We start from the raw sequence: 56,597 nt of genomic DNA, 5'->3' as shown, positions 1-56,597 counted from the left end.
TTCGTCATCTCGGCCACGGCACAGGGGACGCTGTTCTCGTTCATCCTGGACCCGCAGTTCGGGGCGGCCAACGCGGTGCTGCACCGGCTCGGGATCTCTCCCCAGGGGTTCTTCGCCGACCCCGCCCAGGCCCTGCCCGTCCTGGTGGCCGTCAGCTTGTGGAGCGGCCTCGGGTTCTGCGTGGTGGTGTATCTCGCGGCCCTCCAGGACGTACCGCAGCCGCTGATCGAGGCGGCGCGGCTGGACGGCGCCGGGCGGTGGCACCTGCTGCGCCACGTCACCCTGCCCACGCTCACGCCGGTCAGCGTGTTCCTGGTGCTGTGGCAGACCATCAACGCCCTGCAGGTCTTCGACCTGGTGTACGTGACGACCAAGGGCGGCCCGCTCGGCGCCACCACGGTGATCGTCTACTTCATCTGGGAGCAGGCGTTCAAGAACTTCACGGCCGGTTACGGAGCCGCCGCCGCCTACGTCCTCGCCGTGGCCCTGTTCGTGATCGCCGCCGGGTTGCGCGTGATCCGGAGCCGCGAGCGCCAGCGCCTCGAAGGAGCCACCCGATGACGGCGACCGCCACCACCGAACGCCGGGCCGCGCACGCGGGCGTGAGCCGGCCGGGCCGCGCGCGGCGGCTGCCCTTCAGCCCCTGGCACCTGCTGCTGGCGCCGCTCGCGCTGGTCTTCGCGATCCCGCTGATCTGGCTGCTGATCAGCTCCGTGATGACCAACGCGGAGATCAACCGCTTCCCGCCCGCGCTGTGGCCGTCGGGGATCAACCTGGGCGGCTACCGGTACGTGCTCAACAACGCGCTGTTCCCGCGCTGGTTCCTCAACTCACTGATCGTCTCCGGCGTCGCGGTCGCCTCCAACCTGGTGTTCGGCGCGCTGGGCGGCTACGCCTTCGCCCGCATGCGATTCTTCGGCTCCCGCGTCCTGCTGGTGCTGATGCTGGCCACGATGGCAATCCCGTTCCAGCTGACGATGATCCCGACGTTCCTGGTCATGAAGAGCTTCGGGCTCATCGACACGCTGGGCGCGCTGATCGTGCCGTCGCTGGTCACGCCGTTCGCGGTGTTCCTGTTGCGGCAGTTCTTCCTCTCGCTGCCCAGGGAGCTGGAGGAGGCCGCCTGGATGGACGGGTGCTCACGGCTGCGGGTGCTGTTCCGTATCGTGCTGCCGCTGTCGCGGCCCGCGCTGAGCACCGTGGCGATCCTGACGTTCCTGTCCACCTGGAACGATCTGACCTGGCCGCTGATCGCCATCAACCACGACACCCAGTACACCCTGCAACTGGGCCTGGCCACCTTCCAGGGCAAGCACCACACGCAGTGGGCGGCGGTCATGGCCGGGAACGTCATCACGGTCCTGCCGGTGCTGCTCGCCTTCGTCGGCGCCCAGAAGTCCTTCATCCGGTCCATCACCTCCAGCGGCCTCAAGGGCTGAAACCCATCTCCAGCAACAGGAAGTTCATGTTCGACCTGCTTGTCATCGGCGACGCCAACCCCGACGTCATCCTCGGCCCCCTGGACGCCCCGCTCGCCTTCGAGCAGCGCGAGCAGCTCGTCGGCGCCGGCGCGCTCACCCTCGGCGGCTCCGCGGCGATCATGGCCTGCGGCGCCGCGCGTCTGGGCCTGCGCGTCGCCTTCGCCGGGCGCGTCGGCGACGACGACGCCGGCCGCTACGTCCGCGACGCCCTGAACGCCCGTGGGGTCGACACCGAGGCGCTGCGCGTGGATCCGGAGCGGTCCACCCCTCTCACCGTCGTCCTCACCCGCGACGGCGGCGACCGCGCGATCCTGACCGCACCCGGCACCCTGGCCGCCACCGGAGGCGACGACGTGCCCGAGCCGCTGCTGGCCGCCACCCGGCACGTGCACGCCGCCTCCTACTTCCTCATGCCGGGGCTGGCGAAGGCGCTGCCCGGCCTGTTGCGCACCGCGCGGGCCCACGGCGCCACGACCTCGCTCGACACCAACGACGACCCCGCGGGGCTGTGGGATCCGTCGGGGCTGGCCGCCGTACTCGCCGAGACCGACATCCTGCTCCCCAACGCGCACGAGGCACGCCACCTCGCGCGCTCGCTGGACTCTTCGGGCTCCCCGGACTCTTCGGATTCCTTGGCGTCCTTGGCGTCCTTGGAAGCGGCCGCCGCCGCGCTCGCCGCGCGGGGGCCGCTGGTGGTGGTCAAGAACGGCGCGGACGGCGCCCTCTGCCACGACGGGCGCACGCTCGTCACCACCCGCGGCATCACCGTCACCCCCGTGGACGCGGTCGGCGCGGGCGACAGCTTCGACGCCGGCTTCGTCGCCGCGACCCTGGCCGGACTACCCCCCGCCCGAGCCCTGGACCTCGCCGCCGTCTGCGGCGCCCTGTCCACCCGTGCCCAAGGCGGCACCCCGGCCCAGCCCTCTTGGGATGAAGCCGTCGCACACGTCACCAGCGAGGAAAAGTAGCCGACATGAACACCCCGAAGATCGCATTCATCGGCGCCGGGAGCGTCGTCTTCACCCAGGGCCTCCTGGCGGACCTGTTCGCCTTCGCCGAGCTGAAGGAGGCCCGCATCGCCCTGCACGACATCGACGCCGAGCGCCTGAGCACCGCGACGGCCGCCGCCCGGCACATCGCCGCCGAGCGCGGGGCGAGCCCGCTGATCACCGCGCACGCCGACCGGCGCGAAGCGCTCGCCGGCGCCGACTTCGTCATCAACATCGTCCAGGTCGGCATGGGCGAGGCGACCCGCACCGACTTCGAGATCCCCGCCCGGTACGGCGTGCGCCAGACCATCGGCGACACCCTCGGCGTCGGCGGCATCTTCCGCGCGCTGCGCACGTTCCCGCTGCTGAAGGCCCTGGGCGAGGACATCGCCGCCGTCTGCCCCGAGGCATGGCTGCTCAACTACACCAACCCGATGGCGATGAACGTCCAATACCTGGCCGAGGCCACCGGGCTCACCCGCGTGGTGGGGCTGTGCCACTCGGTCTACTGGACGATGCGCGATCTGTCCGACCTGGTGGGCGTGCCGTTCGAGGAGGTGACCTACCGGGCCGCAGGCGTCAACCACCAGGCGTGGGTGCTGCGGTTCGAGCACGACGGCGTGGATCTGTACCCCCGGCTCGACGCCCTGATCGCCGCGGACGAGCAGCTGCGCCGCCGCGTCCGCGTCGACATGTACCGGCGGCTGGGCTACTACCCGACCGAGACCAGCGAGCACTCCTCCGAGTACGTGCCCTGGTACCTGGGCCACGACAGCGAGATCGAGCGGCTGCGCCTGCCCATCGGCGCTTACCTGGACATCGTCGACGAGAACGTGGCCATCTACGAGCGGACCCGCGACGCCCTGGCCGCCGGAGACCCGCTGCCGGTCGAGGGGACCATGGAGTACGCCCCGCAGATCATCCACAGCATCACCACGGGCACGCCCAGGACCATCTACGGGAACGTTCCCAACCACGGCCTGATCAGCAACCTCCCCGCCCGGGGGACCGTCGAGGTGCCCTGCCTGGTCGACGCGATGGGCGTGCAGCCCACCCGCGTCGGCGAGCTGCCCCCGCAACTGGCCGCGCTCAACCGCACCTACCTCAGCATGAACGACCTGGTCGTGCGGGCCGCGCTGGAGGACGACCCGCGCCACATCCGCCACGCCGCCATGACGGACCCGGCGACCGCTGCCGCCCTGCCCGTGGAGCGGATCTGGGAGCTGTGCGACGACATGGTACGAGCCCACGCCGACCGCCTGCAGCCCGCCCTGCGCGCCACCCTCGGCTGAGCCCGCCGCCTTTTCATGACCGTCGCCTACCCGAGCTCAGGACAGTAGAAGTCAAGATCCTCACACGTCTTGAGCTCGGGCCCCCGGTGATCGATCATCAACGGCAGTGCTGCTTCCTCGATCGGGAAGGATCTTCATGATTCGCCGCGTACTGCTGGCCGTACTCCTCGCCCTCGCCACCCTCACGACCTTCACCAGCGCTCCCGCGTACGCCCGAGCCTGCGCGCTCGGCAACTACTGCGTCACCACGTACTACTCCGACTCCTCCTACACCACGGTGGTGGGCGCCATGCACGAGGGCTGTGAGGGCGGCGGCTCCTCCTGGGGCACACGCACGATCTACAAGGACTTCGTCGAGACTCCCTGCTGAACCAGGGACCGCTGAACCAGGCACCGTGGCCGGGTGGCTTCAGAAGGCGAAGCCGCCCGGCCGTCCGTTGCGGTCGGCGAGCAGACCGGCCAGCGTCGCGACGGCGATCTCCGGTGGCGTGCGCGAGCCGATGTTGAGCCCGATCGGCCGGTGCACCCGGGCGACGTCCTCCTCCGGCGCCCCCAGCTCGGCCAGCGCCTGGAGATAGGGCGCCGGATGGCGCGGGCTGCCCATCACCCCAATCCACCGGCACTTGTGCGCGAGCAGCTCGTACAGCACAGCGGCGAGTTCGGGACGGTGGTGGTCGGTGAGCACGATGTCCGCGGTGCCGTCCAGATCCGCCGGGGGCGTGGTGACCACCTCGAACCCCACCGGCGCGACCGCCCGGCCGGGGTCGGGCTCGAAGAGGATCCCGCGGAATCCGAGGTCGGCGCCGTAACGCAGCAGGAAGTCGGCGACCGGCGAGGCGAACACGGCGACGAGGGTGCGGCCTTCGGAACCGGCCGCCGCCCCGCCATGGGCGACGTCACAGAGCGCGTCCGCGTCATGCGCATGGGCGTCATGCGAATGGGCCATGCCAGCAGTCTCGCACGCGATCGGATCGGCGTCGTCCGGGGCGGTTCGCTACGTGCGCGCGGGTAAAGCCGAGTCCATTACCGTGGACGCGACAACCGTTCTCCACAGCTGGGGGCATGACCATGGCAAGCGTTCTCCCGTCGGTACGAGGTCTCGCCGGGGTCGCCCTCGTCGCGGGTGGTATCGCGCTCGTGCCGGCGCCCGCCTCCGCCCAGCACCGCACTCCCGCCGCCTCCGCCCAGCACCGCGTCGCCGACACGTACGCGAACTACGCCGAGCTCGCCGCGCACGAGACCGAAGGCACTGACTACCGGCGCGTTCAGCGCTTCCCTCAGGGCGCGAAGGTGGCGCACATCGCCATCCACGGGGGGAGCATCGAGGCCGGCACGTCCCAGCTCGCGGACTACAGCGCCCAAGCGAGCCAGGCCGCCTTCTACGCGTTCGAGGGCATCAAGGCCACGGGCAACGGCACCCTGCACATCACCGCCAGCCGCTTCGACGAGCCGCGGGCGCTCGCGCTGCTGGCCCGGGTCGACCGTACCGTCTCCTGGCACGGCTACTCCGACAGCACCGAGGCGAGCACGTACGTCGGCGGTCGGGACACGGCGCTGGTCGAGCGGGTCACCGCCGCCCTGCGCGCCGCCGGGTTCACGGTGGCGAAGCAGGTCCCGGACGGTCTCGACGGGTCGAGCCCGGACAACATCGCCAACAAGAACCGCCGTGGCAAGGGCCTTCAGCTGGAGATCAGCACCGCCCAGCGGAAGCAGTTCTTCGCCGACGGCGATCTCACCCGTAGCTCGATCGAGAATCCGGCGAACCGCACCAAGGCGTTCTACGCCTACACCTCAGTGGTCAACAAGGCCCTGAACGGCTGATCGGAACGGCGGATTCGGCAGTCCCCGGGGATCGGGGCGGTCCGGTCCGTCGGCTCTCGTTACGCCGGGGGAGCGGCGCCATCAGGTGACGGGCACGATTTCCGCCGACGCCAGGCGCCCCTCCTCGATCACGAGCAGCCCGATCGTCCCGTGCGGCTGGCGGCGGCGGTCGGTCGGGGAGCCCGGGTTGAAGATCCGCAGCCCGTCCTCGTGATGGTCGAGCGGGATGTGCGAGTGCCCGAACACCACCAGCTCGGCGTCCGGGAAACGCCGCCGCATGCGCTCCCACCGCCCCTTGGCCGTACCGCTGTCATGGATCATCGCCACCCGCAGCCCGGCGAGCTCGAGTTCCAGCGTCTCGGGCGCGTCCACGTCGGGTCCGTCGTTGTTGCCCTTCACCGCATGAACCGGCGCGTACGCCGCCAGCTCGGCCAGCACCGCACCCGTGCAGACATCGCCCGCGTGCAGGATGGCGTCGGCCCCCCGCAGCTGCGCGGCCACCCGGTCCGGACACGACTTCCAATACCGAGGGGCATGGGTGTCGGACAGGACCGCCACTCTCATACCCGCGCCTCCCACCGCACCTCGCCGTCCTGCCACCGGTCGGTGGGGCGCAGCCCGGCGGAGGCGGCGACGGCGGCCGAGGCGGCGTGGTCGGGGTGGATGTGCGCGACGATCGTGTCGATCTCCTGGCCCGCGATCCAGCCGACCAGCGCCTTGGTGGCCTCGCCGGCCAGGCCCCGGCCCTGCCAGGGGGTGCCGACCACCCAGGCGAGCTCGGCGGTGCGGCGGTCGATGGTGGCCTGCATGTAGCCCACCAGGCTGCCGTCCTCGCGCAGCTGGATCACCCAGTTGCGCCAGCCGGCCGGTCCGGCGACCAGCCGTTCATAACGGCTGCGCAGCTCCTGCGCGGTCGCGGGCGCGCCGCCGATGAAGGCGTGCAGGGCGGGATCGGCGAGCACGACGGCCATCTCGTCCGCGTGCTCGACCCGCAGGGGCAGCAGGACCAGCCGTGGGGCTTCGATCATGTCCATAGGGCTCACGATATCCGGGCTGTTCGAGGGTCGATCCCCGGGCTTATGATGCGCTCGACACGCTCCGGGGCGGGGGGTAGTGGATGGCCGATGAGGTGACGCGGCTGACCGTGCACGTGGTCGACGGCGGCGCGGACGCGCAGGAGCTGGAGCGGCTGACCACTGGGCTGCGCGGCGAATTACTCGAACTCGACATACTGGACGCCGCACCCGAGACCGGAGAGCCACCGCCGGGCACCAGGGCGATCTTGTCGTTGACTGTGGGCGGCCTGGTCATCTCGCTGGCGGGCATGGACCTGCTCGCGGCGGTCGTGAACGCGGTGACGGCCTGGCTGCAGCGCGATCAGAACCGCTCGGTCAAGCTCGGCGTCGACGGTGACCTGCTCGAACTGACCGGGGTGCCGTCCCGCGAGCAGCGGCGGCTCACCGACGAGTGGCTGCGCCGGCGCACCGGCCGCGGCGGCGAGCGCCCGCTGAGCGGCACGCGGAGGGCGCTGATCGTGGCGAGCGACGAGTACGCCGATCCCGGGCTGCGACGGCTGCGCGCCCCGTCGCTGGACGCCCAGGCATTGGCCCGCGTGCTGGGAGACCGGCGGATCGGCGGGTTCGACGTCCGTACGATGCTCAACGAGACCACGCAGGACGTCAACGAGGCGGTGGAGGAGTTCTTCGCCGACCGGGATCCCGACGATCTGCTCCTGCTGCACTTCTCGGGTCACGGCGTCAAGGACGAATCCGGCGAACTGTACTTCGCCACGCCCACCACCAAGCTCAACCGGCTCGCGGCGACCGCGGTGCCGGCCGAGTTCGTCAACCGCCGGATGAGCCGCAGCCGGTCGCGCCGCATCGTCCTGCTGCTCGACTGCTGCTACGCGGGCGCCTTCGCGCGCGGGGCGCTGCCGCGCGCCGGACTGGGCGTCAACGTCGAGGAGCAGTTCGGCGGGCGCGGTCGCGTGGTGATCACCGCGTCCAACGCCATGGAGTACGCCTTCGACGGCACCGAACTGGCGGACACCCAGGAGGTGTCGCCCTCCGTCTTCACCAGCGCCCTGGTGGAAGGGCTGGAGAGCGGCGAGGCCGACCGGGACTCGGATGGCTATGTCGCCATCGACGAGCTGTACGACCACGTCTACGACACCGTACGGCGCACCACACCCAGCCAGACACCGGGCAAGTGGACGTTCGACGTGCAGGGCGACATGTACATCGCCAGGCGAGCACGGCCCGTCAGCCGGCCGGTGTCACTACCGGAAGAACTCCAGCACGCGATCGACCACCCGATCGCCAAGATCAGGTCTGGTGCGGTCGGGGAGCTGGAACGGCTGCGCCACAGCAGGCACGAAGGGTTGGCCCTGGCGGCACGGCTGGCTCTGGAGGCGCTGGCCGACGACGACAGCCGACTCGTGTCGGGGGCCGCCACCAAGGCCCTGGGCGCTGAGGCCACGGCTCCACGGGTCGCGAAACGGGCCAGTGGGCCCGCCGAGCCCGCCGGGGCAGCACCCAAGACACCGAAGCCCGCGGCACCCGCGCCCGCGCCACTGACGCCCGTGCCCGCGGCACCCGCGCCTGCGATACCGACGCCCGTGCTCGCGACACCGACGCCGGCGACCAGCACGGTCTCCCCGTCCGTGCCCGCGTCATCGGCGGCCAGGTCGTCCCGGTGGCTCGTTCTCGTGCGGGCGTTGGCGCTGGTGGCGGCCTTGCTGCTGGTCAGTACGCCGATGATCGCGCTCGTCACGCCGATCGCCTCGATCTGGCTGGCGCTTCTGGTGACCGCCGCCGTCCTGGTCGGCCTGCTGCCGCCCGGCCGCCTTGAGCGCGACGTGGCCGTCGGCGCCACGTTCGGGCTCGCCGCCGTCTACATCGGCGAGCTGTTCGTCTTCTCCTGGGCACGGGGATCGCAACCCGTGACCGGATGGGTGGCGGCGGCCGCAGGCGTCCTGGTGCTCGCGGCCGTGCTGTTCGAGACGATATCCGCCGCCCCCGGCCGGTGGAGATTCCTCGACCGGGTCGTGGTCGTCCTGGCTCTGGCCGCGATCGCCGCCCATCTCGCCGCCCCCGCAGAGATCACGCGTGGTCCCGGGGAGAGCGCGATATGGATCGCCACGGTCGCCCTCGCCGGTGGCTTCGTCGTGCTGGCCGTCCTCCACTTTGTCCGTCACGCGCGCCAGGGCCTGCCGTGGGTCCCGATGGCGCTTGGGCTGGTGGCGACCTTACTCGTGACGTACGACCTGGTCGAGGTGTATCACCTGAGCACCGGCAGGAACCAGATGGCCGCCGCCTACCAGCCCGCTCTGCTCGTGATGCTGCTGATCGCCGCGTTGTCGGCGCGTCCGCGACCGTACGTCCTGGCCGCCGCGCGGCTCTCGGTGATCGTCGGGCTGCTGTACGGGGTCGGCTACTACTCCAACTCCTTCCCCAATTTCTCCCATTGGGGGCCGCAAACCCTGGAGGCGGCTCCGACTCAGCCGGGGCGACTGCTGGTCCTGTCTCTTGCGGCGGTCTGCGTCGCGGTCGGTGCCTATCTGAGCCGTCCGAGCGCGACAACGGAACGCGAACCGTCGTCTGACCCGGGGAGGTGAAAGGATCGGAGTCTTGGCGCCGGCCGCTGCCGATGGCCCGGCGCGGAAAGGTATGTGAAGAAAATGGCTCCGAGGGTCGCGACCGCCAACCGTGTCGAACTGCCCGAACTCCTCGATTTCCTCCGTCCCAGGCATCACGGCCTGCTGTCGACCACGCGTGCCGACGGGCGGCCCCAGCTCTCGCCGGTGTCCTGCGGGGTGGACGAAGGCGGCCGGATCGTGGTGTCGACCTATCCCGACCGGGCCAAGGCACGCAACGCCCGCCGTGACGAGCGGGCGTCGATCTGCGTGCTGTCCGACGACTGGGACGGCCCGTACGTCCAGGTCGACGGGCGGGCCGAGGTGCTGGACATGCCCGAGGCGCTCGACGCGCTGGTGGACTACTACCGGTGCATCTCCGGCGAGCATCCCGATTGGGATGACTACCGTGCCGCCATGGAGCGGCAGGGCAAGTCCCTCATCCGCCTGCACATCGATCGCTGGAGTCCGATCGCGACCGGCGGCTTCCCGGCCCGTCTGGCGCTCTGACGGGGCCAGCTGAGGACGGGTCAACTGAGGGTCGGGTCAGCTGAGGACGGGGCCAGGTGAGGACGGGTCAGCTGTGGACGGGCCCAGCCGAGGACGGGATCAGCCGAGGGGACGCAGCGCGACGACCGCGCGCGGCGCCAGCGTCACCATGCCGTCGGCCGTGGACCCGGTCAGCAGATCCTCGGCCGGATAGGGGATCGGCACGCGCCGCGTCTCGTCGCCGTGGTTGAGCACGAACAGCACGGGCCCCCGGCGTACCGCCTCGACGCCGGGCGGCAGCTCGGGCAGGGCGCCGGTCACCTCCGCGTCGGCCAGCACCCGCGCGGTCAGTTCGGCCAGCCCGTCGGCCTCGGGCACCGTCGCCACATACCAGGCGACGCCCGCGCCGCTCTCGTGCCGCAGCACCGCCGGGCGGCCGGCCAGGTCGCCGTCGGCGAACGTGGCGACCGGCTCGGCGCCCTCGGCCGCCATCAGCTCGGTCCAGATCCGCGCGGTGAAGCCGCTGCCGTCGGCCCAGCGGCAGCGCACCGGCCGGTCCTCCGGGGCGGGCAGCCACTCCTCGCCGGACGCCCCCAGCACCTCGCGCAGCGGCGCGGGGAAGCGGCCGGTACGGACGTGCGCCCGCGGGTCCGCCACCCCGGAGAAGGGGCCGACCACCAACACACCGCCACGGTGCACGTACTCGGTCAGGGACGCGGCGTCCCCATCGCTGATCAGGTAGAGGTTCGGCACCACGGCCAGCGCGTACCCGGTGAGGTCCGCCGACGGCGGCACCAGGTCCACGGTCACGCCGCGCTCCCACAACGGCCGGTAGAAGCGCAGGAGCTGGTCGGGCAGGGTGAGCCGGTCACTGGGCCGGCCGCGCTCCTCCAGCGCCCACCAGCTGGCCCAGTCGTGCACCATCGCCACCTGGGCGGGAACCGGTGTGCCCGCCACCGAGGCCAACTTGCGCAGCTCGTTGCCGTGGGCGCGGACCTCGGCGTGCAGCCGGGTCTCCGGCCCCGCGTGCGGCACCATCGCGGCGTGGAAGCGCTCGGCGCCGAACCGGGAGGCCCGCCACTGGAAGTAGCACAGCCCGTCGGCGCCGCGGGCGAGCGCCTGCAACGACTCCAGCCGCAGCTGTCCGGCCGGTTTGGGGAGGTTGTGCGGGCGCCAGTTCACCCCGTTCGTGGCCTGCTCCATCAGCAGCCACGGCCGCCCGCCCCCGAGTGAGCGGGTCAGGTCGTGGGTGAGCGCCGAGCGGGCGGGGGAGAGGGGGTCGGCGGGGTCGGGGTACCAGTCGTTGGAGACGATGTCCTCTTCGGGCGCCCACGCCCAGTAGTCGACGGGCTTGAACAGGCCCATGAAGTTCGTGGTGACGGGGACGTCCGGGGTGCGCTCGCGCAGGATGTCGCGTTCGGCGCGGTAGTGCGCGAGCAGCGAGTCTGAGCAGAACCGCCAGAAGTCCAGCTGCTGGGTGGGGTTGATCATGTACGGGGCGCGGCGCGGGGGGATGATCTCGGCCCACTCGCCGTAGTGCTGGCTCCAGAAGCTGGTGCCCCACGCCTCGTTCAGGGCGTCCAGGTCGCCGTAGCGCTCCCGCAGCCAGGTGCGGAACGCCGCCGCCGTGTCACCGCAGTGGCAGACCTGGCCGTACTCGTTGCCCACGTGCCACAGCGCCAGCGCCGGGTGCCCGGCGTAGCGGTCGGCGAGATCGGTGACGATGGCCAGCGCCTTCTCCCGGTACACCGGGGACGACGGGCAGAACTGGTTGCGCGAGCCGTACCAGAGCCGGTGTCCCGACTCGTCCACGGGCAGGGTTCGCGGCCAGCGGTGGCCCAGCCATGGCGGCGGCGAGGCGGTCGGGGTGGCCAGGTCGACCGCGATTCCGGCCGAGCCGAGCAGGTCGAGCACCCGGTCGAGCCAGCCGAAGTCCCGCGCGCCCGGGTTCGGCTCGATCCGGGCCCAGCTGAACACGCCGACAGTGACCAGGTTGACCCCGGCCGCCTTCATCAGCTCGACGTCCTCGGTCCAGACCTCTTCTGGCCACTGCTCGGGGTTGTAGTCGCCGCCGAAGAGCAGCCCGCGACCGTTGGTGAGGGTGTGCGTGCCCAGTCGCGGCGAGGCCGTCAGATGCCTGCTCCGTCGCGCCGGGCCCGAGCCTAACGAAGTCATTCCACTCCGGCCTGGGCGCTCGGCGCAGCGGCGGGCCGAGACGAGTCGTGGTAAACGTTTCGCAAAAAATCTATGGCCCGGTTTGCGGGTATGTCAACGTCTTTAGGTGATGCGTCCTAAATGTCCAGTCAGGCGGCGTACGCGCCGCCTGACCTGAAGGCCGTCCGAGCTCGGCCGGGGGCGCGTCTGTCAGGCGCGATCGGCGGCGATGAGGAGGTACTGGAAGCTGCCGTTCTTGTAGGCGTCGAGGAAGGGCTGTTCGATGCCGGTGGCCAGGGCGGTCTTGGCGCGCAGTTCCCAGTAGGGGATCGTCGCGGGCGTGAGGTCGACGACACTGATGGGGACGAGGCGGTTGGCCGCCATCTCCTTGAAGTACGTGCTGCGCGGATGGATGTCGCAGATGTAGTGTGCGTTGATCTGGCTGATGGCCCGGGACGGCAGGCCGTAGGCGTCGTTGTAACAGCCGGTGATGCACACGTATCGGCCACCGCGGCTCAGCAGCCGGGCGTGCTCGGCGAACAGCAGCGAGAGCTCGACGTACATCGTGCTCTCGTTGTTCCAGATCGCCTGGAACGTTCCAGACTCGAAGCCGGTGTCCAGCATGTTGCGAAAGTGGAAGCGCACCTTGTCCGCCACGCCGCGCTTCCTCGCCTGCTCGTTGGCGAAGGCGACCTGCGACTCGGAAATGGAGACCCCGTCCACGTGGCAGCCGAACCGCAGGTTGGCCACGATGCTGCTGCCGCCTCTGCCCGAGCCCGCGTCCATCACCCGGTGGTGGGGTTCGAGCGGGCCGAGCCGGCTCATGAGGAAGTCGGCCTGCGCCGATTCGAGCCGGTGGAGCTCCTTGATCACGCGTTCGTCCCGGGTCTCCGCGGGGCCGTCCAGCACTGTCCAGTCGACCTCGCCGATGCCGTAGTGGTGGTGGTAGATGCCGTCCACTTCGCCCAGCCGGAGGTTGACCGGGTTCTGCTCGGTGTTCCAGTAGTCGGCGACGGATCGCTGGTAGAGGCTGCTGAGAACGGTGGAGTCCTGCGTAGTGGTCACCTGAGGGATTCCCTTCTTCATGAAATACCGGGGTAGTGGGGTCAAGACTGGTAGCGGCTGGAGGAGCCATGCCATTCGAGGCATCCGGCCATCCACGCCTGCGCTCCGCGCAGGAACCGCTGGAGTTCCACGCACGGGACGGCGGCGAGTGCGCGATGGCTGGATTCGAAGTCCGTGACGAGACCGTTGTGGAGGGCGATCGCGCGTTCGGTCGCCTCGCGGATGGAACACTTCTCCTCGGCCGCGATGAGCAGGATCACGTTGGAGTCGGGGAGTTCGTCCGCGGCCTCCTTCTCGACGGAATAGAGGTCGTTGACCAGGACGCTGGCGGTGCCCGCCTGCATGAGCGCGGTGTGGAAGCGCCGCTCGAAGAAGAGGTCGGCGGGCAGCTGGTAGCCGCCCACGATGTCGATCAGCGTCATGGAGGTGTAGAAGCTGTCGTGCTGACGGGCCGCGAGGTAGCGCCAGACCGGCGGCGGCGTCTCCAGGTAGCGCCAAGCCGCGTAGGCCGCCCAGCTCACGTACATCTGGGAGGTGATGTTGCAGACGCGCCCGATCTGTGACGGGGTGGCGTGGCGGGAGATGTGGCTGATGCTCGACCTCAGCGAGACCAGGACGGGGTCGGCCTGGATCGTCTCCTCCAGCTGGCGGGTGTAGTCGCCCACGGGCGGGGGTGGGTCCATGGCGGACATCACCAGGGCCAGCCGCGGTGGCAGCTCGGTCGGCGTCGCGCCCAGGTCGGTCTCGTCGGCGTAGTAGTCGTCGGCCGCCCACCAGGCGGCGTTCGTCTGCGCCGCGATCAGCAGCATGTCGGGGTCGTCGGTGTCGGCGTGCGTGAGCATGGCCAGCCGGCCGTAGCCCGTGTCGCTGAACACCTTCATCCGGCCCTCGTGGATCCCGACCCGCTCCGCCCACGCCACCAGGCGCCGGTTGACCTCCTCGCCCAGGTCCTCGTCGATGCGTACGGTCTCGGGGCAGTACAGCGGGGGATACGACCCGTCGCCCCACTCCCGCTCCCGGTAGGCGAGCGGCGCGAGGTCGTGCGTGCGCATGGCGCTCGAAAGGGTCAGCTGCGGCTGCGGGGGTTCGTGCCCGTCGTGCTCGCAGACCCTGGGCGGGGGCCACTGGTCCGGGGACGGGACGCGGAGCGCCGAGGTGCCCAGGCCGGTGGGACCCGCCGCCATCCGGGCCAGCGCGTCCGCTCCGGCGGGCTTCTCAGGTATGGCCTGGACCTGGGTTTCGGCGGCTCGGCGGACGGAGGGGCCGGCCGGCAGCGTAATGGCGGCCGGAGGCTCTGCGGTGTCGTCTGCGGTCATGCGGCCCTCTTCCTAGGAAGGTGGATTCGGTCAGGACCGAGGGGCGGCGATGTTGGCGTTCTCCAGGATCCCGATCGCGTCGGGCACCAGGATCGCCGTCGAGTAATAGGCGCTGACCAGGTAGGACATCACCGCCTGGCGGTTGATCCCCATGAAGCGGACGTTCAGGCCGGGCTCGTACTCCTCGGGGAGGCCGACCTGGTGCAGGCCGACCACCCCCTGGTCCTCCTCGCCGGTGCGCATGGCCACGATCGAGCTGGTGTGCCCGTCGGTGATCGGGATCTTGCCGCAGGGGAAGATCGGGATTCCGCGCCAGGCCGGGATCTCGTGGCCGTTGACGTTGGCGCTGCCCACGGTCAGGCCGCGCTTGTTGCACTCGCGGAAGAAGGCGGCGATCGCCTTGGGATGCGCGAGCAGCAGCCGGGTCTTGCGGCGCATGCTGATCAGGTCGTCCAGGTCGTCCGGGGTCGGGGGACCGGACCAGGTGTTGATCCGCTGCCCGTAGTCGGCGTTGTGCAGCAGCCCGAACTCTCGGTTGTTCAGCAGCTCCCATTCCTGGCGTTCGCGGATCTCGTGGATCGTCAGGCGGAGCTGCTCCTCGAACTGGTTCATCGGCTCGTTGTAGAGGTCGGCCACGCGGGTGTGGACCCGCAGGACGGTCTGCGAGACGCTCAGGGGGTATTCGCGAGGATTGAGCTCGTAGTCCACGAAGGTGCCGCCGATGTCCGGCTCGCCGACGTGCCCGGCGGCCACGTGGACCGCCGCCTCGCCGCGTTTGTTGACCGGCTTGCGGGTGCCCTCCAGGTAACGCTGGATGTGCTCGCGCAGGGCGGGCGACTGGTCGAGCAGCCGCCGGAACTCCCGCCGCGGCGACACCATGACCGTCCCGGCGGTGGTGGCCTGGATCGAGCACGGCCACCGGGGATCATCCTGTGCGAAGGCCTCGTCGCCGAACTGGTCGCCGTCCGCGATGACCCCGAGGACCACCGTGCCGCCGTATTGGCCGGTGGACAGCCGGTTGAGCCGGCCGTGGGCGATCACGAAGGTCTCGGTGACCGGCGTTCCGGCCTCGACGAGGATCTCACCGGCCTGGAACCGCCGCGCCGTGAACGTCGAGGCGATCGCGCTCAGCACGTCGGGGTCGCCGAACCCGCGCAGGGCGGGCAGCTCCGTGAGCGTCTCGGAGATGATCCACACGTCGTCGGCGCCGTTCTGCACCACGCTGACCCGGCCACGTCCCACCGCGTGGGTCAGCCGGCGGTTGACCCGATAGGTGCCCCCGGCCACGTCCACCCACGGAAGCATGCGCAGCAGCCAGCGGGAGGTGATGGCCTGCATCTGCGGACGGGTCTTGGTGGTGGTGGCCAGGTTGCGCGCGGCCCGGGTGTCCAGGCTCAGCCGGTGTTCCGCTTGCTCGGGGGGCATGTTTCCTCGCACTCTCTGATAGTGGAATGAAACCCGTCGGCTCAGCGGGCCGATTTCGGCGGCTTTGAGAGTACGGGTGGGAAATCTCTTCCGGAGAGCATCAGAGCGGCGGGGGTAATTCCTCGGTCGTGGTGGCGCGGAATGTGAGCGGCTCTGTCATCGAATTCTCGGTCGCCTTCACGCTGGTGGTCCGGTCGAGGCGTCTTCGATGGTAAAGGTCGTTACGCGGCCAGGCAATGGCCCTCTCTGGCCACCTTCCATCGGCTATTTAATAACGTCTGATTTACCCGATAATTCGTGAGCCGAGGATATATGCGGAAAAAGCGGAGGGCCCGGTCCGCACCTGAAATGCGGACCGGGCCCTCCGGACGAGCTCAGACCGTCTCGACCCTGAACGTGGTCTGGTAGGTGCGCGACTCCTGAGCCCCCAGCCAGATCATGCTGCCGTCCTCGCGGGCCGCCGCGTCGCCGCCCACGTGGTGGGTGGACGGCTCCAGGCCGATCGCGTAGTTGCCGGAGCGCAGGTTCAGCCACTCGAAGAAGCACGGGAACTGCGCCGCCCGCCACTCCACGCTGACCGCCATGCCCAGCCGGTCGTTGACCACCGCGACCCGGTGCAGGCCCTCGGCGCCGGGGTTCAGCGCGTGCTCGTACACCTGCTCCACGAAGCCCGGCACCGGCCCCGGCAGCGTCAGGTGGTCGGCCCCTTGCTCGGCGACGCTGTCGCTCTGCCAGAGGGTCTCGCGGATGTCCGCCTCGAACCGGGCGCCCTCGTCGAGCAGCGGCCAGCCGAGGTTGATGTGGTAGAGGAACATGTGCGGCGTCGGCTCGAACCCGGCGTTGGTCACGGTGTCGGTCAGCCGGATCTCGTCCCCGCCCAGGTCGGCCTCGATGCGGCGGGTCAGGGTCAGGTTCTCGCCGAAGACCGCCGCCTGCCGTACCTCTCCCTCGGCCCACAGGACGCAGCGGTCGCCGTCCCAGCGCTCGCCGTAGCCGGTCAGCCGGGCGGGCAGGTTGCCCGCGCGGCCGTGCAGGCCGTGCCGTACGGACGGGCGGGGCGGGTAGCGGTAGGTGTCGGCGGGGACCTCGCCGCCGAACAGCGTGTGGTCGAGGCCGCCCGTGACCATGAGCCCGGAGAAGGAGCGCAGCCAGGACAGGCCGTCCTCGTCGGCGTTCTCGTGCAGCCCCGGATGGCGGAAACCGGTGGGGGAGCGCCAGCCGAAGGACCGCCCGGCGTGCTCGGCCGCGCCGATGTCCATGCACCGGTCGACCAGCACGTCGAAGGCCAGCCCCGAGCCGGTGCGGAACTCCAGCGTCCGGATGCCGCGTTCGGCGCCGTCGCCGAGCGTCACCAGGCGCACCCCGCCCGCCGCGGCCGGGTCGCCCGTGAGTTCCGCCAGTTGCCTGCGGGTCGGCGTCATGCCATCACCCACCCTCCGTTGACTTCGATGGTCTGGCCGGTGACGAAGGACGCGTCGGGGCCGGCCAGGAAGGACACCACGGCGGCCAGCTCCTCCGGGCGGCCGCGCCGCTGGAGCGCCTGCCGTTCGAGGACGAACCGGTTGTACGCCTCGGGATCGGGATGGATCTCCTCGGCGGCCGTGGGGAACGCGCCGGGCGAGACGCAGTTGACGCGGATCTCGCGCGGCCCGAGCTCGCGGGCCAGGGCCCTGGTCAGGGCGGTGGCGGCACCCTTGGTGGCGACGTAGGCGGCCAGGTCGGGCCAGCCGCCGTGCATGGTGATCGACGCGACGTTGATGATCGCGCCGGCGCCCAGCGAGGTCATCTGCCCGGCCGCGTGCTGGGCCGCCAGCCAGTAGGCGCGCTGGTTGACCGCGTGCACGTCGTCGTACTCGGCCAGCGGCACCTCCAGGAAGGGCCTGCTGGGATAGATGGCCGCGTTGTTGACCAGGACGCCGACCGGCCCGAGCGCCGCGGCCGTACGGGCGAAGGCATCCTCGATAGCGGCGGGGTCGCGCAGGTCGGCCGCCAGGGTGAGCGCGCCGTCGAGTGAGCCGGCGTCAAGGTCGAGCGCCGCCACCTGGTGGCCGTCGGCCGTCAGGCGGCGCACGATCGCCTGGCCGAGCGCGCCGGCCGCGCCGGTTACCAGCGCCGTGGTCATGTCCACTCCCTGTGCAGGTCGTCGAGCAGGTCTCTGACCGGTCTGCGGGCGGTCAGCCCGTCGCGGAGCAGGGCGGAGGTCCGCTCCTGCCTGCCGATGTAGCCGGGGAAGCGCGGCCGGATCCAGGCCGCCTCCACGGTGTCGCGGGTGTCGCGGTAGAAGCCCGAGGCGTCCCAGGCGGAGCGGGCGGCGGGCTGGCCGCCGGTGGCGGGGAACAGCCCGGTCTGCACCGGTTCCGACAGCAACCGGCGCAGGTGGGCTCGTACGGCGTCCCTGGTCCCGGCGTCGTGCACCCGGCTCTTGGAGACCGCCAGCCCGGTGCCGCCGAGCACGCTCCCCGGCGCCCGGCCGGGCCAGGAGGGGGCGTCGGCGAAGGCCAGCGGGTAGGTGGCGTACCCGTACACCAGCGGGCAGAGGTCGGGCCCGCCCGCCGCCATGGCGTCGAGGACGCCGATCGGGTTGCGCAGCGAGATCTCGGGGTCGGCCAGGGCGAGCAGCTCGGCCATGAGCTCCAGCGCCCGCAGTCCCGCCTCGCGGTCGAGGAAGTCGCCCGAGCACAGCGCGCAGAACATGAGGAAGGCGTGCGGCCCGCCCAGGCACAGTGCCAGCCGCCCGCCCGCCCGCGCGAACTCCACCGTCTCGGGCCAGGTCTCCGGGATGTGCGTGCCCGGCCAGGCGGCGGCCACCTGGGTGGCCGCGTCGAGCGGCAGCGCCCACTGGCGCCCGTCCAGGTGGTAGCTCTCGTAGGAGCGGCCGACGGTGCGAGCGCGGAAATCGGCCAGCTCGGGCGGCGAGAACAGCTCGTCCATCGGCACCAGCGAGTCCAGCGCCGCGCCCAGCCCGGGGTGGTCGATCACCAGCACGTCGTACGACGCGCAGAGCGTGGCGATGGGCTCGGACTCGAAGCCTTCGAGCGGCTGGCGGTCCCACTCGATCGGCTCGGGCACGTCGCCGTACGGGTTCGGCCCGGCCAGGTCGAGGCGGGTGAGCTCGTCGAGCGGGGCGTGGCCGCGGGGGTGGTCCCAGGTCAGTCCGCGCACGCCAGCACACCCTTCTCCACCAGCTCGGCGGCGTGTTCCGGTGGGTAGCCCAGCTCGCCGAGTATCTCCGCGGTGTGCTCGCCCACCAGCGGCGCGCCCCGGCGTACCTGGGGCGGGGCGGCGCTGAGGCCGTACGGGAAGCCGGGGGTGGTGACCGTGCCCTCGGTGCGGTGGTCGTAGGTGACGAACGAGCCGTTGTGCCGGACCTGCGGGTCGGCCACCAGCTCCGCGTAGCCGTACACCGGGCCCGCCCACAGGTCGTGACGGGCGCAGATGTCCAGCCACTCGGCGGTCGTGCGCTCGGGCAGCCGCCGGGCGACGGTCGAGGTGATCTCGTCGCGCTGGGTGTGGCCGTCCATATCGGCCAGTTCGGGCAGGTCGAGCGCGACGGCCAGCCCGTCGAGCCTGGGCATGCCGAGCGCGAGGTAGCCGTCCTTGGTGGCGAACACCCCGTACGGCGCCCGGATGTAGGTGTGGCCGTGCGGCTCGCGCCCGCGCCGCTGCGGGACCCCGCCGACGGTGAAGACCGACAGCTCCTGCATCTGCACGGCGATGGCCGCGTCGAGCATGTTGACGCTCACCCGCTGGCCCTCGCCGGTGCGCTCGCGGTGCAGCAGCGCGGCCAGGGCGCCTTCGAAGGCGCTGTAGGCAGTGATCGCGTCGATCGCGTAGGTGCCGGCGGGCGCCGGGGGGTCGCCGTCGCGGCCGGTGCTGAGCATGGCGCCGCTCATGGCCTGGAGCAGCAGGTCCTGGCCCGGTCGCGTCACGTACGGACCGCTCTCGCCGTAGCCGGACATGGAGACGTAGACGACGCGCGGATTGAGCCCGCTGATGGTGTCGTGGTCCATGCCGAGGCGCTCGGCGACGCCGGGCCGGTAGTTCTGCAGGAACACGTCCGCCGTCGCGGCGAGCCGGTGGACGATGTCGCGGCCCTCGTCCGACTTGAGGTTCACGGCCAGGCTGCGCTTGTTGCGGTTGAGCGACAGGAACGAGGCGTTGACCTGGTTGCCCGTGGCGCCTCCTGCTGGGGCGTGGCGCTGCCACTCGCCGGTCACCGGCTCCACCTTGATCACGTCCGCGCCCAGGTCGCCCAGGCGCATGGCGGCCAGCGGGCCCGCCATGGCGATGGACAGGTCGACCACGCGGTAACCGTCGAGGACGCCCATCAGCGCCCCTCGAAGACGGGCTCGCGGCGGGCGGCGAACGCGGCCCGGCCCTCGGCCGCGTCGGCGGTGGCGAAGCAGACGGTCTGCAGGTCGCGCTCGTACTGGATGGCCTGGTCCAGGGGCATGGTGTAGGCCGCCCTGAGGTTGGCCTTGGCCGTCTGGGCGGCGATCGGCGGCCGGGCGGCGATCTTCCCGGCCAGCTCTCGTACGGCCGGCAGCAGCTCCTCTGGAGGCATCACCTCGGTGACGAGCCCCCAGTCCTTGGCCCGCGCGGCGTCGATCGGGTCGCCGGTGAGCAGCATGGTGGCCGCGTTGCCGGGGCCGACGGCGTGGGCGAGCAGGGCGGACTGGCCGCTGCCGCCGATCCAGCCGAGCTTGATCTCCGGCGCGGCGAAGGTGGCGGTGGTGGCCGCCAGCCGGATGTCGCAGGCCATGGCCAGCTCCAGCCCGCCGCCGTAGGCGTAGCCGTTGACGGCGGCGACGATCGGCTTGCGCAGGGCGCGGACCGCGTCGCCGTAGTCGCCGCGGTTGCGGAACTCCCACGGCGTGGCGTACGCGTCGAGCTCGCGGATGTCGCTGCCCACGCAGAAGGAGCGCTCCCCGGCGCCGGTGAGCACGGCCACCCGGATGGCGAGGTCGGCGTCCACGCGGTCGAGGCAGGCGCGCAGCGCGCCGGCCATCTCGGGGGTGATGGCGTTGAGTTTGGCTGGTCTGTTCAGGGTGATGACGGCCACCGGGCCGTCCACGTCGAGCAGGACGTCCATGGATTCCCTCAGCAGTGGAGCGCGTCGGCGCGGGCGACCTCGACCACCTCGCGCATGGCCTCCTCGGCCTTGCGGTGATGGCGGCGCCGGATCGCCACGGCAACGCGCTCGTGGTTGGGCAGCGTTTCCTTGTTGTGCGTGACCGATCGGGTGTGCACCTGCCGTACCGAGCGCAGGGCGATGCTGATCATGTCGTAGATGTAGAGCAGCAGGTCGTTGTCGGCGGCACCGAACACGGCCCGGTGGAAGGCCAGGTCGGCGTCGATGAAGGGGTCGGGGTCGTCGGCCGTGGCGTGCAGCGCGGCCAGGGCCTCGTCGATGCGCTGGATGGCCGCCGCGTCCGCCCGCTCGGCCGCCACCCGGGCCGCCCCGGGCTCCAGCGCGACGCGCAGGTCGGCCAGCACCCGGATGTCCCCGGCCTGGGCGTCGGCCCCGAACCGCCAGCTCAGCACGTCGGCGTCGAGCAGGCTCCAGGACTCGCGCGGCCGGACGCGGGTCCCGGCACTCCTCCTGGTCTCCAGCAGGCCCTTGCCGGCCAGCACCTTCACGCCTTCCCGTACGGCCGAGCGGCCCACGCCGAGCTCGTTGACCAGCTGCTCCTCGATCGGGATGGGCGTGCCGGGCACCAGCGAACCGTCGACGATCCGGGCACCCAGGGCGTGCACGACGTGAGCATGCCGAGCCGTGTCCGGGTAAGGATCAGTTGCCACGGTTTCCTCCGTTTCGGATGTTTGGCACAGTATCGGGACAGTCGGTTTTTTCATAGACTTTCATCTGATGAAGTTCGGACTTCATCAGATGAAGCTGGGAGAGTTATGCACATCGTACGGTTTGTCAGTCCGCTGACCGGCACGGACGCGGTCGGCGTCGACGACGGCGAGAAGGTGACGCAGCTGGACGGGGTCACCACCGTCGGAGAGCTGCTCCGCCTGCCCGTCGCGGAGCTGCGCGAGCGGTGCGCCGCCGCGGCCGGCCCGGGGCACCCGTCCGCGTCCGTGCGCAGGCTCGCGCCCGTGGACGGGCTGATGGAGGTGTGGGCCGCGGGCGTCACCTACCGGCGCTCGCGCGAGGCGCGGGTGACCGAGAGCGAGCGGGCGGCCGACGTGTACGAGCTCGTCTACGACGCCGAACGGCCCGAGCTGTTCTTCAAGTCGGTGGCCTGGAAGGTGTCGGGGGATGGCGGCCGGATCGCCGTGCGCGCCGACTCCGAGATCGACGTGCCGGAGCCGGAGCTGGGCCTGGTGCTGAACGCCGCGGGCGAGATCGCGGGCTACACGGTGGTCGACGACGTGAGCTCTCGCACGATCGAGGGGGTCAACCCGCTGTACCTGCCGCAGGCCAAGATCTACCTGGGCGCGTGCGCGGTCGGCCCGGCGATCAGGCCCGCCTGGGAAGTGGCCGACCCGTACGCGCTGGACATCACGCTGACCATCGCCAGGGCGGGGGAGACGGTGTGGGACGGCAAGGCGTCCACCTCGGAGCTGCACCGGCGCCTGGACGACCTGGCCGGCTACCTCTTCCGCGCCGACGCCTTCCCTGACGGAGCCGTGCTCTCGACCGGCACCAGCCTGGTCCCCGACCTGCCGTTCACACTGCGCGACGGCGACATCGTGACCATCGGCATCGCCGAGATCGGCACGCTGACCAGCACCGTGGTGCACGGCCTGGCCGCCATGGGCTGAGAGGGGCGGTTCACCGTCAGGCGCTGAGACGGGCGATTCACCGTCAAGCGCTGAGACCGGCACGACCAGGGCCGGGCACCGTCTTCGGTGCCCGGCCCGTCGTGATCACGGTCCGCAGGGCGGGGTGAAGATTGCGGCGACGGCGGGAGGCCGCGAACAAGAAGCAGTGCTTCGCGACCGGAACCGCACCCTTACGTGGCCGGGGTGCCCCCGGCCCGCGCGGACTCAGCCGCTCATGGCGACCGCGTCGGCCTCGGCCTTGGCCTTGGCCGCCTGCGGGGTGGCGGCGCCGCGCAGCGGGACCTGGCGGATGAACACGGCGGCCACGATGCCGATGGCGGCCACGACCGCGCCCCAGGTGAACAGCGCGGTGATGCCGTTGGTGACCGCCTGCTGGAACAGATTCTGGACCGCTTCGGGCAGGCCGCGCAGTAGCTGCGGGGTCATCGAGGCGGCCTGGGTGGCGACGGCGGGAGTGCCGATGAGGGTGTCGGCCAGGTGGCTGGTGTAGACGGCACCGAGCAGCGAGACTCCGAGCGAGCTGCCCATGTTGCGGAGGAAGGTCGACACGCCGGTGCCCGCGCCCATGTCACGCAGCGCGAGGCTGTTCTGCGCGATCAGGGTGCTGGTCTGCATCAGCGCGCCCATGCCGGCGCCGAGGACCACCATGTAGAGGGCGGTCACCGTGGTGGAGGTGCCGACGTCCATGGTGGCGAACAGCGCCAGACCGGCGGTGACCAGGATGGAACCGACGATCGGCAGCGACTTGTAGTGCCCGGTCTTGCTGATCAGCTGGCCGGCGCCCAGGCTGACGGCCATCGAGGCGATCATCATCGGCATCAGTAGCAGGCCGCTGTTGGTGGCCGAGGAGCCCTGGACGAACTGCTGGAACTGCGGCAGGAAGCCCATCGCGCCGAACATCGCGAACCCCGAGATGAAGGCGACCGCGCCGGACAGCGTGAAGTTGAGGCTCTTGAAGACCCGCAGCGGCATGATCGGCTCGGCCACGCGCCGCTCGACGAAGATGAAGGCGACGAACGCGACCACGGCCAGGGCGATCAGCCCGAGAATCTGCCCGGAGCCCCACTCGTACTGGGTGCCGCCCCAGCTGGTGACGAGCACCAGGGCGGTGATCCAGATCGTCAGCAGGCCGGTGCCCCACCAGTCGATCACGGCCTTGCCGGTGCCCTTGGGCAGCCTGGCCAGGGTGATCCAGCACAGGACCAGGGTGACCGCGCCGAGCGGCAGGTTGACGTAGAAGGCCCAGCGCCAGCTCAGGTTGTCGGTGATGAAACCGCCGATGAGCGGGCCGCCGATCATCGCGACCGGCATGACGGCCATCATGACGCCCTGGTACTTGCTGCGGTCGCGCGGCGGGATCATCTCGCCGATGATCGACAGCACGCCGACCATCAGTCCGCCCGCGCCCAGTCCTTGGATGGCGCGGAAGGCGACCAGCTGCGCCATATCCTGGGACGCTCCGCACAGCACCGAGCCGATCAGGAAGATCGCCACGGCGGCGGTGAAGATGATGCGGCGGCCGTAGAGGTCGCCGAGCTTGCCCCAGATGGGCGTGGCTACAGTGGAGGCCAGGACGTAGCCGGTGGTCACCCATGCCAGATGCTGGAGGCCGCCCAGCTCGCCCACGATCGTGGGCAGCGCCGGTGCGACGATCATGTTGTCCAGCATCGCCAGGAGCATGGCGACGACCAGGCCGCTCATGGTCACCAGGATCTGACGGTGGCTGAACCCTAAGCCGACCTGCTCTTCCGCTCCCGAGGCGGTGTCCGCGCTGTCCTTGGCCATTACGTGCGCTCCTGTCGATCCATAGAACTTACCTGTCGGTCGGCAAGCGTACTTGCTAACCGGCCGGTAGGCAAATAGGCTGTGTAGCAGCGTTGGAGCAAGAGGGAAGAGCCATGACCAAGACGGAGCCGGCGCCGGGCGCGCGGCGCAAGGGCAGTCAGACGCGAGCCGAGATCCAGGAGGCCGCGCTGACCCTGTTCACCGAGCACGGCTACGACGCCACCTCTATGCGCGAGATCGCCGAGCAACTGGGCATCACCAAGGCGGCGCTCTACTACCACTTCGACAGCAAAGAGGCCGTCATTGTCAGCCTCTTCACCGACCAGGTGCGCGCGATGGACGAGCTGCTCGACTGGGCGGCCGGGCAGCCGCACTCCCCGGAGCTGGCCGCCGAGCTCCTGAGCCGGTGGCTCACGATGAGCTGTGAGCAGGGGGTGAAGAACATGCGGTTCGCCGTCGCCAACCACACCGCGCTGAAGGCGGTCATGCCGCCGAGTGAGGACAGCCCGCTGGAGCGGGCCAACCAGGCCACCCGGCTCATCCTGGGCCCCGGAGCCTCACTGCAGGATCAGCTCAGCGTCCGGCTGGCCCTGCTCAGCGTGCACAGCGCCGTGCTGGCCGCCCAGGGCACCGAGGCCAAGAACGACGACATCGTCACCGCCGCGATGCGCACGGCGACGCTCCTGGTCAGCCACTTGTTCCCCGACCTCCCCCTCCTCCACGTCACGGGACCGGCCCCGCCCGCAGAGTGACCGGGCCGAGGAGCGGGTTCAGTTCGTCCGCCTGGGACTGCGCGCGGTCACGGCCGGGTCCTGTACGCGGACGTCGAGCAGTTGGGCGTCGATCTGGCTGCCGAAGGTGGGAGTGAGGTCAGCGATCTCGGCGCGCAGGTAGACGGTGCTCGGGTCCGTGATGACCTGGAACCTGCGCAGGTCGAAGGCCCCGCGTGGAGATCGGCGGCCGTCGAGGTCGCCGGGACGGGCGGCGGTCACCTCGGGTTCCACGCGGACGGCAGGCCGCCGGCCGAGATCCCGGTGCCGGTCACCGGGACCGGTACACCTGAACCACGATCGCCGCCGACCTGACCGCCGTCGCGGAGGTGTGCACGACCCGCGGGTGAGCCTGGACGGCGACTTCCGGCTCGCCGCCTTCCGTTTCCGTTCGATCGCCGGCTGAGGAGACGATCCCCCGGGCAGGGGGATCGTCCCTGTTCCCGTCGGGGGATCAGCAGGTGGAGTTGGTCTGGGTCAGTAGCCCGAGGCGCCAGGGCAGGGAGTTGTAGTCGCCGCCCGAGCTTGGATCCATCCCCTGGTAGAGGTACTGCATGTGGCAGGGGCTGATGGTCAGGGTCTGGTCGGTCATGGTGCGGACCATCTCGCCGTGGCTGATGTCCTGGGTCCAGGGGGTGCCGTTGAAGGTGACGTTGTTGGCGCGGGCGAAGGGGTTGCTCTCGCTGGCGGCCAGTTGGGTCCACGACCCGGCGATGCTGGCGGAGGTCCAGGACCGGAAGTAGCGGCGGCCGTTGGACCCGATGGCCTCCACGAGCAGCAGATACCTGTTGTCTCCTTGCACCTTGTACACGTTGGACGCCTCGAACAGGTTGTTCTTGGAGTCCTGCATGGCGATGACGGTGTTGGTCATCCCGTTGGGGAAGTTGGCCAGACTGGTTTGGGAGCGGTACAGGTGGCCGTTGTCGTCGGAGGAGAACAGGTAGCAGTCGGCGCTGTCGCAGATCACCCACATGTCGACCCAGTAGCCGTTGCCGATGTTCTGCCGGATGATGTCGGGCATCGCGGAGTAGAAGTTCTTCGGCGCGCTCCACCCGTTGGGGTTGCTGATGTCGGGGTTGGTGGAGTACGAGGCGTTACCGGTCTGGTAGACCAGATACCACAGGTTCTGCGGCGCGAAGTAGAAGACCTCCGGCGCCGCTCGGTAGCCGCTGCCGATCGGGGTGCGGTCGAGGTAGTAGTGCGTGGCCGAGCCGGCCTGTGACCAGTCGGTGAAGCTCAGGTACACCAGGTTGTAGCCGGAGGCTTGGGCGGTGCTGGCGAACACGTGATACTTGCCGCCCGAGTACACCACCGTCGGATCCTTGATCCCCGCAATGTTGTGCGAGGAGTCCGGCTTCGGGGCGATCAGCTGGCCGCTGGAATTCCACTGCAGGCTCGACGGCAGCGTCCCGCCACCCGGGGTAGGCGTCGGCGTGGGGCTGGGTGATCCTGAGCCGCCGCTCCAGGTCCATTTCTGGTTGTCGCCGCCGTGGCAGGCGTAGAGCTGGAGCTGGGTGCCGTTGGCTGTGCCCTGGCCGATGGCGTCCAGGCACAGTCCTGACTGCACGCCGGTGACGGTGCCGTCGGAGTTGACGCGCCACTTCTGGTTGTCGCCGCCGTGGCAGGAATAGATCTGGATCTTGGCGCCGCTCCCGGAGCCCCCGGCGTCCAGGCACTTGTTGCCGTAGACCTTGATCTCGCCGGCCGAGGTGGAGGCCCACTGCTGGTTGCTCTGCCCGTTGCAGTCCCACAGGTTGACCAGAGTGCCGTCAGCCGTGGCGGAGCCGGGAACGTCCACGCAGCGGCCGGAGGCGACACCCTTGATCGGCCCGGTACCGTCGCCCGGTGCCGTGGGAGTCGGCGTCGGAGTGGGCGTCGGAGTGGGCGTCGGGTTGGGGTCGGCGGCGTTCAGGGCGTTGAGTACCGAGGTGTAGGCGGCCTTCTTGTTGCCGTTGCCGTCGAAGAGCAGCGGGGTGGCGTTCGCGCCCAGCCAGGAGTCGCTGTCGCGGACGCCCCATGTCGTGATGCCGGCACAACGCGACACGGCCAGGCAGTCGTTGACCACGTTGGCATAGGTGGTCGCCGAGCCGCCCTGGATGTCCAGCTCGGTGATCTGTACGTCGACGCCGAGCGCGGCGAAGCTGGAGATGGTGGTGCGGTAGTTGCTGTTGTAGGGGCTGTTGCCGTTGAAGTGTGATTGCAGGCCGACGCAGTCGATGGGGACGCCGCGCTGCTTGAAGTCGCGGACCATGTTGTAGACGCCCTGCGTCTTGGCCCAGGACCAGTTGTCGATGTTGTAGTCGTTGTAGCACAGCTTGGCGTTGGGGTCGGCGGCGCGCGCGGTGCGGAAGGCGACCTCGATCCAGTCGTTGCCGGTGCGCTGCAGGTTGGAGTCGCGCCGGCCGCCGCCGCTGTCGGCGTAGGCCTCGTTGACCACGTCCCAGGCGTAGATCTTGCCCTTGTAGTGGCCCATCACGCCGTTGATGTGATCGATCATCGCCTGGCGCAGGCTGCTGCCCGACAGCGACTGCATCCAGCCCGGCTGCTGGCCGTGCCAGGCCAGCGTGTGCCCGCGCACCCGCTTGCCGTTCTGCACGGCCCAGTTGTAGACCCGGTCCCCGCTGGTGAAGTTGAACTGCCCCCGGTTGGGCTCGGTGGCGTCGATCTTCATCTCGTTCTCGGCCGTCACCATGTTGAACTCGCGATTGGCGATCGTGGTGTAGGCGGAGTCGCCGAGCTTGCCCGAGGCGATGGCGGTGCCGAAGTACCGGCCGCTCTGCGCGGCCGCCGCGCCGAGCGTGTTCGCTGCGGCGTCGGCCGGACCCGACAACGTCAGCGTCGTGATCGTGCAGAGAACACCGAGAGCGCCGGCGAGCGCGACCCGCACGTTGCGGAGAGGTCGCCGGGTTCCAGGCGGATGTAAGGCGTATGCGCCCATTCCTGAGCCTCCTAAGGAATCACGGGAAAGCGGAAAGGAGGGAGAACGCGGGGAACGCCCCGCAGCGCCGACGCCGCACGCCATGGACGGCGCGGGCGACGGCTCCCGCCACGCACCACCGAGCTGGCAGGAGAGAACCGCCTCGACGACTCAGTGTGGAAACATTCCCGAAACGTGTCAAGAATAGGCCGAAAGTTTCGGATCCTGCGGCCGTCGCGCCTCTGGATATAACACCTGTCCGCTTGCAGTTTCCAACACCATTACCGCTGCAGGCCGAGGCCCTGGACGGTGAAAGTTTCATCACCATTCCGAGCGTGCGAGTGTGCGAAGACGCCGAAAATCACCAGGTCGGTCACGCCGAAGCTCCAGGGTGCTCGTGACGTGCCCCGCGTCCGACCCTTGACGGAACCTCGTTGTCTCGTGTTTGCTCCGCCCACACCACCCGTGCCGATAGAGAAGAGAACTGGCCGATCACAGTAAGTGTTAACGCTAACAGGTCGGTAATTTCACAGAGACGCGTGAGAGCGAAAGATCCGATGGTGATCCAACCAGCCGCACCGTGCGGAAAGGATGTCGTTTCATGAGCCGGCGGATAAAGGCCAAGGCGTTCGTCTCGACTCTTGTGGTCGCGTTCCTGACAGCCGCGATCTCCCTGATCGGTGGCTCGTCGGCGCAGGCCGCCGTCGCGATCACGATCAACGGCGCCTCAGGCGGCCGGACGCTCGACGGCGTGGGCGCCATCAGCGGCGGCGGCGGCAACAGCCGTCTGCTCATCGACTACCCCGAGCCTCAGCGCGGTCAGATCCTGGACTACATGTTCAAGCCCGGGTACGGCGCGGCCGTGCAGATCCTGAAGGTGGAGATCGGCGGGGACACCAACTCGACCAGCGGCGCCGAGCCGAGCCACCGGCACACCAACGCCGACCTGGACTGCGGGCGAGGCTACGAGTGGTGGCTGATGGAGGAGGCGAAGGCGCGCAACCCGAACATCAAGCTGGCCGGCCTCGCGTGGGGTGCGCCGGGCTGGATCGGCAACCGCAACTTCTGGTCCCAGGACATGATCGGCTACCTGGTCGACTGGCTGAAGTGCGCGAAGAACAGCCACGGGCTGACCATCGACTATCTCGGCGGCTGGAATGAGCGCGGCCGTGACCTCAACTGGTACATCAACCTGAACACCGCCCTGGAAACCAACGGCTTCGGCAACGTCAAGATCGTGGCCGACGACACCAGTTGGGGGGCGGCCGACGACGCGGTGAACAACGCGGCCTTCCGCAACGCCGTGGACATCTTCGGGTCGCACTACGTGTGCGGTTATCGCAGCGCGCAGACCAACTGCCCCAGTTCCACCAACGCGGTCAACTCCGGCAAGCAGCTGTGGGCCAGCGAGAACGGGTCCGACGATTACAACGACGGCGCCAAAGCCCTCGCCCGCGGCATCAACCGCGACTACATCGACGGCAAGATGACCGCCTACCTCAACTGGCCGATCATCGCCGCCATCACCCCGAACATCCCGTGGCCGACGATGGGCGTCGCCATCGCGCCCCAGCCGTGGTCCGGGTACTTCGCGGTGGGCAAGAACGCCTGGACGATGGCGCAGACCACCCAGTTCACCGCGCCGGGCTGGCGTTACCTGGACTCCTCCAGCGGCTACATCGGCGGCGTCCGCACCAACGGCAGCTATGTCTCGCTGAAGTCACCCGACAGCTCCGGCTACAGCACGATCATCGAGACCGTGGACGCGAGTGCGGCCCAGACCCTGAACTTCACCGTCACCGGCGGCCTGCCCACCGGCGCCGTGCATGTGTGGTCCACCAACCTCAACTCCGCCAACCCCGCCGACCACATGGTACGCGGCAGCGACATCACGCCCTCGGGCGGCGCGTACTCGCTGACCGTTCAGCCCGGCCGCGTCTACACCATCACGACCACCACGGGCCAGGGCAAGGGCGCTGCCACGAGCCCGGCGCCCGGGTCGATGGCGCTGCCGTACTCGGACGACTACGACGGGTACGCGGTCGGCAAGGAGGCCACGTACCTGATGGACCAGCAGGGGGCCTTCGAAGTGACCGCCTGCGGTGCGGGCCGTGCGGGCAGGTGCGTGCGCCAGATGTCGCCGCGCATGCCGATCACGTGGGACGGGGACTACGATCCGTACGCGTTGCTCGGCGACGTGAACTGGAGCAACTACACCGTCTCCTCCGACGTCCTGCTGGAACAGGCGGGCTACGTCAAGCTCATCGGGCGCGGGGGCACCCAGCATTACGGCCCGGCCGGTCAGAACGCGTACTACCTGCGGGTCACCGACGCCGGCGCCTGGTCGATCCAGCGCAACACCGCCGCCAACGCCGTCACGACGCTGCGCAGCGGCACCGTGGCCGCCCTCGGCACCAACCGCTGGCACACGCTGTCCCTGGGCTTCTCGGGTTCCACGATCACCGCCAAGGTCGACGGCGCGACGGTGGGTACGGTCACCGACGCGATGTGGGGCGCCGGTCAGGTCGGCATCGGCACCGGCGCGACCGAGACGGCGCAGTTCGACAACCTGTCCATCACGCCTGGCCCGGGCGGCGGGCCGTCCAACGTGCTGCGCAGCACGGCGTCGGGCCGCTGCCTGGACGTCCCTGGACAGTCGCAGGCCAACGGCACGCAGCTGGCGATCTGGGACTGCAACGGCGGCGCCAACCAGCAGTGGAACCTGACGGCCGGCAAGCAGCTCCAGGTGTACGGCACCAAGTGCCTGGACGCTCAGGGCGGCGGCACGGTCCCCGGCACCAGGGTCATCATCTCGGACTGCGGCGGCGCCAACCAACAGTGGAACCTCAACGCCGACGGCACGGTCATCGCCGTGCAGTCGGGCCTGTGCCTGGACGTCACCGGCGAGGCGACCGCCAACGGCACGCCCGTGGAGCTGTGGACCTGCACCGGCGGCGCCAACCAGAAGTGGACCCGTAGCTGACGTCGGAGCCGTCACACATGGAAGGAAATGGCGTGAAACCAACCAGCAGTGGACCCCGACTGCCGGCGGTGAGCTGCGCGTTTACGGCAACAAGTGCCTGGACGTCAACGGGCGCGGCACCGCCGACGGGAGCAGCGTCATCATCTGGGACTGCAGCGGCCAGAACAAACAGCAATGGCGCCTCAACTCCGACGGCAGCATCACTGCGGTCGGCGCGAACAAGTGCCTGGACATACCCAGCAACTCCACCGCCAACGGCACCAAGCTCCAGATCTGGACCTGCCACGGCGGATCCAACCAGCGCTGGACCTTCTGAAGGTGATCATGAGAGTCGCATTGCGCATAGCACGGGGCACGACGAGGACGCCTCGACCTGCTTCACGATGAAGGAGTGTTGTCGGCCTGCTCGCCGGACGCCGTCTGGGCCTTGCCACCGAGGCAGCTCGCACCGCCGATGATGACGGCCGCGATCCGGCCCGCGCCGACGTCGAGCACGGTCGTGGCTGCGGTTATGTCGCGACGACTGAGCGCCGGGCGTACCCGGTGCGGCCGTCAGGGGTTGTGGCGGTCACGGTGAGGACGGCCTCGCCGAACGAGAGCGGCGCCTGGGCGGTGAAGCGGCCGTCGGCTCCGGCCCGGACCGAGACGACCTTGGTGGCGGCGCCGATGTCGATGGGCGTGGCCGCGACGTCCACGCGGGCGCCGGGCGCGGCGCTCCCCTCGACCGTGACCGACGTGCCGGCGGCCGTGCTGCCTTCCGCGGGCGCGGTGAGGGTGAGCGGCGCCGCCTCGGGCATGCCGTGGGCGGCGTAGCGACGGCGTACGACCTCGGGCCGCTCGGCCGGGCGGCCCGCCGCGAGCGAGAGGATCAGCCGCACCTCCTGGGCCTGCGCCCAGGTCAGCGGGGAGGCCGAGCCGGCCGGCTCGCCGTCGCGGAAGCCGATCGAGGCGGTGGCCGGGTCGGTGCCGTACGGCGCGGCAGCCAGGTCCGGGTTCTCCCACGCCTGCTCGGGGACCAGGCCGGTGCCGGAAGACATGGCCCGCATCGCCGCCAGCAAGGACGCCGCCGTACGCGTGTCGCCGGTCTGCAACGCCTGCTCCGCCCGTTCGCCGGCCAGGACCGGCCACAGGTGCCCCGAGCCGGTGTTCGCGGTGGGCCAGGGTCGCCCGGACGGGGCGCAGGAGGTGGGGTCGGGCTCATGGCAGTCGCCGTAGCCGTCCTCGGTGCCCGCGGTGTCGGAGCCGTAGCGGTACCAGCCCCGGCCGTTCGGCGTCGTACGCCCGATCACCCGGTCCACGACCGGCAGGCTGGCCAGCACGTCGGGGTCGGTGGCGGGCAGAACGCCCAGCCGGGTCAGCTCCAGGAATCCCGCGTCCACCACCCGGCGCTGATCCTCCGTCGGGCCGCCGTTGCCGAGGTTGTACGGGGCGGCGGCGTCCGGGTCGCCGGTGCGCGACAGGCGCAGGAAGTAGCGGGGGGCGTACGGACCGGTCGTGGTGACCGTCCAGCCCTTGACCGAGCGGGCGAAGTGGTCGGCGGTGGCGCGGTAGAGCCTGGCCCGGGGCTGGTCGTCGCGGGCGGCGGCGATCTCACCGGCCGCGACGAGACCGGCGATCTCGGCCGCGATCGTGGACGGTGAGTAGCCCTGCTGCTCCTCCCAACGCTCGACGCCGAACGCGGGGCCGTGCGCCACCAGGAAGTCCGCGGCCTCGCGGACGTGTTCCCACAGCTCCGCGCCGATCCCGGCCTGGTGGGCCATGAGGATCGGGTAGGCGCTCTCGTCGAGCTGGTCGCCGCCCGAGTCGGGGGCGAGCCGGCCGTTCAGCAGGGAGTTGCGCGGCAGACGGCCGTCGGGCAGTTGCTGGCGTCCCAGCAGGAAGCGGGCCGTGGCGCGGGCGGTCGCCAGGTCGCCGTCGGTGAGGAAGCCGGTGAACGCCTCGTACAGGTCGCGGGCGAACACCTCGCGGTAGGACCCGAAATAGACCGCCTTGCCGCCCACCTTCTCGCCCGCGCCGACCGCCTGGCCCCACGGGCTGGCCAGCGAGGCGACGACGGCTCCGGGGAAGGTCTTGTCCTCGCTCGCCTTCAGCACGTTGGCGGACAAGCGATAGGCGTCGGCGAGCGAGGCGGGCGGCTCGCGCAGCCCGGCGTCGTAGCCGGCCCAGCCCGCCTCGTACCGGGCTCGGGTGGTCTCGAACGGCCGGGCGGCGGCCGCGCCCGCGGTCCGCAACGCGGCGGCCGCCGTACGGCCGAAGCCGAGAGCGAAGGTCACCGCGCCCGAGCCGTCGAGGGGCAGCCGCGCGGTGGCGACCACGTTGCCGTCCGGGGCGGTGGTGTGGGGGGTCAGCGTGTGGCCTGCGTCCAGTTGCGCGGCGCCGTCGCTGGGCGTGCCCGCGTAGCCGACGCCGGCCTGCGGCAGCCGCCGCTCCGCGCGCAGCGCCAGGTGGGTGGGCACGGCGTAGTCGCGGGCGGGCGCGGAGGTCTCGGTGTTCGGGTCGGAGATCACCGGGGCGCCGGTCGGACCGTCCACCACGCCGCTGTCGGCCCCGCCGTTCGGTGTGCCGCCGCCTCCGTTGCCGTTGACGCTCGCGTCCAGCCGTACGTACAGGCGCAGTCCGGCCGGCTGGAGCCGGGTCCTGACCACGACGGCGTCGCTGTCCGGATCGGTGAGATAGGTGGTGGTCAGGTGGTAGCGGCCGGTCTTGCTGGATGAGGTGATCGTGCAGGTCATGCCGGAGCGGTCGGTGCTCACCTTGTACGTGGTGTCGCGGGACTGCAGCTCGGTGAACGTCGTGCCGTCGGTGACGGCGAACTGCATCGTCTCGACGTTGGTGTTGTCGATGGTCGGCTCGTAGACGTCGGACAGCACGCCGCCCGCGACCGTGTACCAGACCTTCGAGACCCGGCCCGCGGCCGTCCCGACGCAGTCCTTGCGCGCCAACCCGAAGTGGGACGCCGCGCCCGGCCCGGCCGGGGCGGGACCCCGGGCCACGGCGGGCGCGGCGGGAAGCCCGACCAGCGCGGCGGATACGACCAGGGCGAGTGTGAACCGTCGAACCGTGGCCATGCCGTGCCCCCTCGGGTCCGCCCTTTTCGTTGCAGAGAAGACCAGGGCCCGTTCGGTGTCAACCCCGACCCGCGGTGAGGCGGCGAAGGCCATACTCGATCGGGCCGTAACGATGGCTCCGCAGCCACCACCAGCTCAGCCCGAGCAGGAGCGCGTAGATCACCGCGGCCACGCCCATCACGGCGAGCGGCGACAGCCTGCCCGCCAGGGCCAGTCCGTAGCCGGTGAAGACCAGGCAGCAGAGCAGCGACTGCCCGATGTAGTTGGAGGCCGCCACCCGCCCGGCCGGTGCCAGCACGCCGGTGACGGCGGGAACGCGTTTGAGCACCTGGAGCAGGCTGACCACGTAGGCGGCGGTCAGCAGCACCGAGGTCACGTTGTTCAGGGCCAGCGCGACCAGCTCCAACGCGCCTTCCCCGGAGGCGGACGCCCACGCGAAGAAGATCGCGGCGGGCAGGCCGAGGCCGAAGCCCACCCACTGGACGCGCGGCACGAGGTGGGCCCAGCGCGCCGGCTCCTCGAACAGTCGTGACCGGCCGGCCGCCAGCCCGAACAGGAACATCGCCAGCGCCATCGGCCCCTGCCCGATCCACACCATCCCGGCCAGCGCCGGGTACGTCTCCACCTGGAACGACAGGAAGCTCAACGGCCCGCCCGTGACCAGCGCCTCCGCCCGCGCTCCGGCCGCCGCGTCGGTCACTGCCGCCGTGGCCGCCGTCGTGCCCGTCGCCGGGTCGAGCAGGGTCAGCCCGGCCAGCAGCAGCCAGAGCACCGACATGACGCCGATGATGGCGCAGCCGGTGACGACGGCCTTCCTGGGCGAGATGCCGCGCATCGCCAGCAGGATCACCCCGAGCACGGCGTACAGCGTGAGGATGTCGCCGACCCACAACAGGAGCCCGTGCAGGAGCCCGATCACGAAGAGCCCGAGGCTGCGGCGCAGCATCCTGGCCTTGATGTTGATCCCGTCGCGCGTCTGGAGCGTGAAGGAGTAGCCGAACAGGAAGGAGAACAGAATGTAGAACTTCGTCAGCACCAGCGTGCTGATGAGGTACGCGACCGGCCCCTCGGTGATGGGCATGATGCCCGTCCCCACGGCGTAGCCGGGATCGGCGAAGAACCCGATGTTCGCCACCAGGATGCCCGCCAGCGCGAACCCCCGGACGGCGTCGATCTCGTGCACGCGCCGTGAGCCCGGCGCCTCGGTCAGAGTCATGATCCTGACGCTAGAGACGCCGAGCTCCCCGGCACATCGATCCTTGGCAGCCTCCGACACCGACCAAAGTCGCTAGGTCCCAGAGACCTCAGCCCCGACGGACCGTCTTCTTCTGCTCCTCCGGAGGAGGTATCTCTCCAGAAGGACCTCAGCCGTCAGTTGACGGTCACACTCCGCAGCAGGTTGTTGTACCCGGTGGCGGCCTCCCAGACGCCGTCGTTGGCCAGCCGGATCGAGTACTCGGGACGGGAGGACAGCTGCGGGTCGGGCAGGTCGAGCAGCAGCGCGTAGGTGCCCGCCGGCATGCCGGCCGGCAGCGTCACGCTCTGGTCGATGGTCGCCGTGGCGCCCGCGAGCCAGAGGCGGGGGTCGGCGTTGAGCGGGAAGCGGTACACGGCCGACGTGGCGGTGTTGCGCAGGACCAGCGCGACGCCGCGCGGGTTGAAGGGCGCGGCCCAGCCGTCGTTCCTGATCGTGAGGCGCACCGGCAGCGCGCCGCCGTGGGTCGCCGTGCTCGGGTACGTGCCGGTCCGCAGGGCGAAGCGGTAGCCGAGGCGGCGGGTGATCTCGGGCAGGCAGCCGCCGGTGTTCCAGCCGTTGATGACGTCGGGGTGGTAGTCGGTGTTGAGGTAGGACCAGTGGAACAGCGACATCTCGCTCATGGCGGTGGGGCAGCTCGAACGCGGCGGGTTGGCGCCGCAGGTCTCCCCGCCCATGGGCAGGTACGCGGTCTCGGCCTGGAGGTAGGGGTATTCGACGGCGGTGTTCTCGTAGGTGCCGTAGTCGTCGGGGCTGGCCAGGAAGCAGTCGTTGTGGTGCCCGACGCGGGCCTGGGCGGAGCTGTTGTACGCCTGGGCGGGCGTCAGCGCGGTGGTGCCGTACATCGTGCGCTTGATCTTGGGCGTGCGGACCTGGATCATCCGCGACGACGGCAGGACGCTGAGGAGCTTGTCGGTCACCGCCTTGCGGTTGGCCCAGTCGGCGGCGGTGACGGTGCCCTCGTTGCCGAAGTTCTGGGTGTAGTACCACTCGCCCCAGGCGCCGATGAGCCCGGCCTGGACGACCTCGATCACGTCGCTGTTGGCCTTCAGGTAGGGGGCCAGCTGGTCGAGGTGGGCCAGGACCCGGGTCTTGGTGGCGTCGTCGCCGGTGGTGGACTCGGTGTAGGCGAACCGGACGATGGCCTTGAGCCCGGCGGCCCGTACGGTGGTCAGCTGGTTCTGGAAGCGGGTGAGCGCGGCCTGGCTGATCGCGCTGGTCTTGAACTCGGCCAGGTAGAACACGCACATCACGAGGGAGATGTTCTGCGAGGCGCGGAAGCCCTGGAGGGTGGCGAGGGAGAAGGCGTCCTTGTCGCAGTCGCCGTTGTGGTGGTAGAAGCCGCGCTCGGGGTTGGGGAAGGTGGCGTTCGTCTGGGTGTAGGTCACCGTGCCGCCCCCGCGGCCGGGGCCGTTGGTGGCCGACGGGCTGGTGGTGGCGGCGTGCGCGGGCGGCGCGAGGAGAATCGCGCACAGGAGCACCAAGGCGGCTAACAGGCGGGACATGGGCGGACCTCTCCTTGGGGGACGGTGGTCGGCGGGCTCAGCCCTTGATGCCGGTGTGGGCGATGCCCTGGATGAACTGGCGTTGCAGGAAGACGAAGACGGCGATGACGGGCAGGGAGGCGAGCAGCGAGCCCGCCATGAGCACCGGATAGTTGGTCTGGAACTGCCCCTGCAGCGAGGCCAGTCCGGCCGACAGCGTCATCTGCTCCGGGTCGGTGTTGACCACCAGCGGCCAGAACAGGTCGTTCCACGACCACAGCAGCACCAGGACGCCGAGGGCGACCAGCCCCGGCCTGGCCAGCGGCAGCATGATCGACCAGTAGATCCGCAGCGGTCCCGCGCCGTCCAGCCGGGCCGCCTCCTCCAGCTCGCGGGGCAGGCCGAGGAAGAACTGGCGCAGCAGGAAGACCCCGAACGCGCTGAACAGGCCGGGCACGATGAGCGCCTGCAGGCTGTTGAGCCAGCCCAGCGACGACATGATCTGGTACTGCGGGATGATGAACAGCTGCGGCGGCACCATCAGCACCGACAGGAAGACCCCGAACAGCAGCCTCTTGCCGGGGAAGCGGAGCCGGGCGAAGGCGTAGGCGGCCATGGAGCACAGCAGCACCTGGCCGACGGTCCGCCCGGCGGCCATCAGCACCGTGTTGAGGAACTGGTGGCCGAAGGGCAGCAGCCCGAACACCTGGCCGTAGTTCTCCCAGTGGCCGCCGGGCAGTATCGACGGCGGCACCCTCGTGGCGTCGCTGAGCGTCTTGAGCGAGGTGATGATCTGCCAGACGAACGGCGTCACCATCACCAGTGACGCGGCGACCAGCACCGCGTGCAGCCCGATCCGGCGGGTTGGCGCGTTGGGTGCTCGCGTGTCAGGCATAGTGCACCCACCTTCGCTGGAGCCGGAACTGGAACGCGGTCAGCGCGATGATCAGCACGAGCAGCGCCATCACGATCGCCGCCGCGTAACCCCGGTCGTTGGTGACGAAGGCCCGCTCGTAGAAGAGCTGGACCACCGTCTCCAGGCGCGGGAAGGCCGGATTGGACCGGGCCGACGACCCCGAGCCGCCGATCACGTACACCAGGTCGAACAGCTGCAGCGAGCCGATCACCGAGATCACCGAGACGAAGAACGCCGTCGGTGACAGCAGCGGGAGCGTGACCTTGAAGAACTGCCGGACCGGGCCCGCGCCGTCGATCGCGGCCGCCTCGTAGTACTCCTTGGGGATCGCCTGCATGCCGGCCAGGAAGATGATCAGGTTGTAGCCGACGCTGCTCCAGACCCCGACCACGACCAGGGCGTACAGCGCGGTGTCCGGGTCGGCGATCCAGTTCGGGCCGTCGATGCCGACCAGCGACAGCACCAGGTTGACCAGGCCGTACTCGCCGTTGTAGAGCCACCGCCACACCATGGCGATGGCGACCGGCATGGTGACGACCGGCAGGAAGAACATCGTGCGGTAGACGCCCACCCCGCGCAGCCCCTTGGTGTTGAGCAGCGCGGCGAAGACGATGGCCACCGGGATGGCGAGCAGCCCGAGCACGGTGTAGGTCAGCGTGTTGACCAGCGCCCGGCCCATCTCGGGGTCGGCGATCAGGCGCAGGTAGTTCGCCGCCCCCGTCCAGGTGTGGCCGCCGAAGGCGCCCCACTCGGTGAAGGAGAAGTAGGCGGTCTGCAGGACCGGCCAGAGGTAGAAGACGGCCAGGCCCAGCCCGATCGGGGCGATGAACGCGTACCCCCACAGAGCCTCGACCGCGCGATCCCTGCGCCGCGCCGGCTTTGTGGCGCCGCGGCGGGTGGTGAGCGTCATGTCATTCCTTGGCGAGCAGGGCGTTCATCGCCGCCGCCAACTCGGTGGCGGCCTTCTCGACCGGCTGCTCGCCGGTCCAGGCCTTGGTGAGGTACGTCAGCTCCGCCTCGTTCCAGGCGGCGGTGTTCTTGGAGACCGGGAAGGGCGCCGCGTAGGCCACCGCGTCGAGGAAGGTCCGCAGCTTGAACTCCGGATGCGCGGCCACCCACGCGCCCTGGGTGCCGTTGTACGCGGGGATCGGCCCCTTCTTGCCGAGGATGTCGGCCGCCTGCTTGGAGCCGAGGAACTTGACGAACTCCCAAGCCTGCGCCGGGTGCTCGGTCTTGGCCGACACCACGTTGGCCACCCCATGGATGATCGTGGCCTGCTTCTGGCCCTTGGGCAGCGGCGCGACGTCCACCTTGTCCTTGGTGTAGTCGTTGGCGGCGAACTCCGAGACGTTCCACGAACCGCCCCAGTACATGGCGATCTTCCCGGCCTCGAACAGCTGCAGTGGGAACGTGTCGGTCATGGTCTTCAGGTCGGGGGACTGCTTGTTCTTGATCAGGTCGGTCCAGAAACGCAGGCCCTCGATCGTCTGCGGGTTGTCGTAGCCGGACTTCTTGCCGTCCGGGGAGATCACGTAGCCGCCGGCCTGGTCGATGGTGTTGTACTGGTATTCCTGGAAACTCGTCAGCTGGGCGGCGGTGCCGTAGACGCCCTTGGCCGGGTCGCTCAGCTTGGCCGCCGCCGCCTTGAAGTCGTTCCAGGTCCAGTCGTCGGCCGGGTACGGCACCTTCTTGGCGTCGAAGAGCGTCTTGTTGTACCAGACGCCGATCGTGTCCATGTCCTTCGGCAGCCCGAAGTGCTTGCCGTCGAAGGTGTAGAGGTCGATCAGCGGCTTGGGATAGACCGACAGGTCCACCTTGTCCTTGGTGATCTCCTCCTCCAGCTGACGGAGCACGCCGTTGGAGGCGTACAGCTGGAAGTTCGGGCCGTTCATCCAGAAGACGTCGGGCGCCGCTCCGCCCGTGGCCGCCGCCTTGAGCTTGGTCCAGTAGCCCTCCCACGGGGTGAGCTGGACGTTCACGGTGATGTTGGGGTGGGTCGCGGTGAACGCCTTGCCCAGCTCCTCCATCACCGGTTTCTGGTTGTTGTCCCACATCGCGTACGACAACGTGACCTTCTCCTGGCCACCCGCGGCGCCTGGTTCGTCATCGCCCGCCGAGCAGGCGGAGACGGCCAGCACCACCCCGAACACAGCCGCGCCGAGCCGCGCCGACTTCCGCATCCCTGGACCTCCCTGACGAGCGAGGCGCATCCGGCGCCACGGTCTCGAACTTGGGGATAATCATGGAGCCCATGGAAATTAAGTCAAGCATCGATTCGATTACGAGACGACTCAGCCTCGTGGGAAGCCCTCCGGTGAGGCGAGCTGGCCGCCGCCCTTGAGTGCCTGCTCCACGTGGTCGAGCGCGAGCCGGACGGCGCCGAGCGCGACCCCCTCGTCGGCGAAGGCGGACACCCTGACCTCGGGCGTACGGATGCACCAGCGGTCGAGCTCACGGCGCAGCGGCTCCACGATCAGGTCGGCCGACCGGGAGAAACCGCCGCCCACCACGACCAGCTCCGGGTCGAGGGTGAGCACCAGGGCCGAGGCGCCGACCGCCAGGTCCTTGACGTAGCGGCGCACGGCCGAGGCGGCTCGGCGGTCGCCGTTCCTGGCGGCGGCGAACAGCTCGGCGGCCATCGAGTCGGGATCACCGGCCGTCCCGGCGGCTCCGGACGCGCCGGACGCGCCGGACGGCTGGCCCGGCCACGACTTGAGCTGTTCCTGCGCGCGGATCCAGCCCGCGACCGGCAGCGCGCCGATCTCGCCGGCGGCGTTCGCGAACCCCCGGTGCAGCTTGCCGTCGATGATCAGCCCGGTGCCGGTACGGAGCCCGGCCAGCAGGAACACCACGTCCTTGGCGTAACGCGCCACCCCCCGCCAGGACTCCGCGAGCGCGGCCAGCTTGCAGTCGTTCTCGACCATGATCGGCCCGGCCACGATCCGCCCCAGGTGGGCGGCCAGATCGACGCCGGTCCACTCGGGCAGCGCGTCGGAGAGCATGACCCGCCCGGTCCCGTCGACCAGCCCGGTGGTGGACACGCCGGTCGCCCACATGTCGGACGCCGTCAGTCCCGCCCCGGCCAGGCACTCCTTGACGGTCCGGTCCACCGCGGCCAATCGCTGCCTGCGCCCCATCTCCGGGGTGACCGCGACCCGGCGACTGTGCCGCGGCTCGCCGTCCAGGTCGGCCACGATCGCCAGGATCTTGTGGCCACCGATGTCCACCCCGAGGACGTGGCCCGCGTCCGCGCGGAAGCGATAACGCCTGGCCGGGCGGCCGACGGTGCCGGCGGTCGGCTCGGTCTCCACCACCCAGCCGCGCCCGAGCAACTCGCGCACCACGTCCTCGGTGGAGGCGCGCGACAGGCCCGTACGCCGGGAGATCTCGGTCACGGTGAGCCCGGGCTCGCCGCGCAGCGTCCGGATCACGGCCAGCGCGTTGAGCTGGCGGAGCCGGGAGAGATCCCCTCCGCCCAGATCTTCGGTCACCACACCCCCTTGAGGTCTCCGCCCTCAGAGCTAATAATGAGGGACTCCATGCTAATTTCGGGAAAGGAACGCATGTCTGGGGTGACTCTAGCCCTCGTGGGCGCCGGGCTGCGCGGGCAGTCGTACGCGCGTCACGCGACGGTGGCCGGCCTGGGGCGCGTGACCGCGGTGGCCGAGCCGGACGCGTACCGGCGCGAAACGGCCGCGGCGGAGTTCGGGATCTCCCCGGACCGGGTCTACTCCGACTGGACACAGCTCGCGGCGGCCGGCCGGGTCGCGGACGCGGCGATCATCGCCACCCAGGACCAGCTGCACATGGACCCGGCCGTACGGCTGGCCGACCTGGGCTATCACATTCTCCTGGAGAAGCCGATGGCGCCCAGTGAGCAGGAGGCGACCGCCATCGCCGACGCGGCCGAACGCAACAAGATCATGCTGGCCGTGTGCCACGTGCTGCGCTACACCCCGTACACCAGGACGCTGAAGCGGCTGCTCGACGGCGGCCGCATCGGGCGGCTCGTCAGCGTCCAGCACCTCGAACCGGTCGGATGGTGGCACCACGCCCACTCCTTCGTCCGCGGCCACTGGCGCCGCCAGGACACCTCGGCCCCGATGCTGCTGACCAAGTCGTGCCACGACATCGACTGGCTGATCCACCTCTTCGGCCGGATCCCGGCCAAGGTCAGCTCGTTCGGCAACCTGACCCACTTCCGCGCCTCCGAACGCCCGGAGGGCGCGGCCGAGCGCTGCGTCGACTGCCCGCTGGAGCCGAGCTGCCCGTACTCGGCCAAACGGCTGTACCTCGGCTGCCTCGGCGATCCGGACAGCGAGTTCTGGCCGCTGTCGGCGGTCACGCGGGCACGCACCGAGGAAGGCGTGCTCCAGGCGCTGCGCACCGGCCCCTACGGCCGTTGCGTGTACGCCTGCGACAACGACGTGGTCGATCACCAGGTGGTGAACATGGAGTTCGCCGACGGAGCGACCTGCTCGTTCACGATGAGCGCGTTCACTCCGATGGAGCACCGCCGTACCCGGCTCCTGGGGACGCACGGCTACATCGACGGCGACGGCCGTACGTTGCGCCTGACCGACTTCCGTACCGGTCTGGAAGAGGTCGTCGACCCCCACACGGAGGGGGGCCCGTCGGCGGGGGACGGGCACGGGGGCGGGGACGAGGCACTCACCGACGCCTTCCTCGCCGCGGTCGCCACGGGCGACCCGGCACTGCTCCACTCCGACGCCACCGAGAGCCTCGCGACCCACCGCGTCGTCTGGGCGGCGGAACGCGCCAGGGCCACGGACACCGTCGTCCACCTGGGGTGACCGCCTGCGCGTAGGCGGGTGGGCGGCGGGCCGCCGAGCAGCTCGGTGGCCCGGGAGCGGTACAAGGTGGGCGAAGCGGCGCACTATCAGAACGCTGGCACCATCAGAATGCTGATGGATGCACCCCTTAGGGGCTATTGGCGGCCTATGGCCCCCGAGGGCGATCATGAGGTCATGACACAACGCGTTCTGATCGCGCTGACCAGCCACGCCGCACTGGGCGACACCGGCAGGGACACGGGTTTCTACGTCTCGGAGGCGGCCCATCCGTGGGAGGTCTTCACCAAAGCCGGCTTGGAGGTCGACCTCGTGAGCGTCGCCGGTGGCCAGCCGCCGCGCGACGGGGCGGACTTGGACGACCCCGTCCAGCGGCGCTTCCTCGCCTTGCCGTCGCTTGGCGCCACACCTCGGCCGCAGGACGTTGATCCGTCCGGGTATGACGCGATCCTGTTCGCCGGTGGGCATGGCACGATGTGGGACTTCCCTGACAACGCTGCCTTGGCCGTTCTGGCCCGTACCATCTGGGAGAACGGCGGCGTCGTCGCCGCCGTGTGCCACGGCCCGGCGGCCCTGGTCGGCGTGACACTGTCCGATGGCACGCCGCTGGTGGCGGGGCGCCGGGTGGCGGCCTTCACCGACGCGGAGGAGGCGGCCGTCGGGCTGACCTCGGTGGTGCCCTTCCTGCTCGCCTCCCGCCTGCGCGAACTGGGCGCCGACCACGTGCCCGGCCCCGACTTCCAGCCCCAGGTGATCCGCGACGGCCGCCTGGTGACAGGCCAGAACCCCGCCTCCGCCACAGGTGTGGCCGAAGCCGTCCTGTCCGCCCTGGCCGACGTCCCCTCAGGCGCCGGCGCGGAGAGCAGCCGGGCGGCACATTCCGGCGCGCTCGCAGACCACCGGGACGTCACCGTGCGGACCAGCGACGGTCCCATGGGGGGATATCTCGCTCGCCCCGCCGGGGACGGCGTGTGTCCGGCCGTCATCGTGGCCCACCAACTGTTCGGGCTGACCGAGGACGTGCGCGCGGTCGCGGACCGGATCGCGGGCATGGGGTACGTGGTGCTCGCCCCCGACTACTACCACCGCGCCGACCCGGGAGTGGAACTGCCGCCCACCGACGAGGGCCGCGCACGCGGGTTCGAACTGATGGCGACGCTCAGCCGCGCAGGAGTGCTGGAAGACACCCGCGCGGCCGTCGACTACCTCGCGGCACGCGACGACACGAGCGGCGCGGTCGGCATGGTGGGCCTGAGCCTGGGCGGCCACCTGGCCTACCTGGCCGCCACCCAGCTCGGCTTCCCGATCACCGTGGTCCTGTACGCGGGCTGGCTGACGGGCACCGACATCCCGGTGAGCAGCCCGGAGCCCACGCTCGACCTGACCCCGGGCATCAAGGGCAAGCTGGTGTACATCATCGGCGACCGCGACCACGCGATCTCCGAAGAGCAGCGGACGGCCATCGCCGAACGCCTTCGAGCCGACGGGATCAGGCACGAGATGGTCGTCTTGGCGGGCGCCCCGCACGCCTTCCTGTCGCAGGAGGACTCGCCCTACCATGCCGAGACCTGGCAGCGCATCGAACAGGCCCTCGCCGACGAACTGGCCTGCGTTTGACGCCGTGGTGTACGCCCTGGACCTAGGGGCTCAGGGAACGATGAGCGCCTGCCACGACGGCGGCATGTTGCGGGCCACCTCGATCCCCGAGAACACCGACGGCTCCTGCGGACCGTGCTTCTTCGCCCAGGCGGCCATCTGCGCGAGCCCATCGGCCAGCGGCACCGACCCCGTCCCGACGCCGAGCAGGTCGCGGGCCTTGTCATGGGAGGAGTAGGCGTGCACCACCTCGTGCCGCGCCGGCAGATGCCGGACCCGGAGCGGCGCGTCCATGGCGGCCGCCACCGCGCCCGCCAGTTCGTTGACCGTGTACGGCCGGTCGCCGCCGATGTTGAAGGTCTCCCCGTAGGCCCGCGGGTTGCCGATGGACCGGGCGATCGGCAGCGCGACGTCGTCGATGTGGCTGAAGGCCCTGGTCTGCTCGCCGTCCCCGAAGACGGTGCACTCCTCGCCGCGCAGGATCTGGTTCATGAAGATGCCGATGACGTTGCGGTAGCGGTCGCCGATGTTCTGCCGCTCGCCGTAGACGTTGTGCGGGCGGAAGATGACGTACGGCAGGCCGAACATCTCGTGCGTGACCTTCAGCTCCTGCTCGACCGCGTATTTGGCGATGCCGTACGGGTCCACGGGCGCGGGCGTCAGGTCCTCCGTCATGGGCGGCTCCGCGTGGCCGTACACGGCGATGGAGGAGGTGAAGACGAAGCACCGGACGGTCCCGGCGTTGACGGCCGCGTTGATGAGGTTGACGCTGCCGATCACGTTGTTGGTGTAGTTGTAGCGCTTGATGAAGTGGCTCAGTCCCTCGGCGGCGTACGCGGCCAGGTGGAAGACGTAGTCGAAGCGCCACTCCGCGAACAGCGCGTCCACCACCTCGGGGTCGCAGACGCTGCCCCGGTGGAAGTGGGCGCCCTGCGGGACGTTGGCCGGGTCGCCGCCGGACAGGTCGTCGAGCACCACCACGCGATGGCCGGCCCGCAGCAGGTCGGCCGCCACGTGCGAGCCGATGAAACCCGCGCCGCCGGTGACCAGCGAGGTATGGGTCATGACAAGGACTCCTTCGCTACAGGGTGAGGGGAGAGCGTGCGCCGCGGCCGGAGCCAGCGCAGAAGGACCGCCGCGTGGACGAGCGCGCCGACGGCCAGTACGCCCACCGCGCCGAGCGCCCCGGCCCAGGGCACGACGACGGCCGCCAGCACCACGACCGCCGCCAGCGACACCACCGCGCCCACCGCGGTGGCGCGCAGCGCGAGGGGAGTGGCGTTCTCCATCAGGTAGCTGGCGCTGCCCACCGCGAAGACGATCGGCACGCAGGCCACGTACAGGACGACGACGCCCAGCCCGCCGAGCGGGCGCAGCAGGAGCGGCGCCACGCAGGAGACGGCCGCCACGTAGGGAATGCCGGCGAACAGCAGCAGGCGCAGCCAGCGGGACAGCCGCTCGTACGCCGCGGTCAGGTCCCGCTGGTGCAGTGCTTGGGAGACGCCGGGCTGCAGGACGCGCAGCAGGTAGGCGAACGCGTTGAGCAGCGTCCCCGAGGCGACGGAGGCCATGTAGAGCCCGGTGCTCTCCGCCTGCGCGCCGCTGACCGAGAGCGTCACGAACAGCAGGCTCATCGACACGCCCGCGACCACGTCGGGGATCGCCATCAGCAGGGACGTCCCCACCGCGACGCGTACGAGGACCCGGCGCCGCAGCCCGGCGAAACTCGGCCGTAACCCGGTCAGCAGCACCACGTTGAGCACGGACACGTTCGTCAGGCACAGGGCCAGGAACACCGTGGGCGAGGCGTGCCCGGTCGCCGCCGCCCCCGTCCAGCAGGCCAGTCCCGTGGCCAGGACGAGATGGTTGGCCACGTCCCGCCCCGGTCGGCCGATGGCCCGGCTCAGGCCGACCAGCACCTGGTTGGCGCCGACGCCGATCGCGTACAGGCCCGCCAGCCCGGCCAGGAGCCACGGCCCGTTGTGCCCGAACAGCAGCACGCCCGCCAGGACCGCGATCGCGACCACCAGCAGCAGCCCGGCCAGCGCCACGAAGACGCCGACCAGCAGGCCGACGGTGTGCCGCGCCCTCGGGATCAGCTTCAGCGCGCACTTCTCGATGCCGATCGACGCGAGCGGCGTCAGGAAGGCCGCGCCGCCCATCGCCTGGGCGTATCCGGCGTAGTCTCCGGAGCTCCAGACCGCCAGCAGCACGACGTTGGCCAGCAGGAGCGTGCCCCGGAAGGCGGCCCGCCCGCCGAGCAGCACCATCAGCTGCCTGGGCGCCGCGAGCCTCATGCGGGCGGCGAGCCGTAGTCGGAGGTGACGAATCTGCCCTTGCCGCCGGCGGTGATCTCGACCGTCTCCGCGGGCACCACCTCCAGCGGGAACTCACCGCCGGCCAGGCCGAAGAGTTTGTCCCGTACGGTCGCCAGCACCTCGCCCGGCGGGTCGCCGCTGGGCACGACGTGCACCCGCACAAGGCCCGCCGTGTCCTGGTGGACGAAGCACTCGCTGATGCCCGGATGGGTGGCGGCCAGGTGGAGAAAGGCGTCGGGGTAGAGCCGCTCGCCCGACGGGAGCGTGACGTAGTCGTTGCTGCGCCCGGTGGTGAGCCGCAGGGTGCGGAAGCGGCGGCCGCAACGGCAGCGGCCCGGCTCGATGAGACCGATGTCGCCCAGGCTGTAACGCAGCAGCGGCATGGCCCGCTCCATGAAGGCGGTGACGACCACCTGCCCGGCCTCGCCGTCCGGGACCGGGTTGCCCGCCGCGTCGACGATCTCGCAGTAGACGCGGTCCTCGCCCAGGTGCGCGCGGCCGTAGCGGCAGTCGTAGGTGACGTTGAGCACCTCGAAGGCCGAGTACTCGTCGAAGACGGGAGCGCCGAACCGTTCGGCGAACATCGCCCGGTGCTCGGGAAGCAGCAGCTCCGACTCGGTCAGGACGATGCGCAGCGTCCGCCTCAGCCGAGCGAGCTCCTCCGGGGTGAGCTCGCGCAGCAGAGCCCGCAGATGCACGGGGTAGCCGATCAGCACCTTGGGCCGGTTGGCCAGAAGCTCCGCCTTGATCTCGCGCATCGGCCGGTGGGACAGGATCACGTGCCGCCGGAACAGCCCGAACCGCTCGAACATCCGGGCGGGCGGCGCGAACGGCCGGATATGGCTGAGCCGGTCGGTCGGCAGGTAGCGGCCCGTTGCCAGGAACCGCCGCACGCAGGCCGCCATGTGGTAGTCGTGGCTGTCGCGGTCGTGCAGGATCCGGACCCGGCGGCCGGTGCTGCCGCTCGTCTGGAAGGACAGGCATCGATCCTGGTCGACGCCGTCGGCGAGCAGCCGGTCCAGTGGCTGCTCGCGCAGCACCTGCTTGTCCAGCACCGGCAGCTCGGCCAGCTCGGCCAGCTCGCGGAGCGGGCCGCCGCGCGCGTAGCGGGGGTCGTCGCGGTAGTAGGGCACCCGGGTGCGCGCCAGCTCCAGCATCCGGTTGAGCCCGCGAAGCTGGTGACGGCGCAGCCCCGCGCCGCCGCCGTACTGCCGCGCGATACTGAGCGGGACGTAGCCCGCCTCCCGGATGATCATCGCTACGCGCTCTCCGTGCGGGTCTGAAGCGCCTTCGGCGTGAGCCTGCGTCCCAGCGACTCCCACCAGCGCTGCGGGCTGAGGAAGATGACGAGGGCCAGCACCACGTGTACGGCGATGAAGGCGTACGCCTCGTACTTGGTCGGCGCGTGGCCGATGAACACGCTCATGTGCGTGGCCCATTCCCACACCTCGGGGATGGTGCTGTACGCGGGGTCGACGTGGTTGTTGACCGTCAGGAACGCCAGATCCTCCAGGCCCGACAGCATCAGCAGCAGCATGCCGTAGCCGAGCCTGCGCACCGTCCCCGCCGCGCCGCCGCCCAGCCGGAACGCCAGGGCGAGCGAGACGATGATCAACGGGGTCAGGGTGAGGACGTGGTAGTAGAGGTCGTAGTAGGCCTCCCTGGTGCCGGCCACCTCGGAGCCGAAGAAGAAGATCTTGGGCACGAAGTAGAGGAAGTACACCAGGAACGCCGCCGGGATCGCCAGCACGTGCAGCCGCAGGCGCCTGGCCCACTCCACGTCGAGCCGGGATATGGCCTCCGTGGCGAGGACGAAGGGCAGCAGCTTCACCAGGAAGATCCACAGCGACTTCACCTGGCGGTCGTGCGGCAGCCCGAACCAGACGAACGCCGCCGCCAGGACGGCCAGTGCCGCGAAGATCAGGAAGCCGAGGTGCTTGCGGGGGATCATTCTGAACCTCTCGTATCAGGCTCGATCACGAACCGGAGGGTACGCAGTGCTTCGTCCAGAGCCGTTTCCAGCTGCTCACGCGTGTCGGCGACCATGACCAGGTAGCCGAGCTTGTTGCCGGCCTGCGTGTAGGCGCGTACGTGCTCGCCCACCGTCTTGAACACCTGGACGTCGACGACCTCGGGCATCCGCCGGAGCGCCGCCAGGCCCTCGATGGCGGTGAGCACCCCGTCGACGTCGGCGGCCAGGATGCGCAGCACGGCCGTTCTGTGGCGCGAGACGCTGATACGCAGCGGCTCGCCCAGGGCCAGCCGGATGGCCGCCTCGACGGTGTTCAGCCCGAACGCGTGCTGGACCATCAGCGGCATGCCGTTGCCGCCCAGCCTGGCGCCCATCTCGATGAAGCAGATGTCGCCGCCGGGCGTGAGGACGAAGTCGAAGTTGACCGGCCCGTGCCGGTGGCCGACGGCCGCGCAGATCGCGGCGACCGCCGCGCTCAGCCGCGCGTGCACGTCGTCGTCCAGGTCGGCGGGGACGACGTGGGACAGGCTGATCATCGCCGGTGGCCCGGTGATGACGCGGTCGGTGACCGCCATGAAGGCGAGCTCGCCGTCGGCGAAGAAGGACTCCACGGCGCAGTGCCGCCCGGCCACCAGCTCCTCGACGATCACCTGCCGGGAGAAGGAGTACTTCCAGGCGTGCTCGATGGCGCCCACCAGCCCGGCGGGGTCGTCGAGCACGGTGATGCCCTTGCTGCCCGAGGAGTCGGCCGGCTTGACGATCAGGGGATAGCCCAGGCGGGCCGCCGCCTCGGTGAGCTCGTCGATGCTGTCGTGCTGGGCGTGGCGGTAGGTGGGCAGGCCCAGGCGGCCGACGACCTCGCGGAAGAACCCCTTGTCCACCGAGCAGCGCAGCGCGTCGGGCGCGGGCTGGTGGGCGGTGCGGTAGACGCGGCTCAGCTCGGCGACCGCCTCCTGGGCCGCGTCGCTGGCCGGCGAGATGACCGCCGCCACGTCGATCGGGCCCAGCGCCTGGGCGATCCCCTCCGGATCCCGGCTGGTCATGCAGAGGAACTGGTCGGCCTCGGCGGCACCCAGGGCGTCCGGGCGCTGGTCCACGCCGATCACCCGGTAGCCGAGCCGGCGGCCCTCGCGGTAGGCGGGGAGCTGGTCCTCGCCGCCGCCGAGCACGATGAGGTTTCTCACGTGACGTTCTCCCAGACCTCGGTGGCGACATAGGGGGTCTCGTAGCCGTACAGGGCCTCGTCCGCGCGGATCGGGATGTTGGCCTCCCTGATCTGGTAGCGGGGCACGCCGATCGCCTGGACGCGCATCATCCGTACGAGATAGCGGGCGACCACCGCGAGCGTGACGATCGTGACCAGGCCGGTGACCAGGCTGGCCTCCGCCAGCTCGGTCGGGCCGAACCGGCCGGCCAGCGCCAGCGCCAGGATCGCCACCCCGGCCACCACCACGGCGGCGGCCAGCGCGCTCAGCCAGACCAGCGGCCGGAAGGAGAATCCGACGAAGAGCTCGATCGCGTGGGCGGCCAGCTTGCGCAGGTTCCACTTGCCCTGGCCGTCCAGGCGCGGGCGGTGCGAGGTGGGCAGCGTTGTGTAGCGGGCGCCGAGCAGCGGCGCGGTGGCGATGAAGTACGGCGTGGAGAGCCGGCTGTCCACCACCTTGCGCGCCACGCTGGTCTTGACGATGCGGAACACCGACGCGCCGGGCGGCAGCTCGATGCCCAGCCAGCGGCGGGCGAACGTCTGGTGGCCGCGAGTGCCGAGCCGCCGGTACCAGGCGTCCTGCCGGTTCTCGCGGACCGCGAACACCACATCGTAGCCCTCGAGCGCCTTGTCCACCAGGCGGTGCATCTCCTGGGGAGGGGACTGGAGATCGGCGTCGAACTGCACGGTCCACGGTTTCGAGGCGTACTTGAACCCGGCGGAGAAGGCCGCTTCCAGCCCGAAGTTGCGGGCGAAGGAGAGGTACTTCACCCGGGGGTCCTCGGCGGCGAAGCCCTTGATCGCCTCAAGGGTGCCGTCCGTGCTCCCGTCATCGACGAAGAGCAGCTCGACGTCGTCGTAGGCGGCCAGCTCGGCGCGGATCTCCTGGTAGGCCCGCTCGACGCAGGCGATCTCGTTGTAGCAGGGGATCATGGCGGTGATGCCGAGCCGGGGGTGGTTCGCCGCATTGGCCGATGGCTTCTCTCTCAGGGTGGAATCAGACATCCGCCGCGGCCCCTTTCTCTGGCGGCACGGGATTCCCGGAGGGATCGAGCACCTTGACGATCTTGATCTTGCCGTTGGGTTCCGGGGCGATCTCCTGGACCGGCAGGACGGTGACCTCCTGGTCGGGTGCCGCGCGCAGGACCGCGTCGCGGATGTCGGCCGTAACGCCGGGACGGGCGTCATGGGCCAGCACCACCCGTACCTCGACGGACCCCGGCCGGTGCTGGACCAGCTGCATCCGGCTCACCTCGGGGAAGGTCTGCACGGCGTAGGTGAGGAAGTCGCCGTAGTAGCGCCTGCCGTCGGTGCCGGCGATCCGGTCCTGGCTGCGGCCGATCACCTCCCGCACGATCGGGGTCCTGGCCACCCCGCACGGGCAGTCGTTCGGGCCGATCCGGACCCGGTCGCCGAGCCGATAGCGGATCAACGGCATCGCCTCGCTGTGCAGGCGGGTGATGAGGATGTCACCTTCGCCGTCCTCCACCGACACGGTCCCGTCCTCGTGCTCCACCTCCACCACCAGGTCCGATGAGCGCAGGTGCAGTGCCCCCCGCGGGCAGGTGCGGGCGATGGTGAAGACCTCGACGGAGGCGTACACCTCCCGGTGGGCCGCGCCGAAGTAGTCGAGGATCCGTGCCCGCGCGGTCGGCGACAGCCGCTCGCCGCCGAACAGCACGGTCCGTACGCCCCGATGCTGGACGCCGCGCCGCCGCAGCTCGTCGACGACGCTGCGGATGACGTTGGGGAACCCGATCAGGAAGGTCGGCCGCGCCGCCAGGAACGCCGCCACCTGCTCATCCAGCGAGCGGTCCGTCGGGATGTGGAAGTTACGCAGGACGCCGAACCGCTCCAGAGGATGGCGCAGGAACGGATTGACCCGGAAGTAGGCGATCCGGTCGGTGGGGCGCAGCCCGTTGGACAGCATGTCCTGGAGGTAGGTCGCGCGCAGGTAACCCAGGTCCCGTTCGGAGTTGCGGATCGTGATCGGGATGCCGGAGGAGCCGCTGGTCGTGGCCGCTCGGGTGTTGTCCGGAGTGAAACCGGTCGCGAGCAGCTCGTCGCCGGCCGTGCCGTGCAGGTCCGTACGGTCCAGCACGGGGAACTCGGCCAGGTCCCGCGCGCTCTGTAATCGCCGGACCAGCGCCGGGTCGAGCAGTCGCCGGTAGTGGGGGACGTTGTCGTAGGCGTGGCGTACCAGGGTGCGTAACAGCATGGCCTGGAGGCGTAATTGCGCGGCGTGGTCGAGGCGCTCCCGCCGCCGGATCCGGGCCAGATGATAGGCGACCGGCGCGAGATTGATCGTGGATCGAAGCCTGCTCAGGGGGCCACCTCGCTCAACTGAAGGTGTTCTGGTCGTGCACGAGCAGCCACTGTCCGTCGATTCTGGCGAAGTACAGCGTGAGGTAGTACGACTTCTCGTACGGCCGGCCTTCGGGATCCAGGTCGGCATAAGCGACGGACAGCACCGCCAACGCTGATTCACCGTAGGTCTCCGTCCGGATGACCGTCGGCTGGAGCGACCAATCAGGATCGCCGAACCAGGCGGTATGGAACTCGCCGATCGCGTCCTTTCCGGTGAGCAGCTTTCCGTTGGGCAGAATCACCGTGGCGTTCTGGTGGACGGTGGCCATGAATCCGGCCAGGTCACGGGTTTCTATCGCGCGCAAATGCGCGGCGAGTGCCGGAGAGAATTCCATCTAGGACGCCGCGGCGGTGAGGCCGGCATGGTCGTCGACGGGGGTGGCGTCCGCGGCCCGCCATAATTGCGGGTGCTGCTGGAACCAGGCGATGGTGTGCCGCAGCCCCTCCTCGATCGGCGTCCGCGGCTCCCAGCCCAGCCGGGTCCTGGCCAGCGTGATGTCGGGGCGGCGCACGGTCGGGTCGTCCTGGGGTCGTGGGGTGAACTCGATCCCCGACGCCGAGCCGGTGAGCCGCTTGATCCACTCGGCCAGCGCGAGCACGGACAGCTCATGCGGGTTGCCGATGTTGACCGGGCCGTCCAGGTCCGAGTTGCACAGCCGGACGATCCCCTCGATCAGGTCGTCCACATAGCAGATGGACCTGGTCTGGGTGCCGTCACCGGCCACCGTGATCGGCTCGCCGAGCAGCGCCTGGCGGACGAAGGTGGGGATCGCCCGCCCGTCGAACGGTCGCATCCGGGGGCCGAAGGTGTTGAAGATCCGCAGGATCGCCGTGTCCACGCCGTGGGCCCGGCGGAAGGCCATGGTCATCGCCTCGGCGAACCGCTTGGCCTCGTCGTAGACCCCGCGCGGGCCCACCGGGTTGACGTTGCCCCAGTAGGTCTCCGGCTGCGGGTGGACCAGCGGGTCGCCGTAGGTCTCCGAGGTCGAGGCGAGGACGAACCGCGCGCCCTTCTCCCTGGCCAGTTCGAGCGCGTTGAACGTGCCGTTGGAGCCGACGCGCAGCGTGTCGATCGGCAGTCGCAGGTAGTCCGTCGGCGAGGCGGGGGAGGCGAAGTGCAGGACGGCGTCCAGGTCACCGGGGACGACGAGGTGCAGGGACACGTCGGCCCTGACCAGCCGGAACCGCTCCTCGGCCATGAGGTGCTCGACGTTGGCCGGTGACCCGGTGAGGAAGTTGTCCACGCAGACGACCTGATAACCATCGGTCAGAAACCGTTCGCACAGATGCGAACCGAGAAAACCGGCGCCCCCGGTAATGGCCACGGTGGGGCGGTTCATAAGAGCTTCTTCTCGAGAACTTGCCCGGCCAGGGCGCCAGAACAGGACAAGTTGAATTCCTCCAGATTACTTACGCGGCGGAACGCCGACTGTCTTTACTCCCGGTAATGCGTCGGCCCGCGCTGCGTAAGATGTTAAATGTCCCCCGCTTTTGCGATTTCGGGGCGATGCTATGTCGGCCTGCTCGCCAGCGTCAAGACATCCGTCATGGAGGAGTTTTCCGTCCCGCCTCCATTCAGTAACCGCTCGCTTGCGTTCTGGTCGATCCGTCCAGCGTTGGGGCCATGCTGCTCCCGATGGCGGCGGCCGGCGGCGGCCGCCGCCATCGGGAGCGCCGTCACCCGGCCCGGCGGGTCACCGGCTGATGCTGGGCGTCTGCCACGTCGCCCCGGTGCTCATGTCGATCAGCTTCAGGAAGCAGCTGCCCTGGGACCCCACGGCGAAGGTGTAGGTGCGGGTCTCGCCGGCCGAGATGTAGAACGAGCCCTCGTCGCCGAACCAGCGCCCGTTGGCGCAGACGAGGTTGAAGTCCACGTGCGCCGTGCTGCCCGCGACTTTCTGGTAGGAGGCGTCGTATCCGCGCGGGTCAATATTTACACACAAATATCCCACGCCCGTCGAGGTGCACTGGGACGCGGCCTCGGCGGGAGCCCCGAAGGCCAGCAGACCGCCTGCCACGGCCAGCGATGAAAGGGCGGCGGTAATGGTATGGCGGGTGAACTTCATTGCTCTCTCCTATTTCCTGGTCGGGATCGTTGGCATGGAATTTAGCAGCTCCCGGGTACGCGTACTTTCCGTTTAATGGGCGGCCCGCGAATTGTGGTGGAAAAAGAAAATAGCGGAGGGACGCAACCTTCCTCCGCCCTTGTGTGTCCTTGTAGGGGTGGAGGATCCGCAGGACGGCGAGAGGTCGTTCGAATCATTCGTGGCCGCTCGGCTGGCGGCGCTGTACCGCTACGCCATGGTCCTGACCCGCGACCGGCACGATGCCGAGGACCTGGTGCAGGAGGCGCTGACCAGGACGGGGGTGCACTGGCGCAGGATCGTCCGCAAGGACGACCCGGAGGGCTACGTCCGCACGGCGATGCTGCGCATCATGACCAACCGCTGGCGGCGCCCCCGGAGGGAGGTCGCCGTGGCCGAGCCGCCCGAGCCCGCCGTGGAGGACAGCGGACTGGAAGGTCTGCTCGCCGACGCGAGTCTCAGGGGGCGGCTGGCCGAGTTGCCCCCGCGCATGCGCGCGGTCCTCGTCCTGCGCTACGTCGAGGAGCGCAGCGAGAAGGAGATCGCCCGCCTGCTGGGCTGCAGCACCGGCACCGTCAAGAGTCAGGCGTCACGGGCGCTGGCGAAGCTGCGCACCGCTCTCGATACTCAGGAGGTCGATCATGGATGACGTGGAGTCGCGGCTCGGCGACGTGCTGGGCGACCCCGGCTGGACGGTTCCGCCCGTGGACCTCGCCGACCGCGTCCACCGGGGCGTCGCGGTCAGGCGGAGGCGGCGTCGGGCTCTGGCGTACGCCGCGGCCGCGTGCGCGGTCGTGCTGGCGGTGGGCGTACCGGTGGCGTGGCGGCAGATCGGGGGAGGGGACCAGACGGTCGCCAACTCCATCGACGGGCTCGAAGACCTGGTCGACATGCCTGGTTCGGTCGCTTTGCCGAAGGAGACCAAGGACGCCGGTGACTTCTTTCCCGAGGCGCTGGGCGAGGACGGGTCCGTGCTGGGCAGGTCGGCGAAGGCGAAGAAGCTGTGGGAGACGGGGCCGGACGGTGGCTCGCCGCGCCCGCTGAACGCGGACGCGGGCGCGACGCCGGCCACTGGATCGGGTATCCGCGTATGGCCGGGGGCCAATATCGTCGCCCCGCTCTACTGCCAGGACCAGAACGGCACCACGCCGGTCATGCCGTTGAACCTGGTCGGATCGCCGTTCTGGGTCAGCGGAGGGACGATCGTCGGCAGTGATCCGCAGATGCGGCCGTGGACGGCCAAGGGCTGCACCCAGGGAGCGCCGGTGCCCGGCGTCTCCGGCGAGGCGGTCGCGTTCTCCTATCCCGATCTGTTCATGGCCGACCCCTTCGACCCCAAGGGCCTGCGCCAGGTGAACGTCGAGTCGGGGGAGGTGGCCGCCCAGCACCCGCTGCCCGAGGGGGTGAACGTCCGGACGGCCGGTGAGGACCGGTCGCAGCTCTGGCTGGCCGCTGCCAACCGTGACACGTTCGCCTGGGTCGCCGACGGCGTGCTCAGAACGGCGGACCGCGCCGACTGGCAGGTCACCGAGGGCCCGCGTGTCGGCCGGGCGATGGAGCTCAACTGGGGCGGGACCGGGATCTCGGCGAACGGAAGATCTCAAGCCACGCATGCCCAGCTGGGCGCGCACCTTACCGCGGGTGACCGGCTCATCGTGTACACCGGGCACGGCGAGTTCGACGAGGGGCCCGGCTGGCAGTCCGTGGTCTACGACCCGCGCAGCGGCCAGTCGTTCGAGTTCCAGGGCGTGGCGTACGCGGCCGGTGACTGGCTCCTGTGGAACGACGGCACCTCCTACCGCCTGGCGCGGGTCCGTTGATCGGACGCCACTGGCGCACCGGCGCGGTGATCGTGCTGGTGGCGCTCCCCACGGCCGTCAACCTGGCGGACGACGGGCTCACCTGGATCTGGACCCGATCCCTGCCGGGGCCCCTGCTCCACGCGATCGCGTGGGCCGGGCTGCTGGACGCGTGGCTGCTGCTCGACCTCCTCGCCGCCGTGGGCGTGCTGGGTGGCGCCGCCGTCATGGCGGTGGCCGCCCGGCGCCTGGCGGTCGCGACCGCACTGCTCGGCCTGGTCGCGGCGGTCAGCCTCGCCGCCGTGCCGACCGGGCCCGAGGGGTGTCCGTCGCTCTGGTATGGCCTGGCGTACGCGGCCGCGTCGCTCCTGGCTACATCGGGGGAAAATGGCCGGCGGGCACGGTGGAATGGCGCATTGCGCCGGTATCACGCGCGACGTGGTCTTTCTGGGAGGGGATCGCGATCTGTGCGGGGATCGTCGGCGTAATAGAGCGTCCGGGAAAAGCGGCATTCCATGATTTATGATGACAGTATTGGTTATTATGTGTGACACCTATTTGTCACACGGTCGCGAGAATAGTGATTTGCGTGGGTGGCGGTCCTCCGTTGGAGCGTCGTTCGAGAAGGGTGATCGACGGGGCGTCGCTTCCTCGGGTACGACTCAGATGTCGTTCGCCGCCACGTAGCCGAAGGTCATGGCCGGTCCGATGGTCGAGCCGGCGCCGGCGTAGCTGTGTCCCATGACGGCGCCGCTGGCGTTGCCGGCCGCGTACAGCCCCGGAATGACCGAGCCGTCCGCCCGGAGC

The 56,597-nt window shown here is 70.2% G+C and carries 51 protein-coding genes (2 of these 51 cut by a window edge); 17 read left to right on the top strand and 34 right to left on the bottom strand.

Going from position 1 to position 56,597, the window contains the following annotated elements:
* The 5 genes from AB0H88_RS05490 to AB0H88_RS05470 all read left to right on the top strand — a co-directional run.
* Positions 1–561, top strand: partial view of a sugar ABC transporter permease gene (locus AB0H88_RS05490; RefSeq protein ID WP_357641551.1) — the 3' portion only. Its footprint begins 390 nt before the window's first position; only the last 561 of its 951 coding nucleotides appear in the window; its start codon lies off the left edge, out of view; the stop codon is at positions 559–561.
* Entirely contained in the window at positions 558–1,439 is an 882-nt protein-coding gene (locus AB0H88_RS05485; RefSeq protein ID WP_357641550.1) for a carbohydrate ABC transporter permease, read from the top strand. Before AB0H88_RS05490 ends, AB0H88_RS05485 begins: the two co-directional genes overlap by 4 nt.
* Positions 1,440–1,465: 26 nt before the next feature.
* On the top strand, positions 1,466–2,449 hold the full coding sequence (locus AB0H88_RS05480; protein ID WP_357641548.1) for a carbohydrate kinase family protein: 984 nt from the start codon (positions 1,466–1,468) through the stop codon (positions 2,447–2,449).
* Positions 2,450–2,454: 5 nt separating this feature from the next.
* Positions 2,455–3,762 (top strand): alpha-glucosidase/alpha-galactosidase, encoded by a 1,308-nt coding sequence (locus tag AB0H88_RS05475; protein WP_357641546.1) that lies wholly within the window; start codon positions 2,455–2,457, stop codon positions 3,760–3,762.
* Between the two features lie 136 nt (positions 3,763–3,898).
* Positions 3,899–4,132 (top strand): DUF6289 family protein, encoded by a 234-nt coding sequence (locus tag AB0H88_RS05470; protein ID WP_357641544.1) that lies wholly within the window; start codon positions 3,899–3,901, stop codon positions 4,130–4,132.
* A gap of 39 nt (positions 4,133–4,171) precedes the next feature.
* On the opposite strand, the gene AB0H88_RS05465 is transcribed toward AB0H88_RS05470, so the two are convergent.
* A complete protein-coding gene (locus tag AB0H88_RS05465; protein WP_357641542.1) occupies positions 4,172–4,708 on the bottom strand; it encodes an XdhC family protein in 537 nt (178 codons plus the stop codon).
* A gap of 122 nt (positions 4,709–4,830) precedes the next feature.
* Between AB0H88_RS05465 and AB0H88_RS05460 the strand changes: the two genes are divergently transcribed.
* Positions 4,831–5,583 carry a poly-gamma-glutamate hydrolase family protein gene (locus AB0H88_RS05460; protein WP_357641541.1) on the top strand — a complete coding sequence of 251 codons (753 nt, stop codon included), beginning with the start codon at positions 4,831–4,833 and terminating at the stop codon, positions 5,581–5,583.
* Between the two features lie 81 nt (positions 5,584–5,664).
* On the opposite strand, the gene AB0H88_RS05455 is transcribed toward AB0H88_RS05460, so the two are convergent.
* Together AB0H88_RS05455 and AB0H88_RS05450 are read right to left on the bottom strand one after the other, a co-directional pair.
* On the bottom strand, positions 5,665–6,147 hold the full coding sequence (locus AB0H88_RS05455; protein WP_357641539.1) for a metallophosphoesterase family protein: 483 nt from the start codon (positions 6,145–6,147) through the stop codon (positions 5,665–5,667).
* Complete coding sequence (locus AB0H88_RS05450; protein WP_357641537.1) at positions 6,144–6,617, bottom strand: GNAT family N-acetyltransferase; 474 nt, start codon at positions 6,615–6,617, stop codon at positions 6,144–6,146. Before AB0H88_RS05450 ends, AB0H88_RS05455 begins: the two co-directional genes overlap by 4 nt.
* A gap of 83 nt (positions 6,618–6,700) precedes the next feature.
* Between AB0H88_RS05450 and AB0H88_RS05445 the strand changes: the two genes are divergently transcribed.
* Complete coding sequence (locus AB0H88_RS05445; protein WP_357641535.1) at positions 6,701–9,199, top strand: caspase family protein; 2,499 nt, start codon at positions 6,701–6,703, stop codon at positions 9,197–9,199.
* 63 nt (positions 9,200–9,262) lie between these two features.
* Positions 9,263–9,727: a PPOX class F420-dependent oxidoreductase gene (locus tag AB0H88_RS05440; RefSeq protein WP_357641533.1), complete on the top strand. Its 465-nt coding sequence runs from the start codon at positions 9,263–9,265 to the stop codon at positions 9,725–9,727.
* 99 nt (positions 9,728–9,826) lie between these two features.
* Here the strand turns inward: AB0H88_RS05440 and AB0H88_RS05435 are convergent, their stop codons facing one another.
* The 10 genes from AB0H88_RS05435 to AB0H88_RS05390 form a co-directional block, all read right to left on the bottom strand.
* On the bottom strand, positions 9,827–11,881 hold the full coding sequence (locus AB0H88_RS05435) for a beta-galactosidase (protein ID WP_357641531.1): 2,055 nt from the start codon (positions 11,879–11,881) through the stop codon (positions 9,827–9,829).
* A 189-nt stretch (positions 11,882–12,070) separates the two neighbouring features.
* On the bottom strand, positions 12,071–12,925 hold the full coding sequence (locus AB0H88_RS05430) for a geranyl diphosphate 2-C-methyltransferase (RefSeq protein WP_357641529.1): 855 nt from the start codon (positions 12,923–12,925) through the stop codon (positions 12,071–12,073).
* A 41-nt stretch (positions 12,926–12,966) separates the two neighbouring features.
* Positions 12,967–14,241, bottom strand: coding sequence for a family 2 encapsulin nanocompartment cargo protein terpene cyclase (locus AB0H88_RS05425; protein ID WP_357641527.1), 1,275 nt, complete (start codon positions 14,239–14,241; stop codon positions 12,967–12,969).
* Between the two features lie 30 nt (positions 14,242–14,271).
* Positions 14,272–15,666, bottom strand: coding sequence for a family 2B encapsulin nanocompartment shell protein (locus AB0H88_RS05420; protein WP_357641525.1), 1,395 nt, complete (start codon positions 15,664–15,666; stop codon positions 14,272–14,274).
* A 374-nt stretch (positions 15,667–16,040) separates the two neighbouring features.
* The gene (locus AB0H88_RS05415) at positions 16,041–17,087 is read right to left on the bottom strand and encodes an aldose 1-epimerase family protein (protein ID WP_357641523.1); all 1,047 of its coding nucleotides are present in this window, start codon (positions 17,085–17,087) and stop codon (positions 16,041–16,043) included.
* Positions 17,084–17,788: an SDR family oxidoreductase gene (locus AB0H88_RS05410; protein ID WP_357641521.1), complete on the bottom strand. Its 705-nt coding sequence runs from the start codon at positions 17,786–17,788 to the stop codon at positions 17,084–17,086. Before AB0H88_RS05410 ends, AB0H88_RS05415 begins: the two co-directional genes overlap by 4 nt.
* On the bottom strand, positions 17,785–18,828 hold the full coding sequence (locus AB0H88_RS05405) for a hypothetical protein (RefSeq protein ID WP_357641519.1): 1,044 nt from the start codon (positions 18,826–18,828) through the stop codon (positions 17,785–17,787). The genes AB0H88_RS05410 and AB0H88_RS05405 overlap by 4 nt, the downstream gene beginning before the upstream one ends.
* Positions 18,816–19,994, bottom strand: coding sequence for a CoA transferase (locus AB0H88_RS05400; RefSeq protein WP_357641518.1), 1,179 nt, complete (start codon positions 19,992–19,994; stop codon positions 18,816–18,818). The genes AB0H88_RS05405 and AB0H88_RS05400 overlap by 13 nt, the downstream gene beginning before the upstream one ends.
* Entirely contained in the window at positions 19,994–20,758 is a 765-nt protein-coding gene (locus tag AB0H88_RS05395; RefSeq protein WP_357641516.1) for an enoyl-CoA hydratase/isomerase family protein, read from the bottom strand. The genes AB0H88_RS05400 and AB0H88_RS05395 overlap by 1 nt, the downstream gene beginning before the upstream one ends.
* Positions 20,759–20,766: 8 nt before the next feature.
* Entirely contained in the window at positions 20,767–21,468 is a 702-nt protein-coding gene (locus tag AB0H88_RS05390) for a FadR/GntR family transcriptional regulator (RefSeq protein ID WP_357641514.1), read from the bottom strand.
* Positions 21,469–21,573: 105 nt separating this feature from the next.
* On the opposite strand from AB0H88_RS05390, the gene AB0H88_RS05385 reads away from it, so the two are divergent.
* Positions 21,574–22,440, top strand: a complete 867-nt coding sequence (locus AB0H88_RS05385) for a fumarylacetoacetate hydrolase family protein (protein ID WP_357641512.1) — start codon at positions 21,574–21,576, stop codon at positions 22,438–22,440.
* A gap of 225 nt (positions 22,441–22,665) precedes the next feature.
* On the opposite strand, the gene AB0H88_RS05380 is transcribed toward AB0H88_RS05385, so the two are convergent.
* Positions 22,666–24,246: an MDR family MFS transporter gene (locus tag AB0H88_RS05380; RefSeq protein WP_357641510.1), complete on the bottom strand. Its 1,581-nt coding sequence runs from the start codon at positions 24,244–24,246 to the stop codon at positions 22,666–22,668.
* A gap of 113 nt (positions 24,247–24,359) precedes the next feature.
* Here AB0H88_RS05380 and AB0H88_RS05375 point away from each other — a divergent pair, with 113 nt between their 5' ends.
* Positions 24,360–24,998: a helix-turn-helix domain-containing protein gene (locus tag AB0H88_RS05375; protein ID WP_357641508.1), complete on the top strand. Its 639-nt coding sequence runs from the start codon at positions 24,360–24,362 to the stop codon at positions 24,996–24,998.
* An 18-nt stretch (positions 24,999–25,016) separates the two neighbouring features.
* Here the strand turns inward: AB0H88_RS05375 and AB0H88_RS05370 are convergent, their stop codons facing one another.
* A complete protein-coding gene (locus tag AB0H88_RS05370) occupies positions 25,017–25,238 on the bottom strand; it encodes a hypothetical protein (RefSeq protein ID WP_357641506.1) in 222 nt (73 codons plus the stop codon).
* 232 nt (positions 25,239–25,470) lie between these two features.
* Positions 25,471–27,903, bottom strand: coding sequence for a non-reducing end alpha-L-arabinofuranosidase family hydrolase (locus AB0H88_RS05365; RefSeq protein ID WP_357641504.1), 2,433 nt, complete (start codon positions 27,901–27,903; stop codon positions 25,471–25,473).
* Positions 27,904–28,534: 631 nt separating this feature from the next.
* Here AB0H88_RS05365 and AB0H88_RS05360 point away from each other — a divergent pair.
* Positions 28,535–30,916, top strand: a complete 2,382-nt coding sequence (locus AB0H88_RS05360; protein ID WP_357641502.1) for an RICIN domain-containing protein — start codon at positions 28,535–28,537, stop codon at positions 30,914–30,916.
* Positions 30,917–30,989: 73 nt separating this feature from the next.
* Positions 30,990–31,232: an RICIN domain-containing protein gene (locus AB0H88_RS05355; RefSeq protein ID WP_357642010.1), complete on the top strand. Its 243-nt coding sequence runs from the start codon at positions 30,990–30,992 to the stop codon at positions 31,230–31,232.
* Positions 31,233–31,425: 193 nt separating this feature from the next.
* On the opposite strand, the gene AB0H88_RS05350 is transcribed toward AB0H88_RS05355, so the two are convergent.
* The 7 genes from AB0H88_RS05350 to AB0H88_RS05320 form a co-directional block, all read right to left on the bottom strand.
* Positions 31,426–33,984, bottom strand: a complete 2,559-nt coding sequence (locus AB0H88_RS05350) for a glycoside hydrolase family 15 protein (protein WP_357641501.1) — start codon at positions 33,982–33,984, stop codon at positions 31,426–31,428.
* Positions 33,985–34,042: 58 nt separating this feature from the next.
* Positions 34,043–35,200 (bottom strand): DUF418 domain-containing protein, encoded by a 1,158-nt coding sequence (locus AB0H88_RS05345; protein WP_357641499.1) that lies wholly within the window; start codon positions 35,198–35,200, stop codon positions 34,043–34,045.
* A 155-nt stretch (positions 35,201–35,355) separates the two neighbouring features.
* Positions 35,356–36,744, bottom strand: a complete 1,389-nt coding sequence (locus AB0H88_RS05340) for a DUF4832 domain-containing protein (RefSeq protein ID WP_357641497.1) — start codon at positions 36,742–36,744, stop codon at positions 35,356–35,358.
* Between the two features lie 37 nt (positions 36,745–36,781).
* The gene (locus tag AB0H88_RS05335) at positions 36,782–37,618 is read right to left on the bottom strand and encodes a carbohydrate ABC transporter permease (RefSeq protein ID WP_357641495.1); all 837 of its coding nucleotides are present in this window, start codon (positions 37,616–37,618) and stop codon (positions 36,782–36,784) included.
* The gene (locus AB0H88_RS05330) at positions 37,611–38,549 is read right to left on the bottom strand and encodes a sugar ABC transporter permease (protein WP_357641493.1); all 939 of its coding nucleotides are present in this window, start codon (positions 38,547–38,549) and stop codon (positions 37,611–37,613) included. Before AB0H88_RS05330 ends, AB0H88_RS05335 begins: the two co-directional genes overlap by 8 nt.
* A gap of 1 nt (position 38,550) precedes the next feature.
* Entirely contained in the window at positions 38,551–39,819 is a 1,269-nt protein-coding gene (locus AB0H88_RS05325; RefSeq protein WP_357641491.1) for a sugar ABC transporter substrate-binding protein, read from the bottom strand.
* Between the two features lie 111 nt (positions 39,820–39,930).
* A complete protein-coding gene (locus tag AB0H88_RS05320) occupies positions 39,931–41,130 on the bottom strand; it encodes an ROK family transcriptional regulator (protein WP_357641489.1) in 1,200 nt (399 codons plus the stop codon).
* A gap of 72 nt (positions 41,131–41,202) precedes the next feature.
* Between AB0H88_RS05320 and AB0H88_RS05315 the strand changes: the two genes are divergently transcribed.
* Complete coding sequence (locus tag AB0H88_RS05315; RefSeq protein ID WP_357641488.1) at positions 41,203–42,453, top strand: Gfo/Idh/MocA family oxidoreductase; 1,251 nt, start codon at positions 41,203–41,205, stop codon at positions 42,451–42,453.
* Positions 42,454–42,627: 174 nt separating this feature from the next.
* Positions 42,628–44,067, top strand: a complete 1,440-nt coding sequence (locus tag AB0H88_RS05310) for a dienelactone hydrolase family protein (protein ID WP_357641486.1) — start codon at positions 42,628–42,630, stop codon at positions 44,065–44,067.
* Positions 44,068–44,097: 30 nt separating this feature from the next.
* Here AB0H88_RS05310 and AB0H88_RS05305 read toward each other — a convergent pair whose 3' ends face one another.
* The 10 genes from AB0H88_RS05305 to AB0H88_RS05260 form a co-directional block, all read right to left on the bottom strand.
* Positions 44,098–45,111, bottom strand: coding sequence for an NAD-dependent epimerase/dehydratase family protein (locus tag AB0H88_RS05305; protein WP_357641484.1), 1,014 nt, complete (start codon positions 45,109–45,111; stop codon positions 44,098–44,100).
* Positions 45,108–46,343 carry a hypothetical protein gene (locus tag AB0H88_RS05300; RefSeq protein ID WP_357641482.1) on the bottom strand — a complete coding sequence of 412 codons (1,236 nt, stop codon included), beginning with the start codon at positions 46,341–46,343 and terminating at the stop codon, positions 45,108–45,110. Before AB0H88_RS05300 ends, AB0H88_RS05305 begins: the two co-directional genes overlap by 4 nt.
* On the bottom strand, positions 46,340–47,620 hold the full coding sequence (locus AB0H88_RS05295; RefSeq protein WP_357641481.1) for an AMP-binding protein: 1,281 nt from the start codon (positions 47,618–47,620) through the stop codon (positions 46,340–46,342). The genes AB0H88_RS05300 and AB0H88_RS05295 overlap by 4 nt, the downstream gene beginning before the upstream one ends.
* A 2-nt stretch (positions 47,621–47,622) precedes the next feature.
* Entirely contained in the window at positions 47,623–48,315 is a 693-nt protein-coding gene (locus tag AB0H88_RS05290; RefSeq protein WP_357641479.1) for a hypothetical protein, read from the bottom strand.
* The gene (locus tag AB0H88_RS05285) at positions 48,312–49,520 is read right to left on the bottom strand and encodes an ATP-grasp domain-containing protein (RefSeq protein ID WP_357641477.1); all 1,209 of its coding nucleotides are present in this window, start codon (positions 49,518–49,520) and stop codon (positions 48,312–48,314) included. The genes AB0H88_RS05290 and AB0H88_RS05285 overlap by 4 nt, the downstream gene beginning before the upstream one ends.
* The gene (locus AB0H88_RS05280; protein ID WP_357641475.1) at positions 49,517–50,545 is read right to left on the bottom strand and encodes a glycosyltransferase family 2 protein; all 1,029 of its coding nucleotides are present in this window, start codon (positions 50,543–50,545) and stop codon (positions 49,517–49,519) included. The genes AB0H88_RS05285 and AB0H88_RS05280 overlap by 4 nt, the downstream gene beginning before the upstream one ends.
* Entirely contained in the window at positions 50,538–51,758 is a 1,221-nt protein-coding gene (locus AB0H88_RS05275; protein ID WP_357641473.1) for a hypothetical protein, read from the bottom strand. Before AB0H88_RS05275 ends, AB0H88_RS05280 begins: the two co-directional genes overlap by 8 nt.
* Positions 51,759–51,879: 121 nt before the next feature.
* The gene (locus AB0H88_RS05270; protein ID WP_357641471.1) at positions 51,880–52,242 is read right to left on the bottom strand and encodes a nuclear transport factor 2 family protein; all 363 of its coding nucleotides are present in this window, start codon (positions 52,240–52,242) and stop codon (positions 51,880–51,882) included.
* Positions 52,243–53,247 (bottom strand): UDP-glucuronic acid decarboxylase family protein, encoded by a 1,005-nt coding sequence (locus AB0H88_RS05265; protein WP_357641469.1) that lies wholly within the window; start codon positions 53,245–53,247, stop codon positions 52,243–52,245.
* 354 nt (positions 53,248–53,601) lie between these two features.
* Positions 53,602–53,973, bottom strand: a complete 372-nt coding sequence (locus AB0H88_RS05260) for a hypothetical protein (protein WP_357641467.1) — start codon at positions 53,971–53,973, stop codon at positions 53,602–53,604.
* Between the two features lie 157 nt (positions 53,974–54,130).
* On the opposite strand from AB0H88_RS05260, the gene AB0H88_RS05255 reads away from it, so the two are divergent.
* From AB0H88_RS05255 to AB0H88_RS05245, 3 genes are read left to right on the top strand one after another with little or no spacing between them, the layout of a single operon-like run.
* Complete coding sequence (locus AB0H88_RS05255; protein ID WP_357641466.1) at positions 54,131–54,640, top strand: SigE family RNA polymerase sigma factor; 510 nt, start codon at positions 54,131–54,133, stop codon at positions 54,638–54,640.
* Positions 54,633–55,811, top strand: a complete 1,179-nt coding sequence (locus AB0H88_RS05250; protein WP_357641464.1) for a hypothetical protein — start codon at positions 54,633–54,635, stop codon at positions 55,809–55,811. The genes AB0H88_RS05255 and AB0H88_RS05250 overlap by 8 nt, the downstream gene beginning before the upstream one ends.
* The gene (locus AB0H88_RS05245; RefSeq protein ID WP_357641462.1) at positions 55,808–56,278 is read left to right on the top strand and encodes a hypothetical protein; all 471 of its coding nucleotides are present in this window, start codon (positions 55,808–55,810) and stop codon (positions 56,276–56,278) included. The genes AB0H88_RS05250 and AB0H88_RS05245 overlap by 4 nt, the downstream gene beginning before the upstream one ends.
* Positions 56,279–56,452: 174 nt before the next feature.
* On the opposite strand, the gene kstD is transcribed toward AB0H88_RS05245, so the two are convergent.
* Positions 56,453–56,597, bottom strand: the 3' end of a protein-coding gene (gene kstD / locus AB0H88_RS05240; RefSeq protein ID WP_357641461.1) for a 3-oxosteroid 1-dehydrogenase. 1,631 nt of this gene lie beyond the right edge of the window; 145 of the gene's 1,776 nt are visible here — the last part of the coding sequence; its start codon lies beyond the right edge, outside the window; the stop codon is at positions 56,453–56,455.

This window comes from Nonomuraea sp. NPDC050680 (assembly GCF_040654555.1).
Classification (GTDB): Bacteria; Actinomycetota; Actinomycetes; order Streptosporangiales; family Streptosporangiaceae; genus Nonomuraea.
This window is presented reverse-complemented; position numbering and strand designations above follow the sequence as displayed.

Coding starts and splice junctions, on each gene's coding strand:
- AB0H88_RS05455 (WP_357641539.1), bottom strand. CDS start 6,147: ATGAGAGTGGCGGTCCTGTCCGACACCCATGCCCCTCGGTATTGGAAG.
- AB0H88_RS05290 (WP_357641479.1), bottom strand. CDS start 48,315: ATGATCCCCCGCAAGCACCTCGGCTTCCTGATCTTCGCGGCACTGGCC.
- AB0H88_RS05270 (WP_357641471.1), bottom strand. CDS start 52,242: ATGGAATTCTCTCCGGCACTCGCCGCGCATTTGCGCGCGATAGAAACC.
- AB0H88_RS05425 (WP_357641527.1), bottom strand. CDS start 14,241: ATGACCGCAGACGACACCGCAGAGCCTCCGGCCGCCATTACGCTGCCG.
- AB0H88_RS05345 (WP_357641499.1), bottom strand. CDS start 35,200: ATGACTCTGACCGAGGCGCCGGGCTCACGGCGCGTGCACGAGATCGAC.
- AB0H88_RS05300 (WP_357641482.1), bottom strand. CDS start 46,343: ATGAGGCTCGCGGCGCCCAGGCAGCTGATGGTGCTGCTCGGCGGGCGG.
- AB0H88_RS05340 (WP_357641497.1), bottom strand. CDS start 36,744: ATGTCCCGCCTGTTAGCCGCCTTGGTGCTCCTGTGCGCGATTCTCCTC.
- AB0H88_RS05265 (WP_357641469.1), bottom strand. CDS start 53,247: ATGAACCGCCCCACCGTGGCCATTACCGGGGGCGCCGGTTTTCTCGGT.
- AB0H88_RS05420 (WP_357641525.1), bottom strand. CDS start 15,666: ATGCCCCCCGAGCAAGCGGAACACCGGCTGAGCCTGGACACCCGGGCC.
- AB0H88_RS05325 (WP_357641491.1), bottom strand. CDS start 39,819: ATGCGGAAGTCGGCGCGGCTCGGCGCGGCTGTGTTCGGGGTGGTGCTG.
- AB0H88_RS05275 (WP_357641473.1), bottom strand. CDS start 51,758: ATGCTGTTACGCACCCTGGTACGCCACGCCTACGACAACGTCCCCCAC.
- AB0H88_RS05440 (WP_357641533.1), top strand. CDS start 9,263: ATGGCTCCGAGGGTCGCGACCGCCAACCGTGTCGAACTGCCCGAACTC.
- AB0H88_RS05315 (WP_357641488.1), top strand. CDS start 41,203: ATGTCTGGGGTGACTCTAGCCCTCGTGGGCGCCGGGCTGCGCGGGCAG.
- AB0H88_RS05260 (WP_357641467.1), bottom strand. CDS start 53,973: ATGAAGTTCACCCGCCATACCATTACCGCCGCCCTTTCATCGCTGGCC.
- AB0H88_RS05305 (WP_357641484.1), bottom strand. CDS start 45,111: ATGACCCATACCTCGCTGGTCACCGGCGGCGCGGGTTTCATCGGCTCG.
- AB0H88_RS05250 (WP_357641464.1), top strand. CDS start 54,633: ATGGATGACGTGGAGTCGCGGCTCGGCGACGTGCTGGGCGACCCCGGC.
- AB0H88_RS05400 (WP_357641518.1), bottom strand. CDS start 19,994: ATGGGCGTCCTCGACGGTTACCGCGTGGTCGACCTGTCCATCGCCATG.
- AB0H88_RS05380 (WP_357641510.1), bottom strand. CDS start 24,246: ATGGCCAAGGACAGCGCGGACACCGCCTCGGGAGCGGAAGAGCAGGTC.
- AB0H88_RS05485 (WP_357641550.1), top strand. CDS start 558: ATGACGGCGACCGCCACCACCGAACGCCGGGCCGCGCACGCGGGCGTG.
- AB0H88_RS05385 (WP_357641512.1), top strand. CDS start 21,574: ATGCACATCGTACGGTTTGTCAGTCCGCTGACCGGCACGGACGCGGTC.
- AB0H88_RS05395 (WP_357641516.1), bottom strand. CDS start 20,758: ATGGACGTCCTGCTCGACGTGGACGGCCCGGTGGCCGTCATCACCCTG.
- AB0H88_RS05375 (WP_357641508.1), top strand. CDS start 24,360: ATGACCAAGACGGAGCCGGCGCCGGGCGCGCGGCGCAAGGGCAGTCAG.
- AB0H88_RS05460 (WP_357641541.1), top strand. CDS start 4,831: ATGGCAAGCGTTCTCCCGTCGGTACGAGGTCTCGCCGGGGTCGCCCTC.
- AB0H88_RS05360 (WP_357641502.1), top strand. CDS start 28,535: ATGAGCCGGCGGATAAAGGCCAAGGCGTTCGTCTCGACTCTTGTGGTC.
- AB0H88_RS05480 (WP_357641548.1), top strand. CDS start 1,466: ATGTTCGACCTGCTTGTCATCGGCGACGCCAACCCCGACGTCATCCTC.
- AB0H88_RS05295 (WP_357641481.1), bottom strand. CDS start 47,620: ATGATCATCCGGGAGGCGGGCTACGTCCCGCTCAGTATCGCGCGGCAG.
- AB0H88_RS05415 (WP_357641523.1), bottom strand. CDS start 17,087: ATGACGCCGACCCGCAGGCAACTGGCGGAACTCACGGGCGACCCGGCC.
- AB0H88_RS05350 (WP_357641501.1), bottom strand. CDS start 33,984: ATGGCCACGGTTCGACGGTTCACACTCGCCCTGGTCGTATCCGCCGCG.
- AB0H88_RS05470 (WP_357641544.1), top strand. CDS start 3,899: ATGATTCGCCGCGTACTGCTGGCCGTACTCCTCGCCCTCGCCACCCTC.
- AB0H88_RS05450 (WP_357641537.1), bottom strand. CDS start 6,617: ATGGACATGATCGAAGCCCCACGGCTGGTCCTGCTGCCCCTGCGGGTC.
- AB0H88_RS05410 (WP_357641521.1), bottom strand. CDS start 17,788: ATGACCACGGCGCTGGTAACCGGCGCGGCCGGCGCGCTCGGCCAGGCG.
- AB0H88_RS05330 (WP_357641493.1), bottom strand. CDS start 38,549: ATGACGCTCACCACCCGCCGCGGCGCCACAAAGCCGGCGCGGCGCAGG.
- AB0H88_RS05465 (WP_357641542.1), bottom strand. CDS start 4,708: ATGGCCCATTCGCATGACGCCCATGCGCATGACGCGGACGCGCTCTGT.
- AB0H88_RS05310 (WP_357641486.1), top strand. CDS start 42,628: ATGACACAACGCGTTCTGATCGCGCTGACCAGCCACGCCGCACTGGGC.
- AB0H88_RS05475 (WP_357641546.1), top strand. CDS start 2,455: ATGAACACCCCGAAGATCGCATTCATCGGCGCCGGGAGCGTCGTCTTC.
- AB0H88_RS05280 (WP_357641475.1), bottom strand. CDS start 50,545: ATGTCTGATTCCACCCTGAGAGAGAAGCCATCGGCCAATGCGGCGAAC.
- AB0H88_RS05445 (WP_357641535.1), top strand. CDS start 6,701: ATGGCCGATGAGGTGACGCGGCTGACCGTGCACGTGGTCGACGGCGGC.
- AB0H88_RS05335 (WP_357641495.1), bottom strand. CDS start 37,618: ATGCCTGACACGCGAGCACCCAACGCGCCAACCCGCCGGATCGGGCTG.
- AB0H88_RS05435 (WP_357641531.1), bottom strand. CDS start 11,881: ATGACTTCGTTAGGCTCGGGCCCGGCGCGACGGAGCAGGCATCTGACG.